Below are 57671 nucleotides of genomic sequence, written 5' to 3'. Positions count from 1 at the left end.
GCCAAAACGGTATTGCCATCAAAGGCCCACGCCAAAATATCCATGCGCCTGGTACCCAACCAAACATTTGAGCAAATTACCCAACTGTTTACCAAACATTTCCTGAGCATAGCCCCGGCCAACGTTAAGGTAAAAATAACGCCCCACCATGGCGGCGAACCTGTAGTAACGCCAACTGATAGCATAGCCTACAAAGCCGCCCAAAAAGCCATCGCTGAGTCATTTGGCAAAGAACCCATACCAACACGCGGCGGCGGTAGCATCCCGATTGTGGCCCTGTTTGAAGCCGAACTTGGCCTTAAAACAGTGTTGATGGGCTTTGGTTTGGATAGCGACGCCCTGCACTCACCCAACGAGAAATACGATATTTTTAACTACTATAAAGGGATTGAAACTATCCCGCTGTTCCATAAGTATTTTGCCGAACTAAGCGGTTTTTAGGATTTATTAGTTTGGATGACTTTGGATAAAATATAACACAAAACAGCTGGCAACTCATTCGCCGGCTGTTTCTTTATAATAAAAACATTTCAAATTCCGATTTATATTGCAGTTGCAGACAGCGATTGCTATTTTCGCGGCAAAGAAACTTTAACCTTATGACATTTTATTACGCCAGGCCGCTGCTATTTAGCCTATTGTTGTTTGTTTGCTTTTCGTACCCGGCTCAGGCTCAGCTCGAAACTTTTTATAGCAGGGGTATACTCGACCGTATTAAAAACGGCAATACCCACGTACTTGTTAATGATACCTCGTTTCCGAGGGCAGCAGAATTTTTAGACGTATTTAAAAAGAACTGGACAATTACTAAAAGTGTAAGCTTTTTAAAAAAACAAGACCTAAATGAAAACGTAATTGCGAATGACACCTATTTTATACTCGAACCATATAAAATAGCTGCAGGGCATAGTACGGTTGTAATATTTACACTTAATCTTTTTACCCCTAAAGATAGAGCAATAAAAAAAGGCAGAAAATTTAGAGCCCAGGATGAAGATTGGTTAGCTCAAATACAACTTGGAATAGATAGAACTGCGATAGGAGAGGTTTATGTAGATACCGATATGGGCCAGTCATTTTCCTTTGATTTTAATGGCAACAAACACATTTTCAACTGGAGTCCTGGTTTTTTAAAAAGCTATCTGCAAATAATTTCGGCGGCGATAACAGCCGACAAAAAAATTGGCTTAACCCATGAGCAGACTAATAAAGATCAGGTAGCAAAACTAAAAAATCAAACTATTTATATTAACGCAGATGACTATCGGGATGGGGGAATATTCACACGCGACGGGCATAGTTTAGATACCTTAAAGTTATTTAAAGATGTTACATTTAAATACAAACTTATCAGCAATGAGGAATTAGATAAAAAAATCCTCGACGACAAAACACCAACGTTTTATCTTTTATCGGTTTTAACCGGGGGATGTAAAATGGTTAGTGTAATTAACTCCCAAACCGGCGAACAAATTTACCTTAGGTTTACAGGCGCAACCTGGAACTTAAAACCCGGAGATTTGAAGGATCTTTCCAAACAAATTGAAAAGTAAAGAAGGCCGATTGGACTATGTATGATATGGCCGGTGATAATTTCGCCGGCCATTTTTATTTTGGCACCGCTAAGAAAACAGCCGAACAGATCGGGACAGCTAATCAAATAAATTATTTTAAGTTTGGCTTAACATCAAAATAACCTATCAACCATGACTAAAAACCAAAGTAAACAGCTCTTGCTATCCTTGCTTTTTAACCTTTTTTGTTGTTCTGTTTTATTTGCCCAGGAGGCAATATTGCCCACAGCCTGGACAAAAACCGCTATGGATGCCCCAATTCCGTTTCCCGAATATCCAAGGCCGCAATTGCAGCGCAACGATTGGATGTGCCTTAATGGCCAATGGGATTACCAGGGCGGAAAAAATGTGCAGGATGCGCTCGCTCCCGAAAAACCATTGTCATTTGCCGGCGAAGTAAATAAAATCCGTGTTCCTTACTGTCCGGAATCGGTATTGTCCGGCATTCAGCGTAAGCAGGAAATTAATATGTGGTACCGCCGTAGTTTTGAGGTGCCTGCCGGCTGGAAAAATAAACAGGTAATTATTCATTTTGATGCCGTAGCGCATAACGCCACTTTATTTGTAAACGGACATAAGGTGGGAGCACATGCCGGTAGCTATGATGCTTTTAGCTTTAACATTACGCCTTTTTTAACAACGGGTAAAAATACATTGGTTGTGGCGGCGTATGACTTAAACGATGGCCGCGTACCATCAGGAAAAAGCGGGCCACGTGGCGATTATACCTTCTGCTCGGGCATTTGGCAAACCGTTTGGTTAGAACCGGTTAACAAAAACTACATTAATAACATTCGTTTACTGCCCGATTTGGCAAATAACCGGCTAAAAGTTGAGGTAAATACACGGGCGAGCGGAAAATTAACTGCCGTGGCACTTGATGGCGGCAAAGTAGTTTCGCAAGCAGAATCAGCCGGTGATACTTACTTTTACCTACCCATTAAATCGCCCAAACTGTGGTCGCCAGACGATCCATTTTTATATGACTTGAAGATCAGCCTGAAAAATGCCGATGGCAGCGTTGCTGACGAAGTTAAAAGCTACTTCGGCATGCGCGATATAAAATTGAGTAAGGTTAACGGCTTTATCCGCCCTTTGGTTAATGGCAAGTTTATCATGCAGCTTGGCCTGCTCGATCAGGGTTATTGGCCCGATGGGGTTTTAACGGCACCTACAGAGGAGGCGCTTAAATTTGATATTAGCTTTGCCAAAAATGCGGGTTTCAACCTTATTCGCAAACATATGAAAACCGAGCCTCAACGGTTTTATTACTGGGCAGATAAAATGGGCTTGTTTGTTTGGCAGGATATGCCGGCCATCTGGTATCAAAATGAAGATACCCTTAAAACCCGCAAGGAATTCCGTAAGGAATTGAAAGCAATTATAGACGATCATTATAATTCGCCGTCCATCATTACCTGGGTGCCTTTTAATGAAAACTGGGGTGCGTTTGACGTTAAAAACATAACCAATTGGGTTAAACAGTACGACCCATCCAGGCTGGTAAACGGCAATTCGGGCTTTAATAATAACCCGTCGTATCAGAAAGCTTATGGCGACCCCGGTAATGGCGATTATGTAGATACCCATATCTATGTAGGCCCGTACGGCGCCTCGGTACCCGACGATCATCGTGCGGCATCGTTGGGCGAATTTGGCGGCGTTGGCCTGTTTGTCCGCAACCATATGTGGCCGGTAGAAAACAATGCTTATGATTATGAGCCAACAAAAGCACGCCTTACCGACAGGTATGTGTTTTTACTTGACGAAGTTGAACAGCTGATGAGATACAAAGGTTTAAGTGTTGCCATTTATACCCAAACCACCGATGTTGAACATGAAGTGAATGGTATATTAACCTACAATCGCGCGGTTGAAAAGATGGAGCTAAACAGGGTAAAAGCCGTAAATGAGGCCGTTATTAAGGAAAGTTATAAAATTACTCCATGATCTGCTTGTCATTGGTCATTTCGCTACGCTGTCATTAGTCATTGTCGCTTCGCTTGTCATTAGTGGATTATTTGAAAATTTTTAAAACAAGGACTCTCCAATCAAACTTGGCCTTAAATGACCAATGACCAATGACCAATGACCAATGACCAATGACCAATGACCAATGACCAATGACCAATGACCAATGACCAATGACCAATGACCAATGACCAATGACCAATAATAATTGTATTTTTAAAAAATATATAATTATTGCTGCTTATGATGGATTGGCTGAAGCGTAACGGGATACATTTTGCCGTTGCGGGTGTTTTTTTGGTACTGTGCTTTTTATATTTTTCGCCTGCATTTCAGGGAAAAACATTGGGGCAGGGCGACGTGCTTGGCGCGCAATCGACCCAGAAGGAGATAATGGACTATCGCGCCCGCGATACCACCATTTTATGGACGAACCAGATATTTGGCGGCATGCCCGCATACCAAATCTGGGCGCCTTACAGCGCCAACATTGCTACACATATTATAGCCGTTATTGGTTACGCCGTACCTAACCCGGTTGGCATGGTGTTAGTGTTTTTGTTTGGTACCTACTTTTTATTCAATGTGTTAAAGCTTAATCCCTGGCTGGCAGCGGCCGGAGCCGTGGCTTTTACGTTTACCAGCTATAATATGATATTGCTGGCGGCCGGCCATACCAACCAGGCTTTTGCTATCGCTTTTTTCGCGCCTATAATAGCCAGCATTATACTGGCATTACGGGGGCGGTATCTGTTGGGGGCATCTTTGCTTGCTTTGTTTTTGTCTATCGAAATTAAGGTGAACCACTTGCAAATGACCTATTATCTAATGCTGGCTATTTTAATTTTATTGGGTATCGAGCTGTATCACGCTATTAAAAATAAAACTACGGCGTCGTTCCTGAAATCATTAGGGTATTTATTGGCCGCATCGCTATTGGCCTTCGCAGTAAATGCTTCAACCTTATGGAGCACTTATGAATACGGCAAGGATAGCTATCGTGGAAAGTCAAATCTAAGTAACAGCACCAAAGAGCCGCAAAATGGCCTGGCTAAAGATTATATTTATCAATACAGCCAGGGCGTTGCCGAATGCCTTACCTTTTTGGTGCCAAACGCTTCGGGTGGTGCATCGGGCCCGGAATTGATTGATCAAAATTCAGAAACCGTTAAAGTATTCACAGATAAAGGCGAGCAACCCGGGCAGGCTTTAAATTATGCTCAGCAAATTTCGTCGTTCCCTGGCCTGTCACTTTACTGGGGCGAAAAGCGGCCGGGTACCAGCGGTCCGTATTATTTTGGTGCAAGTATTTGTCTCTTGTTTGTTTTTGGCCTTATCATAGTTAAAAGCCGTTTAAAATGGTGGCTGCTGGGTACGGTGGTATTAACCATGCTGTTGTCATTTGGCGGCAACTGGCCATATGTGTCTGATATATTTCTGAAGTATTTTCCGCTATACAATAAGTTCCGCGCGGTTGAATCTATTTTGGCGGTGGCCGGGCTTTGTTTCCCCGTGCTGGCCTTCCTGGCCATACAGGAGGTTATTGTTGCTGCCGATAAAAAGGCGCTGGTTAAAAAGCTATTGCTTGCCTTGTATATAACCGGTGGGCTGGTACTGATAATGATCCTGGTACCCGAGTTACTGCTGAGTTTCAGGCCAAGCGACCAGCTAAGCGGCGTTGCCAGTTTAACACAGGCCCTAAAAGGCGACGCAGCAATGGCCAATGCCTTTGCCAATGCGGTAGTTAAAGACCGGGCAAGCCTTGAGCGTGCCGACGCTATTCGTTCGCTGGTGTTTGTGCTGGTTACTTTTGGTATTGTTTGGGCGCTTATCAGGCAAAAACTGAGCCTCGCAACGGTTTCTTTGCTATTGTTCGCCGTAGTATTAGTTGATCTTTGGCAGGTAGATAAGCGCTATTTAAAGGATGATAATTTTACCGACAAACAGGAATCAGCAGTACCACAAAGACCTGTTGACATTGAGATAGCTAAAGATACGGACCCCGATTTTAGAGTATACGATGCTACTGCGGCTATAAAACAAGATGTGCAGAACCCGTTTTTCCATAAAACTTTAGGTGGCTACTCGGCCGCCCGAATGAAGCGATACGATGAACTGATAGATAACCAATTTATTAGGGGAGCAAACCCGGCTGTGCTGAATATGCTGAATGCCAAATACGTCATCATACCCGATTCATCCAAACAAGGCCAGGTATTATTGCCCAACCCTGATGCATGTGGTAATGCCTGGTTTATAAAAAATATAAAATATGTGGATGGCGCTGATGCCGAAATGAAGGCACTTAGCAGCTTTTCGCCAAAAAATGAGGCTGTGGCTGATAAAAGCTACCAAAGCATAGCCGGTAAAATACCGGCGGGTGATACCGCATCTACTATAAAATTGGTTGCCTATAATCCCGATCATATGGTATATAAATCGGCGTCAAAAACGGGCGGCGTAGCGGTGTTTTCCGAGGTGTATTACGATAAAGGCTGGAAAATGCTGATAGATGGGGTAGAGAAACCATATTTCCGCGCTGATTATTTATTAAGGGCAGCTCAAATCCCGGCAGGCGAACATAAGGTGGAGTTTGTGTTTCACCCGGCTTCGTATTATTTCGGGGAGGATATTTCTATGGCTGGCTCGGTGTTGCTGGTGCTATTGTTGGGTGGGGCTGTTTTTGGGGATGAGATAAAGAAAATGATGGGAAAGAAAAGCGCGTAAAAGTAAATAGTTCATTAATTCATTGGTCTTGTCTGGCGGGATTGACAGAAAGATGGGAGGCATTCAGTCGAAAAGTTATTTGCCCGCCATGCCCGCGTTCCAATGAACCAATGAACCAATGAACCAATGAACCAATGAACCAATGAACCAATGAACCAATGAACCAATGAACCAATGAACCAATGAACCAATGAACATTTTTGTTATCTTCACGCATCACCATATACACTGTCATGAAGAAAACCCTTACCCTTGGCTTATTGGCGCTGTCGTCGGCAAGTTTCGCGCAGCAAAAAACATTAATTGGCTTTACGCCGGCATCGTCGGCAAAACAACTGGAAACCGAAAAAACGTTTGATGCGGGTTTAAGTCCGCAACGCATTGGCGAAACCATTAAAGCACTTTCAGCATTTCCGCATAACATCGGTTCGCCCGGCAGTAAGGCCGTGGCCGACAAGATATTGGCTATGTACAAAAGCTATGGGCTGGATGCGCATATAGAAACTTACACGGTACTTTACCCAACACCCAAAACGCGGGTACTTGAGCTTACCGCGCCAACAACTTATACCGCTATATTAAAAGAACAGGCCGTACCGGAAGATGCCACATCGGGCCAGCCCAATCAGCTGCCAACTTACAACGCCTGGAGTGCTGATGGTGACGTTAGCGGGCCATTGGTATTTGTAAACTATGGTTTGCCCGATGATTATATTAAACTGGCTGCCATGGGTATTGATGTTAAAGGTAAAATTGTAATTGCTAAATATGGCCGCTCATGGCGGGGCATAAAGCCCAAAGTAGCCTATGAGCATGGGGCTATTGGATGTATCATTTACTCTGACCCTGCTGATGACGGCTACTCCGCAGGCGATGTGTACCCAAAAGGGGCTTACAAGAATGAATTTGGCGTGCAGCGCGGCTCGGTAATGGATATGGTGATTTACCCCGGCGATCCGCTTACGCCGGGCGTTGGCGCTACTAAAGATGCCAAACGCCTGGATAGAAAAGATGCGACCACGATATTAAAAATACCGGTGCTGCCTATAAGCTACCATGATGCCCAGCCTTTACTGGCTGCGCTTGATGGGCCGGTTGCACCCGGTGGATGGGCCGGCTCGTTGCCTATAACTTACCACATAGGTGGCGGCAAGGCCGTGGTACACCTAAAAATGGAATTTAATTGGGATATGGTGCCCGCTTATGATGTAATTGCCAAAATTAAAGGATCAACCTACCCGGATGAGTGGGTAATGCGCGGTAACCACCACGATGCATGGGTAAACGGTGCCAACGACCCTATAAGCGGACAGGCCGCCATGATTGAAGAAACCAAAGCACTTGGCGACCTGCTAAAAACCGGCTGGAAACCCAAACGCAGTATCATATATTGCTCATGGGACGGCGAAGAACCAGGTCTGTTAGGATCGACAGAGTATGCCGAGGCCCACGATAAAGAACTGCAGCAAAAAACGGTGGTATATATTAACTCGGATAGTAATGGCCGCGGCTTTTTAGGCGCAGGCGGCTCGCAGGCGCTGGAAAGTTTTATTGACGAGATAACAAATGGTATAACCGACCCACAGACTAAGGTAAGCGTGTTCGACAGGAAAAAGGCGATGGAACTGGTGAATGCCAAATCAACCGGCGACAAGAAGGAGATTTTGGAACGCAAAGGCGAAAAGCTGGAGGCGCTTGGTTCAGGGTCAGATTTTTCTTCGTTCCTGCAGCATTTGGGTATTCCTACCCTTGATTTTGGTTTTGGTGGTGAAGACGGTGGCGGCGAATATCATTCTATTTATGATTCGTTTGATGATTACAAACGTTTTAAAGATCCTGATTTTGCCTACGGTGTTGCCCTGGCCCAAACTGCCGGCCACTCGGTATTACGCATGGCCGATGCCGAAGTATTGCCGTTTGATTTCAGGAGCCTGCAGGCCACCATTGCTAAATATGCTACCGAACTTACCAAGCTTGCGGATGATACCCGCGAAGCCACCAAAATTGATAACCAGCTCATAAAAGCTAACGATTACACCTTGGCTGCCGACCCAACCCGCCTGTATAAAGCGCCTGTTGCCAAAGATACCGTGCCCCCAATTGATTTTAAACCGCTAACCGGTGCGCTGGATTCTTTAAAGAAAAGCGCCGATAAACTGGCAACCTATTGGAGCGCAGCCACGCTAAAAGATGGCGACCACGATAAGCTAAATAAGCTCTTATATCAAGCCGAGCAGCAATTGCTTGCCGCCGAAGGCCTGCCACGTCGTGGCTGGTATCGCCATACTATTTATGCACCCGGTTTTTATACCGGTTACGGTGTTAAAACCATCCCCGGCATCCGCGAAGCCATTGAACAACGCAATTGGGACGAGGTGAAGCAGCAGATAGTGGTAGTAGCCGGCAGGATTAATGCATTGGCTGGGTATTTGGCTATGGGGGCGAAATAGGTTAGCGATTTAATATTACCAGGCTAATAATATGAGCCGTGCCTACGGCACTTATGGTTGTTTGTTTTTATTTACCCCGGGTTGAAACCCGGCGTATAAGAATAAAAGAAGAATCAGAGCCGTAGGCTCGGCCCATATAAAAATGACAGATATTAACACTATCACTTAAGTCTATTGATTAATTTATACCTGTTATAGTGAGAATTATATTTATTGTTATAACGCTTGCAGTTTTATCCTCCTGCAACTTTTCATCCAAGGTTAAAGTGCATGCGATTGATGCGCCAGGTAAGGTTGTTGACTCCGGAGAAACCTTTGGCAATTTTCGCGATAAGTTTTATACAGATAGCGCTTTCCAGTTAAGCCGGATAAAGTTTCCACTACCAAAAGTTTACAAAGAAACAGATGACGAGCAGAATGTAAAACCCGATTACCTGCAAAAAGGGCAATGGGAACTAAATTTAATGTTGGATAAAAGCCTATCGCGTATTGAAACCACAAAATCAGATGATGAAGCCAACGAAAGAATAACAACGCCCGTTGATCCAACTGTTATTCAAAAAAGTCGATTCAAAAAAATAAATGGCAGATGGTTCCTGGTATATTACGAAACCGTTGGTTTTTAAAGGTCTTAAATTCAGAAATCGGCAAATATGCCTTTTATTTTTTCAAAAGTTAAGGGCTTATTTATAAAATCGGTTACAAGAAGGCTTTGTTTCGACCTGGTTAAATCATCGATGCTTACAGAGGAGGTGAGTATATAGATTTTGCTTTTTTTTAATGAATCGATTTTTAACCGGTCAAATTCGGCCAAAAATTGCCACCCATCCATTACCGGCATCGCCAGGTCCAAAAAAATATAATCCGGAAGATGCTCAGGGTTGCTGTTATTGATTTTGCTGAGATGGTCTATCGCGCTCTTACCGTTTTGGCAAGAGTCAATGTGGGGATTCATTAAGTATTTTTTTATCAAGGCTTTCACGATAACACAATCCAATTCTTCGTCATCAATGACAAGAATGTTGACACCTGAATCAGTAATCCCCATTGGCCGATAAACTATTAAACAACATTAATATTCTAAAATGTTGTAATACGATATGGAATTGATTTTGTTGCGATTTTTAATTAAAACAAATTCAGTTCGCCTTGGCCGTGAGGTATTTGTTGCCACCCATATAAAAATGGCGATGAGCTAAACCAGCCATCGCCATTCAAAATTTTTACAAATCACTAAATCAATAATTCAGTAATTCGATAATTAAAATCTACTCCCCGTAATAAACGTTGTTTTTTAAATTAACATCGGGTAACTCATGTTCCGGGTCAATCACCATCAATTTAATTTTTGATGTTGATGGATATTTAAAAGTCCATACACCGCCGCGTTGCCACACGTTTACGGGTAGGTGCAGGGTTTCAACCTTGCCATTGGCCTGTGTAATTTTAAGATCAACAGGCATTGCCATTTTTTCATTATTGGTGATGGTGATCAGCGACCCATTTGCAGCGTTATCGTCAACATATTTAACGCCGGTAATAGCCTGATCAATTTTCCAGGTAGTAGTAAACCAACCTTTCCAAAACCAATTCAGATCCTCGCCGCTGGCATCGTTCATCGCGCGGAATAAATCATAAGGCAGCGGATGTTTAAATGCCCAGTTTTTAATGTATTCATGGAAGGCATAGTCAAAGCGGTCGGGGCCTAAAACCACGTTGCGCAAAATGTCCATACCCAAAGCGGTTTTAACATAGTACTGGCCATAGTCGTTAAGTCCGATGGCCTCGGGCGCGGTCATCAATGGGTCTTTGCTGTTACGGTACTGGCCTAAAATCCGTTGTGCCTGTTTGGTGGTATCGTTATACTCGCCCTTGTTAAATTGCTGCGAAGCATATTCATTAATAAACGTGTTGAAGCCTTCGTCCATCCACATGTATTTGCGCTCGTTTGAGCCTACAATCATCGGGAACCAGTTGTGGCCAATTTCATGGGTAACATCGCCCCAAAGCTGTCCCTTTTTAAGGCCGCCAAGGCAAAATATAGCACCTGGGTATTCCATACCCAGGGCAACGCCAGATACATTGACAGCCGAGTTCCATGGATATTCGAAATAGGCTTTAGAGTAAATCTCCATGCTGTTTTTCAAATACTCGGTTGACCGGCCCCAGCTATCAACGCCGGCACTCTCAACAGGGTAGGCCGACATAGCAATACCCTTACGGCCCGATGGGAAATTAACCCTCGCAGCATCCCATATAAAAGCATCGGATGCGCCAAAGGCAACATCGCGGCTGTTCAGCATTTTATAGTGCCAGGTAAGGCTGCCTTTAAACGGACGGGTTGACGATTTACCAACTTCGTTCTGCTTAATCAGCATGACTGTTTTGTCGCTGCTTTTGGCTTCGGCCATACGGCTCAGCTGCGCTGGCGATAATACCTCCTCGGGGTTCTGTAAATCGCCCGATCCTACAACCACCATATTGGCGGGGGCAGTTACGTAATAGTCAAAATCACCATATTCGCAGTAAAACTCGCCAAGGCCCATGTAGGGCAGGGTGTTCCAGCCTTCTACATCGTCATAAACGCACATACGCGGGTACCACTGGGCAATTTCGTAAACGTAACCCTGTTTAAATTTTTTACGACCCATACGGTCGGCGCCGTAAAATGGGATGGCAAAATCATAATTTATCTTCACGCTTATTTTTTCGCCTTTACCATCCATTGGGGCATTCAGGCGTAGTTGCATACGGGCATCGGTAATAACCGGGGTAACTTTATAGGTTTCGCCTTTGTAGGTAACCTCAACCGAACTGATATGGTAACCGCCACGGCTAAAGCCACGCACATCAAAGCGGTCGCCGGTGTAGGGGGTTACGGCCGCGCCACGCGAGTCGGGTTTAAATAAGTTTTGGTCAAGCTGCAGCCACAGGTAATCCAATTGGTCGGGGCTGTTGTTGGTATAGGTGATGGTAACTTCGCCGGTAATGGTGGTGTCTTTACCTTCGTTCAGAGTGGCTTTAATCTGGTAATCGGCACGGTTTTGCCAATAAGTTGGAGATGGTTTGCCGGCATTTGAGCGTGTGCCCTGCCCGGTTACCGGCCAGGTGATGGGGCCAAATGATTCCTGGTGATTATACTTAATGGAGTCGGTTTGTGCCGATGCCGTGTTTGCGATAGCAAACAAGCCACCAACGCATAAAATGTTGATCAGTTTTAAATAGCGCATTTTGTCAGTCAATAATAAAAACCGCAAATAAAGCGAATTAAATTGTGAAGTTGGTAACAGGCTGGTTTAAAGTGGCTATAAATGTGGCGATATTCATATTTTATTCATGCTTTGCTGTTTTTTGCAAGTTAATCAAAGCTACTTCTGATAGGTTTATTTATACCTTTATAGTAATATTTAATAACTACTAACCCTGATGCGCCAACCTAAGCCAATAAAATATCTGCCATTGATTTTACTTTTTTTGTTGTTTGCGCAAATTGTTGCGGCCAACGCTATTGACGATCTGAAATAGGGTAGCGATGGGTAAATTTGTATTAAACCTTTAACCTAATTGTTGATATATGAGCAAACGTTTCTTATTGATTTTATCTCTTATTTTATTCATCTCTAAAAGCATGCTGTTTGCCCAGGATGAGTTACTGGAAAATAGAATAGTTCAAGCAAAAAAAGATACAAGAACTTTCAATATTCAATCTCTTGAAGGCAGAACGGTAAGGGTAAAAGTTTTACCTGATTATATACATAATATTTTGTGTGTGATATATTTAAAAGATACAGTTAAGGTATTTGGTTATTGGGATGTGGTGCCCAAAACATCCTATTTGAGTAAACGATTTATTAAAATAGATTATGAAGTTAGGGGAGGTTCAAATTTCGCTCTTGGAAACTCATTGATAATATGTGTGAGTGATAATAAGTTGTTTGAAGCATTACACGTGTTACGCTATGCAGATTGGGAATCTGAGTTGGTTAAAACTTATAATGTAAAGTTTGCATTAGTAGATCGTAAAAAAGATTATGTGCTTACAGCAAGCATAAGAGATAAATCAATTTCATCAATCAATCCTGAAACAAATTATAGTTATACAAATAGTAGCAAGTTGCATTTTGATAGGAAGCTAAAAATATTTTATAGCATAAAGAGCAATTTATACGATACGTTAAATGTTAGTTATCATGACACAACTTATAAACAGGAGATTCAGGGTAACTTTCCTGAAGCAATTTTAGGGGACAATAAATACGTTTTTATCGGCGGCCAATGGTTCGAATTAAGGAAAGGCTCAATAATTAAATATTAACCTGATAACTTAACCAGTTAACTCGATGTTTTCATGGAAGATTGGCAGTAAAGTAAAAGCAGCCCCTGTTCTATTATTTTAAACCCTATAATCAAATTAGTTTCAATTAACCACAACCTCCCCTAAAACTTTTCCAATTAATCCTACTTTAACTTACAGTCGCAATTATATTCGCACATTGCATTGATAACGCAATACCATCTGCTATGAATAAACTCGCAAATTCCACATCACCATATTTATTGCAGCACGCCAATAATCCTGTAAACTGGTACCCCTGGGGTAAAGAAGCGCTGGATAAGGCCAAGGCGGAGAATAAACTGATATTGGTGAGTATTGGCTACTCGGCCTGCCACTGGTGCCACGTAATGGAGCACGAAAGCTTTGAGGATGAAGCCGTGGCCGCAGTAATGAACGAATATTTTGTTTGCATTAAGGTAGATAGGGAGGAGCGGCCCGATGTTGACCAGATTTACATGAGCGCGGTGCAGCTGATGAGCGGCCGTGGCGGCTGGCCGCTAAACTGTATTTGCCTGCCAGATCAGCGGCCAATTTACGGCGGCACCTATTTTCGTAAAAACGACTGGACATCGCTGCTGTTTAACCTGGCCGATTTTTATAAACAAAAACCCGATGAAGCGGAAGAGTACGCCGTTCGCCTGACCGACGGGATCCAAAAATATGAATCGATCCAATTTATAGCCGATCAGCCTGATTATACCAAGGATGACCTGAAAGTTATCGGTGATAACTGGAAACGTTATTTCGACAGGCACGAGGGCGGCACAGGCAATGCGCCCAAATTCCCGATGCCCAATAACTGGCAGCTGCTGATGCGTTACGCGCATTTAACCAACGACGGCGAAATTGCCAAACAGGTAAAGCTTACCCTGCATAAAATGGCCTTCGGGGGTATCTACGATCATGTAGGCGGAGGCTTTGCCCGCTACTCGGTTGATGGCCGCTGGCACGTGCCGCATTTTGAAAAAATGCTGTATGACAATGCACAGCTCATTACCCTGTACTCCGAAGCCTACACCTGGCAGCCCGATGAATTGTATAAAACAGTGGTTGACGAGATCATCCATTTTGCCACAACTGAACTGGCATCGCCGGATATGGGTTTTTACTCGGCCCTGGATGCCGATAGCGAAGGGGTAGAGGGTAAATTTTATATTTTTACTAAAACCGAAATACAAGCCATTTTGGGCGATGATGCCGACTTGTTTTGTATCTACTACCATATTACCGAAGATGGCAACTGGGAAGAAGAACACTCCAACGTGCTCTTCAGAAAAGAAACGGACGCGCAACTGGCCGAAAAGCTGGGTTTAGGAGTAGATGATTTGCTCACACAAGTAAAGGCATCCCGCAAGATGGTGTTCGAAGCCCGCAGCCACCGTATCAGGCCAGGCCTGGACAATAAAATACTGGCATCATGGAACGGGTTAATGCTAAAAGGACTGTGCGAAGCCTACCGGGCTTTTGATGAGCCGGGGTACCTGGAACTTGCTCTGAAGAACGCTGATTTTATCCTGAATAACCTTGTAGGTCAAAATGGCAGGCTCTCACGTGTGTACGGCAGCCCGGTAACTGATGGTATGCCGGTAGCGTTTTTGGATGATTATGCCAATATTATTGACGGCCTCATCGCTTTGTACGAGGTTACCTTCAATGAAGATTGGCTGCAGCAGGCAAAAGCCCTTACAGATACCGCTATAGCCCATTATTACGACGAAATTAACGGCATTTTTTTTTACACTGCCGATGATGATGAGCAATTGATAGCCCGGAAATCGGAAATTATGGACGGGGTTACGCCGGCCAGTAATTCGGCAATGGCGCGCAACCTTAAAAAATTGGGCCTGCTTTTTGATAATGAAAGCTATGCAGCGGTTTCGGCACAGCTGTTACGCAACATTATGCCGCAGCTGGCAAAGTATGGTACAGCTTATTCAAACTGGACTATGTTATTGCTTGATGAAGTGTTTGGCATTTATGAAGTTGCAGTAACCGGCCCCGAAGCCGAAACTGTAAGAAAGGAACTTGAAAATAATTACATACCCAATAAAATTATATTGGGAGGTACAAAAGGAAGTTTACCTTTGTTACAGGATAAGTTTGGTAAATCAACACAAATATTTGTTTGTATAGATAAAACCTGCGGATTACCTGCTAATAACACGGCCGACGCACTAAAACAAATGCAGGCCTGATTGCTTATTTATAAAAACAGTAACAATGAAGATTGAACCACAGCACGTAGTGTCATTAACTTACGATTTGTATGTTGACCAGGATGGTACCGAAACTTTAACAGAAAGTGCCACACAAGAACAACCTTTAACCTTTTTATTTGGTGCCGGCCAGATGCTGCCCAAATTTGAAGAAAACTTAAGCAGCCTTTCAACAGGGGATACTTATGAATTCCGCTTAGCTGCAGGCGATGCTTATGGCGAATATGATGAAGAAGCTGTAGCCAACCTGCCAAAGGAAATGTTCCAGGGAACAGAGCTTCCTGAAATTGGCAGTATTTTGCCTTTACAGGATAACAATGGTAACCGTTTTCAGGCCCAGGTAGTATCAATAGCCGAAGATTCGGTAATTGTTGATCTTAATCACCCCATGGCCGGCCAGGAACTGCACTTTAAAGGCAGTATCCTGAACGTACGCCCGGCAACGCCCGAAGAATTATCGCATGGCCACGCTCACGGCCCTGATGGTCATCACGCTCACTAATTTTATTGATCGTAAAATATTTGAAAGCCCGTTATGTGAATAGCGGGCTTTTTTTGTGCCCTGTAGTTACGAATGTTGTGCAACACTGCTGTTTTTTATCCGGTTAATTCTTTAATTCTGGAAATTCTGGTTCACACAATTCACGTTAGCGATTGCAGCGGATACCGGCCCCGCGCATAATGCCTGTGCAGTATAAGCGTAAAGCGCGGCCGCAGGCAACGTCCGGATTAATAAGAACAGGTTGCCAATTAAAAGTCTTCTTTGTTGGATATAACAGGGTGAGGCTCTTTTGTTTTTGCAGAATATTTGCCATAACTTGCTGAAAATTAAACCTAAAAATGAAATACCTATCCTTACTGGCCGTGGCTGTAATGTTCAGCGCGTGCAAAAACACAGATAAGCCTGCTGTTGTAAAATCATACACCATTGAGCAGTTGTATAAAAATAAATCAATTGGCGGGGCGGGCTTTAATGCCGACGAGACCAAGGTGCTTATTGAAGATAACAGCAGCGGGATATTTAATATTTACGCCATTAATTTGGCCGATACCTCATCAAAGCAACTCACCCATTCAGCCAAAGACTCCTATTTTTCTATAGGCTACGTGCCGGGTACCAATGATTTTTTATACAGCGCCGACCAGGGTGGTAACGAAAATAGTCACATCTACCTGCAAAAGGCAGACGGCTCGCCGGTGAAGGATCTTACACCGTGGGCAAATACCACCAATAGTACAAACGGCTGGAGTGCCGATAAAAAGTACCTTTACGTTGTAAGCAACAAGCGCGACCCTAAGTTTTTTGACGTTTATAAACTTGATGTAAAAAGCTGGAAGGATGAGCTGCTATATGAAAACAACGACGGCTATTCGCCCGGCCCTGTTTCAAAATCCGAGCGGTACATTGCCTTAACCAAATCTATCACTACCGATAAAAACGAGTTGTACCTTTACGATAGGACAACAAAAGCTACCAAAAAGCTAAGTAACGATAAAGACGCAACCTGGTACCCGGCGGCTTTCACCAAAGGCGATTCGAGCCTGTACTACATTACCAACGACGGAAGCGAATTTAGTTACCTGGTAAAATATAACCTGGCAACCGGGGCAACCGCCAAAGTTTACAGCACCAACTGGGATGTTGTTGGCATGGAACTAAGCGACCTGGAAAAATATTACACCGTGTATGTAAATGCCGATGGCAAAACCAGGGTTTTGCTGTTTGATAACAGTACCGGTAAGCAAATGGATTTTCCGGAAATTAAAGATGGCGAGGCTAAGTCGGCAGTGTTTTCCCCAAGCGAGAAAAATATAATGCTTACGGTAGGTAGCAGCACAAGCCCCAATAACCTTTACGTTTATAATTTTGAGAGGAAGGAATTAAAACCGATAACCCGCACACTAAATCCGGCGGTAAGCAGTGATGATTTGGTAAGCGCAGAAGTTGTCCATTTTAAATCTTTTGACGGGCTGGAAATTCCTGCGATTTATTACAAACCTAAAAATGCCAGCAAAGATAAATCGGTGCCGGCTATACTTTGGATACACGGCGGGCCGGGCGGCCAAACCACAACCAGCTTTAGTAATCAAATACAGTTTTTGGTAAACCATGGCTACGCGGTTTTGGCGGTTAACAACCGGGGCAGCAGCGGTTATGGTAAAACTTTTTACAAGCTGGATAACAAAGACCACAGCAACGGCGATTTAAAGGACTGCATTTGGGGTAAAAAATGGTTACAGCAACAAGCTTACATCGATACCGCGAAAATAGGCATACTGGGCGGCAGCTACGGAGGCTGCATGGTACTGGGCGCCCTTGCCTTTCATCCTAACGAATTTAAAGTAGGGGTAGACCTCTTTGGCGTAGCCAACTGGATACGGACACTCAAAAGTATCCCTCCGTATTGGGAAGCCCAGCGCAAGGCCCTTTACGAGGAACTGGGCGATCCGTACTCGGCGGATAGCGTACACCTGAAAAAGATTTCGCCTTTGTTTCATTACCAAACCATCAACAAGCCGCTAATTGTTTTCCAGGGGATGAACGATGTGCGGGTATTGCCGATTGAAAGCAAGGAAATTGTGGATGGTGTAAAAAAGAATGGCGTGCCCGTTGAATACATTACCTATCCTAACGAAGGCCATGGTTTTACCAAAAAGGAAGACCAGATAACAACAGCCAACAGAACCCTGGCGTTTTTAGATAAGTATTTGGCTGGCAAAAAATAGGGCGAATAACGTTATGTATGGATGTCTTTGTGAGCGATAGTGTGGCAATCTCGTAGCTAATATATATCGGATTTGTATGTCGTTTATGCGTTGGCTACGAGATTGCTTCGTATCTTATAATGACGTGTTTGTAAGTTGTTGACTATCAAAATTAAATCCCCGTCATTGCGAGGTACGAAGCAATCTCCTACATGCTAAGTCCCATATAGTTCGGTATTGCTTCGTACCTCGCAATGACGGTAGTTTAGAACATTGATTTAACTGTATTTGGTTGCACGTCATGATATTTTTTTAGGTTTTCCCTGATGGTTCCTCGCAATGACAAATTGTAAAATGGCTTTCAATGTCTTGTAGTATTTACGAAATAGCCAATGCATTGAAGTGTAGACGAACACAAACAAAAACGGCCCCTCTTAAAAAAGAAAGGCCGTTTTACATTCCCCCTTCAGGGGGTTAGGGGGCTTAGAAACTATTCCTTACGCTATTGCTAAAAGTTTTGGTTGTCCAGTAACCGCTGTCTAAAATGCGGCGAACGGTCATTAGCGGATAATCGGGGTCGCGTTTGTCGGCAAGCTGGAAAGCTATTTTAAAACCCTTCTTTTGAATCTCGGGCAATACGGGTTTTTTCCATACGCCAAATGGGTAGGCAAAATATTCTATTTTTTTGCCGGTAATTTCTTCCAGCTTTTTGGTTGGCTTGTCAATCTGGGTAACCCAGTCATCAACGGGCTTGGTGGTTATTTTACCGTTTTTGCCTTTAATCTTGATTTCTGAATTATGCGAGTACTTGTCTACCCGGTGATGGTCCCAGGTATGGCTGGCAATTACGTTGCCCTCGTCTGATAGCTTTTTGACCATGTCTGCGGTCATATAATGCGGGCGGCCTAATGATACTGTCATTACAAAATAAACCGCCTTAAAACCGTACTTTTTAAGCGTGGGATCGGCAATAGTAAATTGATCAAGGTCGGTATCATCAAACGTAAGCATTATTGGTTTTTTTGGCAATGCCGCGCCGGTTGTAAGGTAGGCGTACAACTGATCGGGCAAAATGGTGTGGTAGCCACTATCGGCCAGCATTTTTATATGCTCCTTAAATGCAGCAACCTGAACAATGTAGTCTTTAGCACCTTTGGAATCGGTAGGCTTCCAATCGCGTATCTGGTGGTAGCAAACAATAGGCACCTGTTTACGCGCCATCACGGCTTTGTTATCTACTGAGGCTGCTGCGGTAGGCACAGGGCTTGTGGCGGATGTACTGGCCGATTTATCGGTTGGTTTTCCCTGGCATGACATGGTTGCGCCTAACGCGCAAACCGCCACCCATACAAAAGTTTTCTTTATCATAAATAGAAGATAATTTTAATAGAAGATAATTTTTTAATTAATTCAACAACGGCGAAATTAGGATTTTATTGAGAAACTTTTTCTTAGAGTCAGGAATCAAGAGTTAAGAATCAAGACTGAGAAAAATCAAATTCCAAATCTTAATAAATCCGAAATCGAAAATCCCAATTCCGAAATCTTAAAGTCCGGCATCTTCGCTTACGCCCCGGCCAAAACCCTCTACCCAGTCCTTGTCGCCAAGTCCTTTTGCTACGGCGCTTAATAAGCGGCTGTGAACGGCGTTTACAAGTGGCATGGGTGTGTAGCTCGCCTGCGACAGTTTAAAGGCAAGGCGGGCGTCTTTATAGCCTAATTTGGCTTTGAATCCTACCGGTTCATATTGCTTGTTTGCAATTAACCTTCCATAGTTCTGATAAATGGGGGCGTTGAATAACGTTGAGCCAAAAAAGTTAGCCACCTGCGCACGGTCAAGCCCGTTCTTCTCGGCAAGGGTGTAGGCCTCGGCCATCATCTCCATCGAGGCCATGATCATGAAGTTGCCGGCAATCTTCACCACGTTGGCGCCGCCAACTTCTTCGCCAAAATCGTGTATGGCCTGGCCCAGGCACCCGAGCACTGGTTTGACGGTGTCTTTTACCTGTTGAGGGCCGGAAACGCAAATGAAAAGTTTTTTTGCTGCCGCCGCCTCAGGCCTTCCGAAAACGGGTGAAGCCAGGTAATGGCTGCCCGCCTGCTCATGGGCTTTGGCCAGTTCAACGGCCGTTTCGGGCGATATGGTGCTCATGGATATGTGCACAGCATTTGGCTGTAGCGTTTTTAAAATTCCGTCGGGGCCTGTAACCGATTCTCGCAGCACCTCATCTTCTGACAGCATGGTTATCACGATGGGTACGCCGGCGGCGGCTTCGGCGGGTGTTTGGCATTTGGTGATGCCGGCCTGGTCAAGCTCGTCGGCTTTGTTGAGGGTGCGGTTATGAACCTGCAGATGGTAGCCTGCCTCGATAAGGTTTTTGGCCATGTGGATGCCCATGTTGCCAAGGCCGATAAATCCGATTTTATTTTTCATAGTGTTAGTTAATGTATTCCCTGTCTTCGTCACTTAGTGTATTTTTATCTTCTTTTTGGTGGATGCTGTCGTGGTAGCCCTCAATATCATATTTTGCTTTTTTGGGCCGGCCCACCATAAAGCCCAGGATAAAACCTACAAGGGTCATGGTGATCATGATGGCCAGTTTGGATACCCTGAAACTCATGAACAAAAATGCGAAGGTTACATTGTCGGTATTTTGGGCAAGCGCAGCCGTAAGCAAAATTGTGATGATAACTATGGTGATGGTTTTTATGCTCATGGTGTTTGATTTGTTAAAGTTAACAGTTAATACAAGATGCAGTTTTTAATGTTGAAATAAAAGGAAGTTTTGGACATGAGATATTAGATGTGAGATTTGAGACAGCCCGGCAGTTGATAATTAAATGATCCAAAATTGTAATTATCCCCGGTCAAATTTTCCAGCCTATACATGCCCATTTTTTACGCGGAAAAATTTCAGCGTTAAATTCCGTCACTAAAAAAATGCTTGTTTTTAATGGTGGGTTTTTTGGTAGGGAGGTGGACTTCCAATCGCCCGGGTCATGTAATTTTCATCGGCGTTATCTGGCAGGCTGTGCGCTCTCAATTTTTCTAACCCGGGATTTTTTTGACGCAAATTGCCCGGGCGTTTTCGTTGATGAGAAGCAATTTTTTTCTGTTCGTTTTCTGGTCCGGTATACAAAAGGGTTAGCTGGCTTCAATTATTTAGAATTCTCATTTTTATATTCAGTACACTTTGCTGTTTTGCTATGTCACGAATGCTGAGGTGTACTATTTGATTAAATAATAAAGCTTAAATAGTTCATTTTATGAGTTATAAACTCAATTTATATGCATGTTATTTCATTGTGCTAATTATTTTAGTATTTTGAATTTTAACTTAGATAGCGTTTGTTTAATTTTAACTTTCGATAACTTTTATATATAATTGATTTTTAAATTATTGTGTATTTTATATAAATACTGATTTACGATTTTATTAATAGATTTTTTTCGATAAAATGCTGTTTAAGGCATTTCTGTTCATTTTTGCTATTTGTATTTTTATATACACTAACTAAAAATGAGATTTTGCCGCTAATCCACGCAAGTTGATTTAAACAGGCAGGAATGCGCCGAAAAATTATAATTGCTTACGGGGCTTTAAAACGGCATTTTACGGCACGAGGATTTATCCCCTACCCAGCCACTTTTGGGGGCGGGAAATACCTGGATGAGTAGCAAATTTTGGATGCTAAATAGTGGGCAGAATATAAAACTAACCAGGGAGAACTGATCAAAGAAAATGGAACAACGCAAAGAATATGGAAAGCTTAGCCGCGATTTTTACGCCTGGCAATTTGCGATTGGGCAACCGGGTAGAGGAAGATGGTAGACAGGATAAGTACCGATCCGCCCCAAAAACCGATAGACATTTTATTCATATCGCCAAAGAAAATAAAGGCCATGATGATACCATATACCGGCTCGAGGTTGGTGATAAGCGCCACCCGGAAAGCCGAAAGTTCGCGCATAACGGATACCCCGGCAACATAAGCAAGAGAGGTGCACACCGTGCCAAGCAGTACCAGGTAACCAATATCTGCCGGTTTTAAAAGTAGTTTTTGGTTGTATCCGTTGGTTGCAAAAAGATATAATGAGATCCAGAAAAATGCCCCTGTCAGCTCATAAAACGCAATGATGGGGGCTTCGCTTTTTTTAACAAACCGCGAATTGATAATGGCAAAAAGTGCAGCGCAAACTGCGCTCGCCAGCCCGGCTATTATCCCCTTAGTGTATTGAGTTTCGAATTTGAAAATTAATACGATGCCGGTAATGATTAATAAACCCGCCATGATTTCTAACTTTGAGATCCTGGTTTTGTTAATCAACGGCTCGAAAATGGCAGTAAATAAAGTGATGCTGGAGAGGCAAACTAACGACACCGGCACGGTAGAAAGCTTGATGGAGGCGAAGAAAAGTATCCAATGGCCGCCCACCAAAGCGCCCGTAAAGACCATTTTTAGCATGGTTTTTCGCTCTACTTTGAAGTCGGTTTTGCTGAATTTAAAGTATAAAAATAACGAAACAAAGGCAATTAAAACCCGGTACCACACCAATTGTACCGCCGAAATGGTAATTAATTGACCCAAAATGCCGGTAAAGCCCCAGATAAAAACTGTAAAATGGAGTATAATCAGGTTCTTATTGAGCGCTTTTGTGGTATTTTTATCCAATTTTTTGGCAATTTATTTCAATTTTTGAATACTTTTTCGATACTTTTTAACACTATTTAGGCGCTTTTAATAGCACGTAATAACCTAAGATACCAAATAATGTATTAGGAATTAGCACCGTAAAAATTGGCGGGACACCGCCTTTTATCGAAAATACGATCGAGAATTTCTCGATAATGATGTAGGTAAAGCACAACAAAATTCCGATCCCAAGCGGTAATCCCACGCCGCCACGCACCTTGCGCGACGATAGCGCCACCCCCAATACGGTTAAAACATATGCCGATAAAGGGTACACAAAGCGGTGGTATTTTTCGTAATATAAGTTGTTTAAAACCTCGGGCCGGCGTAGTTTTTCTTTGTCGATATTCTTGTTCAATTCGCTTAATGACATAGCCGCGTATACGTTATCATATACAATAAAGTCCGTCGGGTGCATGTCCAGTACGGTATCTTTTTGGCCCGGATTGTGGATAAATTGTTCCTTTAATCCTTTAATATATCTAACGTCGTAGTTCTTTAAAGCCCAGATCCTTTTCACAGAATCGTAGGTTACCTGCTGGGCAATCAGCTTTTCGCGCAGGGTGTCACCGTTAAATTTCTCCATAATAAAGGTGTAACCAGTGTGCACAGTTGGGTCGTAATTGGCCAGGTAAACATAGGTATGTTTATCAATTTGCATGTGCACCTCGCTCTTGGTAGGGTCGTTATCGGTGATGCCGTTGGCGTTTTCAAAGTCGTTTTTGAGGTGGTTTGTATACGGGATAAGGTACACATTGGCAAAAAACGATACCACAAATATGAGCGATGCCGCTATAAAATAAGGCCTCAAAAAGCGGTTAAAACTGGCCTTGCCACTCAGTATCGGAACGATTTCTGTTTGGTTTGCCATCTTGGCCGTAAAGAAAATTACTGCCAAAAAGTTGATTAATGGCGATAGTAAATTCAGGTAAAAAGGCACAAAGCCCGCATAGTATTTAAATACAATATCGTGTAGTGTAGCGTGCCTGCTGGTAAAGTTATCCAGCTTCTCGGAGATGTCAAACACTACCGAAATAGCCGCGAAAATGGCCATCGTAAACACAAATGTGCCCAGGTATTTTTTAATAATAAACCTGTCGATAACCATCAGGTACCGGTGTATAAAAGTCCTCATCGGCAGATTAAATGTTTTTTAAAACCATGGTTTATATTATGTAAGCAACGCTTTTTATGCTGCATTATTTGATTAACCTGCAATTATAATCGCTGGCCAAGGCGGCCAACCATTACGTTTTTCCAGGCATAAAACTCGCCGCTGATGATCTTTTTACGCGCTTCCTTAACCAGCCAAAGGTAAAAATGGAGGTTGTGCAGGGTGGCAATTTGTGCCCCAAGCATCTCGCCGGAGTGAATCAAATGGCGTAAATAAGCCTTGCTGTATTCCTTATCTGCAAATAAATCGCTGTCGTCTTCTATCGGACTAAGGTCGTTTTTCCACTTTTCATTCTTGATATTAATGATGCCGTTTTTGGTAAAAAGCATGCCGTTGCGGGCATTGCGGGTAGGCATTACGCAATCAAACATATCAATTCCGAGGGCAATATTTTCCAATAAATTGATAGGTGTGCCTACGCCCATCAGGTAACGGGGCTTGTGTTCGGGCAAAATATTGCATACAATTTCGGTCATGGCGTACATTTCTTCGGCTGGTTCGCCTACCGAAAGGCCGCCTATGGCGTTGCCTTCGCGCTCAAAAGAAGCGATAACTTCGGCCGATTTTACCCTTAAATCTTTATAAACCGAGCCTTGTACAATAGGGAAAAGTGTTTGGTTGTAGCCATATTTTGGCTCCGTACTATCAAACCTGTCGCAGCATCTTTTGAGCCAGCGATGCGTCATTTCTATCGACCGCCGGGCATAACCATATTCGCAGGGATAGGGGGTGCATTCGTCAAAAGCCATGATGATATCGGCGCCAATAACACGCTGAATATCCATCACATTTTCGGGTGTAAACAGGTGTTTTGACCCATCAATATGCGAACGGAAGGTTACGCCTTCCTCCTTTATCTTACGTACTTCTGTAAGCGAATACACCTGGTAGCCGCCACTATCAGTTAAAATAGGGCCATCCCAGCCATTAAATTTATGCAGGCCGCCGGCGCTTTCCAGCGTGTTTAGTCCTGGTCGCAGGTATAAATGATAGGTGTTTCCTAAAATAATCTGTGCTTGTATATCCGTTTTAAGCTCGCGCTGGTGCACCGCTTTTACCGTGCCGGCCGTGCCAACGGGCATAAATATGGGGGTTTCAATAGTGCCATGGTCGGTGGTAATTTCACCGGCACGGGCCTTTGAAAGAGGGTCTTGTGCTGCTAATTTAAATTTCATTTTGAAGGTGTAAAATTAGCAAAAAAAAGAAGCAGACCCGCTATGATCTTGTTTATAGGTTTTTCGCGCAAAGACGCAAAGTAAAATAAGTAAAATAAGTAAAACAGCTTGTTTCCCCGGGGGGGCTTTGACAAGCGCCACACTATTTATAATTAAAACAATGAACCGATGCTCAACTAAAGCTTTTCTATGTCTTCGGCAGATAGTTTGGTAAACTTTGAGATTTGGGCAAGTGGCAGGCCGTCTTTTTTCATTTCACGGGCAATATCTAAGGCCTTTTTATACTCACCTTTTTCCATACCTTCCTGCCAGGCATAATCAACCACATTCTTATTGTCCCATTTGTATTTTAAGCTGCTATCGTACATCGTTTTTGTCTGGTTGCCATACTTTGCTATGTCATACAGTTTTTCATAAGCCTGCTTTCTTAAATAAGCCGGTAGCTTATCTATGTTGCTCATGTTGTTCAGTTGTTGTAACGCGTCTATAAGGGAAGGTTACAAATATCAGGTGATAAATATTACCTTAAACCTTTTCGCACATTTTCAACAAAAACTGTATCAACTGAAGCTAATGAAGCTATTTTTCGGTCATCAAAATCGGTATCTTGAATAAGGTTTTTAACAAAAGATTCACGGACAATTTTATCGGCCTCTTTTACCGCATAGTCAAGCACGTTTTTGTTATCCCATTTTTGTTTTAAGCTGCTATCGTACAACATTTTTTCCTCCTTTGTCAGGTTGCTATATTCTGCTATGTTAAATAGTTTTTCAAAAACCGGCTTTCTCAAATAAGCCGGTAACTTGTCCATGCTGCTCATATTGTTCAGCACAAAAAGCCATCGGTCAAGGTCTGTTTCCAGTTCATTATCCAATTTTACAAAGTTACGCAATTCAATATAGGTGTAGCCTAATTCATCGTAAAATATTTTACCTGTATCTCTGTTACACAGGCAAATATCATGCAGATACTCAGCAGCAGGGCTATCATCCAAAACAAAATCTTCCAACAATGCAATTAAATAAACACCACTTATATTGTAAGCCCACTCACTTCGCTTACCCTTGGGCGCTTGTTCGCTAATAAGACGACTGGTATAAAACAATGCTCGTTGTTTAAACTTTTCTTGTTTGCCGCGTTGTACTTCAATAATAAATTGCTCTCCGTCGGTACCGGTACAAAGCAGATCGAATATTGCTCCACCTTCATGTTTTGTTTCACCTGGATGCTCATTTTTATTGTAAACCAAATCAGCAATAAGTTTTCGCCCACGGAATACCTCATTTAAAAAAGCAATAAGCAGGTCTTTATTGGGGTCGCTGCCGAAAAGCCGTTTAAAGGCAAAGTCGGTCATCGGGTCAATATACCGGGGTTGTTTATTCATGGATTTGTTATTAACGCTTAAGCCGTAAATATATCTATTTGTTTGAAAAAGTAAGCCGGTTTTAAGGGAACCGGGCTGACTTATCTATCCTGAATTTATAAGGAGTTTGGGGCAGGAAGGAGGGAGAAACTATCTTTTGAGCGTAGCGAAAAATCCTATACGTCATGCTTGCAAATTTGCATGGTTGGATGCATGACGTATAGGATTTTTCCCCGTACCTCGTTCGAAATAGCATTTTCTTTTGTTTTAAAGATGTGTACACACAGTAGCCGGGGGACTTTAACTACACTTTTTTAAAGTCTTTCCGCTAATCAGCAGAAAGATTTTAAGTGGGCTTAATCATCGGGAGGTTCTTAATTAAACTTAATGACATTAGGGAGGGAGCCCTGCATCTTTATGTCAGATCATCTTCCCATCAACTCATTAAGATAAGCTATATCAATGGTTTTGTTCACTTTTTTTGAGATATCGGCAAATGACACAGGCCGTTTAACATCTTCATCTTCAATAAAAATAACATCACCGGCTCCCTGGCGAATCTTGTTAACAATGGTGTCTATGAACCAAACGCAGTTGGCGTTAATAGCCGGGTTGTTTTTTTGTTCTTCGGTAAAAAAGGTTAATATCCCGATGGTTAGTCCCAATATCTCTATAGATTCTGTGGTTGTGGCCAGGTACAAATTATCAGCATTTTTCAAATAAAAAAAACACGGACTTTGTTCTACATAGAACAACGTGAACTGGTTATCCCGGCTTACATTTTCTGTATTAACAGGAAGATCGAAATTATTTACTTTAACTGTTTTGCAAATATTGGGGTATTCGCTACAGGTCATCACGTGTGTTTTTTTTGTTCGCGGGCTACGGCAGGTGAGCATAAATTTGTTATCAGTGAGGCTGATGAATGACCATTGTATACAATGGTCAATTATATTATTACTCATAATATCTGTAATCCTATCTATCCCGAGATCTACGGGTGCCGGAGGCGGGATAGGGGGATAACCAGGCTTCGGCATCGGGTAAATGATGGTAACATCCTGAAAAGCGCCACTTAAGCTGCCTTTGCCGTGTGCCAGCGAAAATAGTTTTCCCTGCATGGGATTGGCGTAGTTAATCGGTGGCATAGTTTTGTAGATTAAATTGGTTTATAAAAGTAAAATGTGATTGTGACACATGATTTTTTTGTTACCGGGTCCCGGCGGCTTTTTTAAAATTTTGTTACCGTTTATCGCGAGTTTAAAAATGCATCACACTCTGTTTGAAGCTGATCCCATGCTGCTATTGCTACGGAGAGGCTCAGGCCTGCTATAAAGGGGATTGAAAAATCAACCTGGCTTGTTTTTGCAATGGCTTCCAGGTCATCGGCAAGTGCCGACCATGCCCCCCGGATGCTTCCGGTGGCATGGTCAAGCACGGCTATACTTGCGGTTATTTCTTTCATAAAACCAAATTCTGTACCGGCAATATCACTATCAAGATTATTATTGGCTTTGTTGAAAGTAAAAACCTGATTTACAATATTGATAAAAGAAGCAGAAAGACCCTTGGTTGATTCATATAAGGCAGCTACCGCAGTTGCCGCCTGTTGCTGTACTGCGGGTGTCATATCCTGCTCACTGATAATTAATTGCTGCACCGCAATGTTCAGCGCCGAAAAATCAGCTTTGGCTTTTGTTGCATATGCCATCAGCAAATTACACTGAGCCTTCATCTGTGGGGCAATGTCAGTGTCCCACAGGTAGGCGGCGGCAAGCGCATCTGGAAAATGAGGAAGGTGCCGCGTGATGATATCCTTAATAGCGGCTCCCTGTTTGCAGGTTTTTACACGTGCTTTAATAGCATCCATATCCGTTTTGGGGATGGTAAACAACGCGTCCATATTAAGCGCAGTTAATGATCGTTCTGTAATTGCCATGTTTTTATGCGATTCTTTTCGCAGATTTAGTATGTATCGAAGTTCCGGCGAATGACAGCGTTATTTTGCTAACCTGACTCCGGGGCATCTTTTTATTTACCGAGATAGTCCATTCTGTAAAAGGAGTGGGTTGAAAATAAGCTGCCTGCAATTCCTTACTGATGGCCCCGGGGGTATCAATCAAAATTTCACCATTCTCTTCATGGTACGCAAATGTCAGCTCAGCAGGGGTACTGCTAAAGCTAAATTTCTCTTTATTAAACCGGTCGGCATATATGCCAGAACTGCAGATGGTTACCGTAATCATCTTTGTTGCCTTAATGCCATGTAGCCATGCCTGCACTTTATTTAACCTTACCCGGTGCATGTTCTCAAATACTTCGGTATCCATTCCAACAGCTATGGTAATTTGCGCATCTTTTACAAATGCAGCAATTGCGTCGGCATCTGTTATATGTACACTGTAACCTTCTTCTGATGCTTCAAAATCCGATGGTTTCGGCTTAAATTTCTCCAGGGCTTCAGCACGGTCTTTTTTCATATTGGCCACATCCGTTGTAAGTAAGGCGGCTGTTTTTAAAATAGATGGGGCGACTGAGGAGTCCTGCAAGGCCCAGTATTTATAAGCCCGGGTATAATTCCTGATGGCCAGGTACATATAGGTTTTCATATTCATCTGCAATACGTAAACGTTGTGCAGGGTATTTTTATCCGTCGCGATATCGCCTTCAAGCGCTTTAAGATAATTTTTATATGATTCGATCATATTTGCGCTTACCTTTTTTTGCATGTAAAGCCTGGCCAGTTCCTGTGTAACCTGTACCATGGCTGCCTGCGCGGCTGATTGCGCCTTTCCGTATATAGAAAGGATATCCAGTTGCTGGCGGTATTCTGCAGCGCCGGCAATACTTGCATTTTCCGCACCCTTCATCATATCATCTACCTGTAACCGAAAAATGTCCCACTCGGCCTGGCTTGAAATGTCGGCGGCATCAGGTATTTCAAAGTCGGTAACCGCTTTGGTATAATCCATTTTTTTTGCAACTTCTCTTAAATCATTCATGAATTTAAAGGTGTTTTGCAGCATCTTGGCTATGTTTTCCAGCTTTGACATGGCTTTGGATAGGTTACCAATAGCAGTTGCAAATTTTGATACGGTTTTTGCCGAATCTGCCGCGGCTGCTGCTGCTTTTCCTGCCTGGGCCACCGCACCGGCAGTGGCGCCGGCAGCGGCTACATCGCCAACGCACATTGCACCTATAGATGCAGCAAAAGTACCCACGGCCATACATATCTCAAAAGCAGCTTTTAACGTTTGGTCCCGCTCCCAGATTGCTACACCAGCTTTAAAGTCGGCGGCAGCACGCATACTGGCTAAATTTGCCGATGTCATGTTGGCTTGTGCCTGATCATATGCGCTTTTTGCAGCATCAAGGTTAGATACGGCTTGTTTGATTAAACTGTCGGTAAATGCATCTGTATTGCTAAAATAAGTAAGCATTTGATGCCCGGCCCTAATCTGATCGGCTTTACTTACCGCATCCTGGGTTACCAGATTGTACTGGGTTTCATAATTGGCAACAGATGCCAGGTAGGCCCCGGCAAGTGTTTCGTAAATATCGGCGCTAAGCAGCGGCACAAAATTTAAATTGCTGGCTTCAAGGGTAAGTTCGCCCAGCAGCGCCGAACTTTGATAGTAAAGATCGGCAAGGGGAATATTATTTTGAGAAGCAGCTTTAACCCAGGCAAGTATAGCCCTTGCCGCAGCTGGTTCGGTATCTATCAGGCGTGTACTAAACTGGTAAAGCGAGGACAGGGTGAGCTGCAACTCGGTACCAGGCAACGGATGTGCCGGGTTATCGGTAATGAGCTTAAGATCCTTTGAGTATAGGTCGACAATTTGGGTTTTATAATTGGCGTGTTTAACATGAATACCTAAGCCCGGAAAATCGGTGAGGGCAAAATTCTTATTTTCATCGGCCTTTGGGCCCAGGGTGTTTATTTTTAGGTCGCCACTAATTTCTGTAGCAAACAGCATAAAAGTAGCTGCGTTGTTTGAGCTAAAATCCATGGTAACCACGGATGAGTTGCAAACCAGCCTGCGGCTGATGATGAATATACCACGGTTAAAAAGCTGGATATTTGCAGCCGGCATCTTTACAATATCTGCAATGATGTACACAATAACCGATTTGTGTTTATCGGCGGCGGCCAGCACTTCGTCCATATCCACAACCAGGTCGCGAAAAATAAGCTGACCGTTGAAGGGTATGGTAGCAGTTGTGCAAGGTATTTTATTTAATGCCTGGGCGTTTTTATAATAATCGGCCCAGTCTTTTTTGTCATGTACTGAAATTGCCATTTTGAGGGAATTAGAAAGTTAGGTTAACATTTACATGCCGGGTTTTTCGCCCGGCACGTGTTTATAAGGCATCTTGTTTTTTTTAAGCTGCTGTATCTTCTGGCTGGTGTATGCTTACCCTGTTTTTGCGGGTCAGCATCTTTTTAAGATGAGTTGCAGCATAGAAAGCCACAGTTGAGTTGGGTACAACAGTAATATATGCGTTAATACGATAATTATCTGCCTCATCGGCTACTTTTTGCCATAATACAATAGCCTCCTCAATTCCAAGCCCGGCAATAAATGATGGCATATCTACAATTTCGCCGCTAATAGTGGTCAGGATACTGGAAAGGTCGTCCTTTAGTGCACTCCACATGCCTTGTATTTTCTGAATGGCCGGAAGAGCGCCATCTATCTTTTTAGTAATACCGGTGATGTCAGAATTAATGCGGGTTAAATCAAGCACAAGTGTAGCGTCGGCGGCAATCTTGGCCTCAAGGCCGTTCACCAGATCGCTAAGCGCGTCTATTCTTGCTTTTGCGTCGGTTGCTTTTTTGCCATAAATTCCGGCCACAATTCCTGCGGCGATTGAGCCACAAGGCCATATCCAGGCGTAACTTGCTGATGTGGCAGCTACGATAATGTCATGCTTGTATTCGTCTTCGGCGTCAGACAGATCGGCCTTATCCTGTGCCAGCTGGGCTTGCATTGTTTTAATAGTTCCGCTTGTTCCTGATATCTTGTCGCTATAAGTTTTAAACAATGTGCCGATAGCAGCTTCATTAACTGATGTATCTAAAGAGAATTTTTGCATGGCTGCCGCAACATTAGTGGCATGTGTTGAAAAAGCCTGCGCTTTATTGATCATTACCTGCAAAGTTTGTTTCAGGTGGGTAATTGATACGGTATCGGTGGGGTCGGCTTCAATTTTTAACATTAATGCTAAAATAGCCCGGTAAAATATCGGGACTGAAACATTGTAAGCAATCAGATCCGAAGCGCATTTTACGCTGTCGGGCTTGGTAACGGTATCAAAAGTTTGGCAAATATCATATAGATTTTTGTACCCATCAACAAGGGGTTGAAACTGTTCAATTCCGCCGGACGGAACGGCAGGCAGCGTTTTTTGCAAAAGTGCTGTGGTTGTTGGCAATAGCATGGCACCGGTAACAAATACCTGTATTGATAACCATTCATTGGATGATAAAGCGAAAGTGGTGCCTTTTGCCAGGTCGCGCGGAGTAAGATCGATTGTTGTTGACATAAAATTGTAAGTTAAATTTGGTTTATTGATTATATATTGGTTTGCTGAAACGTTAACACATACCTGCTGCTAAAAACATAACTCAACAGCCCGTGCAATGCCGGGCGCTTTAAATTATATGTTTATAACATCGATATCGGGAGTCGTATCGTTACGCAAGTTCAGGCAATTGATAAAAGGAAAGCAGGGCCGAAATAGCTTTTATCTGAGGGGCTTTTTAGCTATAAAAACGTATAGAACAAACTGGATTACCGGATATTTAACGGGTACTTATAGGAAAAATCTCAGGGGGCTATCTGGTTAATATAGAAATAACCATTTGGGAGGGATTGATTAAGATAGCTGCCATATCCAGTTATATAATTTAACAGAGGCTGTTTTTTTACACGATGTTTATGTGCAACCTTTAAGGAAGGGGATTTGTTCCGTTAATTTCATTAGCATTTTTGAGTGGGAGGCAATAGCGAAAAAAGCCTTATCCAGGCCCTTTATAAAAAAGATTAAGTAGGGGTACAGCGCATTCGTCCCGGCAGAACGGCGGTCTTTATCTATATATGTAACTGTTTATTTTGCAGATATAAAAGTGATGATAGGCGGTTAATTACAGCTTTTCTATTTCCTCAACAGGAAGTTTAGTGAATTTTGAAATTTGGGCAAGCGGCAGACGGTCCTTTTTCATTTCGCGTGCAATGGCGATGGCTTCTTCAAGCTTCCCTTTTTCAATACCTTTTTCCATACCTTCCTGCCTGGCATAATCAATCACATTCTTATTATCCCATTTGTATTTTAAGCTGCTATCGTACATTGTTTTCTCCTCCTTTGTAAGGTTTGTATATTCTGCAACACTGAACAATTTCTCAAATATGGGTTTCTGAAGATAAACAGGGGGTATTTATTCTTGCTATATTCTTTAGGGAATAAATCTCAAAGTATAGATGTTGAAAAGGACCTTTCCTGTTTTATAATTTAAAAAGAGATGTCCTGTGCTTAACTACAGCTTTTCTATTTCTTCAACAGAAAGTTTAGTAAACTTTGAGATTTGGACAAATGGTAAGCCATCTTTTTTCATTTCACGGGCAATGTCCAAAGCCTTTTTATACTCGCCTTTTTCTATGCCTTTTTCCATACCCTTTTCCATACCTTTTTCCATGCCTTCCTGCCGGGCATAATCAATCACATTCTTATTATCCCATTTGTATTTTAAGCTGCTATCGTACATCGTTTTCTCCTCCTTTGTCAGGTTTGTATATTCTGCAATACTGAACAATTTCTCAAATATGGGCTTCCGAAGATAGACCGGAATTTTTTCCATCCGGCTCATGTTTTTTAATACATAAAGCCATTTATCCAAATCCGTACCTAAATCGGTTTCCGTTTTAACAAATTTACTCAATTCTATATAGGTATAACCCAGTTTATCGTAAAAAATTTCACCGGTATCCCTGTTGCACAGGCAAATATCATGCAGGTAGCTATTTGGCGGGCTATCTTCCAGTGTAAAATCTTCTAACAAAGCTATTAAATATACTTCGGCAATGTTGTAGCCCCAGGCGTTTCGTTTGCCTTTTGGTGCCTGGTCGCTTATGAGGCGGGAGGTATAAAACAAGGCCCTTTCTTTAAAATACCCTTGTTTTGCCCGCTGTACCTCAATTATAAAACGTTCGCCGTTATCTCCTGTGCAAAGTAAGTCGAATATGGCCGAGCCTTCGTCTTTTAAATCGCCGGGGTGTTCGTTTTTATTGTAAACCAGGTCAACAATATGCTTCCTTCCCCTGAATACTTCATTTAAAAAAGCGGTCAGTAAATCTTTATTAGGTTCGCTCCCAAATATTTTTTTAAAGGCGAAATCAACCAAAGGGTCAATGTATTTACCCGTAACAGGTGGGTTGTTGTTTGGCATATCCAAATATAAAAGTTTATTCCTTATCAACCCCCACTGTGAAAATAACCCCACCGGGTAAAAGTAAGCGATATAAAAGCCCTATGACACAACTTATCAACATAAATTTCTTTCACCTAAACAGTGTGGAAAACTACAACCTGTTCCATTGCCCACAAGTACCAAATTTAACCCGATTAAGCCCTTGTAATTCGTGTAATTTTAACAACTTTGCCTGATTATTTTTGGCTCATTGGAAACTTATATACAAATAGTACTTTTTCTGCTTTTTCAGCTCTGTTTTATTGTTCAGCTGTACTACCTGGTAAGTAGCCATATTAGCCTTGCCGGTTACAAACCCCATGAAGAATTGCCAACGGTCTTGATACCGGTTTCGGTAATTATCGCCGCCCGTAACGAGGCGCAAAACCTGCAGGAAAACCTGCCATCGATACTGGAACAAAACTATCCCGACTTTGAAGTTGTGGTAATAAACGATTGCTCATACGATGCATCTGACGAGGTATTGGAGGATATGCAACGCCGGTATGCCAACCTTAAAGTAGTTACCATTACCGAGCATGACCGCTTTAAAACCGGCAAAAAATTCGCACTTACCCTGGGCATAAAGGCCTCAAAAAACGAATATTTGCTGTTTACCGATGCCGATTGTAAGCCCGTGTCGCCAAATTGGATAACACGTATGGTAGCCAATTTTGGTGGTGGAGCTCAAATAGTTTTAGGCTATTCGCCCTTTTATAAAACCAGGAGTTTTTTAAATTGGTTTACCAGGTACGAGTCGGTAAAGGCGGCCACTAACTACCTGTCATGTGCATTAAACGGCGATGCTTATATGGGTGTTGGGCGTAACCTGGCCTATACCAAAACTTTGTTTTTTAGCGAAAAAGGCTTTGCATCGCACATGCATGTACTATCCGGCGATGATGATTTATTTGTAAACCAGCATGCCACTCCCGATAATGCCGCTATTGAAATTCACCCGGATACCTTTATGTACACTGCGGCAAAATCAACATTATCCTCGTGGTACAGGCAAAAAAAAAGGCATGCGGGTGTAGGTAAATTATATAAGAGAAGACACCGTAAAATGCTTATTTTTGATGGCGTTAGTGGCTTTTTGTTTTATATGCTGCTTATATTATGCCTGGTTTGTAAATTCGAACCTCTGTTGGCATTAGGTTTGTTGCTTTTTAGACTGATTATCCAATTATTAATCTATAATAAGGTTTTCAAGAAGCTGGATGGCAAAGATCTGATTTGGTATTTACCATTTTTTGATATCATATATTATATGTATTTAATTGGATTTGGATTAGTTGGGCTACTTTTAAAAACTACCCAATGGAAATAAACGCAAATTTTACCGAAAACGCCAGGAATGATTTTCACCTGGTAGTGAGGGCGCGTACGGGCGATCAAAAGGCGTATGCCGATCTGATGCACCGTTATAAGGATTCCATATATTTTATGGTACTTAAAATGGTGAATAATAAAGAGGACGCTATGGACCTTACCGTGGAAACCTTTGCCAAGGCATTTGAAAAGCTGGAAAAATACCAGCCCGATTATGCTTTCAGCACCTGGCTTTTTAGGGTGGCAACTAATAATTGCATTGATTTTATCCGTAAAAAGAAACTCAATACCCAATCTATCCACGGCATGACGGATGAAGACGGCGACGAAAAGCCGCTTCAAATTAAAGCCGATGTATTAAACCCGGAGGAAACATCCATTAAAAAACAGCAGACCCAGGAACTCAAATTGCTGATAGAAAGCCTGCCGCCGCGCTACCGTAACCTCATTACCCTGCGTTATTTTGATGAGCTATCTTACGAAGAAATAGCACAACAGCTTGATTTGCCATTAGGTACGGTAAAGGCGCAATTGTTTAGGGCCAGGTACCTGCTTGGCAACATCATCAACCGCTTTAACAGGGATGACATCTGATATCGTTTTTAAATATTTTCCTGAACTAACAGCGCAGCAACGTGCCCAGGTTGAGCAGCTGCCCGAGTTATATAACACCTGGAACAGCCAGATTAACGTGATATCCCGCAAGGATATTGATTTGTTGTATGAGCGTCATGTTTTACACTCTATGGGTATTGCTAAAATAATGCCCTTTTTGCCGGGCGAAAGCGTGCTTGACGTAGGTACCGGCGGCGGTTTTCCGGGTATTCCGCTGGCTATATTATTCCCCCAAACTTCTTTCCATTTGGTTGATTCTATCGGCAAAAAAATAAAGGTTGTTCAGGAAGTTGCCAAAGCGCTGGGCCTTACCAACGTAAAGGCTACCCATGCCCGTGCCGAAGAAATTGACGAGAATTTTGACTTTGTTATATCCCGCGCCGTGACCCAACTAAAAGATTTTTACCCCTGGGTGCGTAGCAAATTCAAAAAGCAATCGGGCAATAAACTGCCTAATGGCATCCTGTATTTAAAAGGCGGCGACCTTGACCAGGAGATCAAAGAATCGGGCCTTAAAGTGCAGCAATATTACCTTAAAGATTATTTTACCGAAGAGTTTTTTGAAACCAAACAGGTGATTTATGTGAAAGGGAAGGAAAGTCAAAAGTAAAAATTCAAAAGTCAAAATTTCAGCGGCTCTGAGGCTGTTGGAAATCTCTTCGAACAGCCTCGCGATCACATAAAGCGCTGCCAGCGCTTCTGCCTGTAGAGGGGAAACACATACTTAGTCAGAAGTTAAAAGTCAAAAATTGACTGGCGTGCACAGAGTTTTCCTGCTTGTTAAAAAGTCTTAATTCCTGATTCTTAACTCTTGATTCTACTTTAAATCAAGTGATCGTGGTGTTGGTTATCGGTTCGCGATGCGGCTAAGAATACCAGGCCAATTACAAACAGCGCGCCGCCGGCAAATACAGGTAGCTTAAATGTCCAGCTGCCATTGGGGCCGGTAACAATTTCTTTGCTGCCGCTGCTGTCAACAGCATTTGATGTTTTTTTGTAAAAAAAGTTGCTGGTAATAAACAGCGCAATACCCAAAATGGCTACAATAATTCCAAACTTTTTCATGATGATTAAATTTAAATGATATACCCAATCGGTATTTTAGGCACTGTATATCAACTGAGTAGTGTATCAAATTTAATAAGTTTAAATGGTAAGTGTATACTTTATTTAATTATTATTTAAGTGGTTGTAAAAGGGCGGGATGCGCGGGTATTGACTGTATTCTGATGTCGATTGTTTTTTTGGCATCCTGTAGTCAGAGACTACATGCATAATGGTTCGAAGTCGGAGACTTCGAACAGCGGGGTTGGCATGGTGGTTCGAAGTGAAAGATCCCGAACAGCGGGTTTGCTACTCCGTAGGAGTTACCCGTTTGTAGCCATGGCAGGCAAAAATGATTTTGCGCCGTAGGTGCTACCTCTGGATATGAAGGTAGCCATCCTTTCGGCGTGTAGGTAGCCTCTGCCGAGGCAAAGGTTAGTAGAGAATCGATTGTGCTACAAATTGGTTGCACCTAACGGCGCATAGCTGCGGGCATATAGCTGTGCAGATATAGCATGTGCCACAATGAAGGATGTTGGTATTTGTTAACAAAAGAGGAGCAGGGCTTTACACAGAAAAATGCCGAAGCGGTTTTACCGTTCAGCAATTTTTGCCCCATTGGGTTTGGGGGTAATTAGTTTATTCCCTGACGGCTAATTTGCCTCGGGTGTAGCTTCAGCAGGGGATGCAACTGGAGCTGGTTTCGGATAGAGCGTTGCCGATATCAGTTTTAACTTCAATTTAACAGGTTTTACCCCTGTAACTTTAGAACTCAGGCTTGCTGATACAGATTTCAACTTCAAAGTTTTAGCAGGTTTTGGTGATAGAGGTTGTGTGGCGGGCTGAGGCGCTACAGGCATTCCAACCGTATCTTTTAAGTTAACAGGAGGCACTGGCGGCGGCGGTGGCATTCTGTTTATATCTCCTGATCCAACTGGCGGTACCGGTGGTGGTGGCGGCATTTTGTTTATATCTCTTGACATAACCGGAGGCGCAGGCGGTGGAGGTGGCGGCGTCCTGTTTACATCTGCTCCTTCGGCCGGTGGAGTTGGTGGCGGCGGTGGCGGAATGCGCATGTTTTTAGCGCCATGTTTGTGCGGTACAGGTGGAGGTGGGGGCGGCATTCTGTCCATATCTGGCTGTGCAACAGGTGGCATTGGCGGCGGTGGCGGAAGTTTAGGATAGATCATCATTTTAGGAAACGAATAACCGTATTTTTCTTTAAGCATAGCCAGTTCCGCTGGTTTTGCCTTGCTTTTATAAAACTCCTTTTGATCGCCGTTTTTATCGGTAATAATTACCCTGAAATCGGTTTTGTTATTAATAAGGTAGCCGGTTTCATCATAAGCATAGCCTTTTGATGTAGTGGCCCTTGTTCGCATCTTGCGGTTAGATGTATCGGCTGTGGCTGTTTTGGGTGATCTAAAATCTGGCTTTGCGGTTTTTGGCGCCAGGTCAATAAAGGCATAATTTTTACTGAACGCCAATGTTGATGCGCAAAGCATCCCCGCACATATGGGTACGGCCACCAGGTACTTTAGCCTAGCTAAATTGCCCGAACGTTGTTGGTTTAACATAATGATCCTCTTTTTTAACAAATTATAATTGAAAAATGAATGCGTGATTGACGAGCCATTGAGCCCGTAAGCATTGTTGACCAGGAACGACGAGTAGGCCAGTGCATCTGTTTCATGCGCCGCGGTTTGCTCATCGGCTATATACTCGTGTACGGTTTTTAGGCTTATCTGCAACAGGTAAATGATGGGATTGAACCAGTTGATAATTTTAATAATCTCGATAAAAACAATATCAAACGAGTGCTTTTGGCGGATGTGTACCAGCTCGTGCCGGATAATAATGTCGCTGGCGCTGGTTTTTGTGCCTATAAAAAGGTAGTTGAAAAATGAAAAGGCGGTATCTGCATCTTCAATATCTACCAACTGGTATTTGTTATCAATAAGTCTTTTACCTGATGTGGTTAGGTTTACCAGTTTAAATAATTTGATAACCAGTAATAAAGCCAACACCGATATGCCAACAATGTAAACAGCCCATAAGGCATTGTCCCAGGTAATGTAATCCGTTGCATCTGGCAGCACAGTGGCCGAATCGGCAGGATAACTTACCAGGGTAATCTCCTGAACCTTTTCCGTTGATTTTAAAGCACCTATCTGGATAACAGGCAGTACGAACGACAGGACACAACTTAGCAACAAGTATACCCGGTTAAGTGTATAATGGGTCTCTTTGTTCAGAAACAGGCAGTAGCCGCCATAAAATACAGCCAGGTAAATATTTGCCTCCAGGAGATAATGCAGCCAGTTCATCGTTGCTTGGTTTTATTGATGAATATTTAAAAATCAGACTATGGTTAGTCGTTTGTGTAAGTCACTACTACAACTTCATCTAAACTAACCGCAGTTGAAAAACTGTTTGATTGTTTTACCGGTTTATCAGGGGCATTTGCCTCCGGTAAATGGGAAACCACCTGGTTGTTTTTTGAATTAATCACCTGAAATGACAAAGGAATTGAATAACGACCGTTTTTCAAGTCGAGTGTGCCGTCATATGCTTTAATAGCACGTAAAAGTTCCCCATCCATAACGGGTTCTACACCCCGTACAATTTCAGGACCGGTGATTTTGCCATCAACCACATCAAAGGCTGCAATTACCCGGCCGCCTATATGCTTGTCGTGGTCAATGGTAGGATATCGAACATGCTTTGCCAGGTATTTAACCAAAACATGGTTAGCTGTGTTACCTGGTGTATCGGTTTCCAAACCAACCGGCGGTACAGGTGGTGGCGGAGGGGGGAGTTTGGCTGCGTCCTTAATTTCAGCAGGTGCTGGGGGCAAGGTAGCACCTTTTTTATCAGTATTATAGGGTGCCATTACAGGATATTTGTTGGCTCCAAAAACCATCATGTTAAAATCGTACCCAGGTGCTGTTAGCTCTGCGGCAACGGGCGTTTTTACAAAATTGTAATAGTCGGTGCAAAAATAAACTATCATTTTATGTGCGCCTGCTGTTTCGCTAACCACGCCATTATATGCTTTCAGGGCCTGTAAAACTTCATTGTTAAATTCAACAGCGCCACTTTTGGCTATTTTGATATCGGTAATTTTATGATTGGCTTTAACAATAAAGCTTACACCAACCAATCCGGCTTTGCCGCTTTTTAAAGCTTCATTAGGATAAACTATGGTTTTATTTAGATAATTAAAAAGATCGATATAAGTATCTTTAACAACAATAGGCGGCGGCGGGGGTTGCAGCTGTGCGTTGTTTTGTTGCAATTTTACCTTAGGCACACTGTCTGTCGCGGCCGGCAATGATGACTGGTTGCGTGTTGGCGCAAGATCAATCAGCGCGTAGTTTTTGCTGAACGCTAATGTTGATGCACAAAGCATCCCGGCGCAAATAGGTACAGCCACCAGGTATTTTAGCCTTGCTAAGTTTCCCGAACGTTTTTGGTTTAACATAATGATTCTCTTTTTAAGTAGATTATAATTGAAAAATGAATGTGTAATGGACGAACCGTTTATGCCGTAAGCATTATCAACCAAAAAGGACGAGTAGGTGATGGCATCGGTTTCATGCGCGGCGGTTTGCTCGTCGGCAATGTATTCGTGAACGGTTTTAAGGCTTATCTGTACAAAATAAATGATGGGGTTAAACCAATTTACTATTCTCAGGATTTCCATAAAAATAATATCGGCCGAATGCTTTTGTTTGATATGCACCAGTTCATGCCTGATGATGGTATCGCTGCCGTTTATTTTTGTGCCGATAAAAAGGTAGTTGAAAAATGAAAACGCGGTATTTGAACTTTCGATACCTACCAACTTGTATTTATCATTCAGTATAGTGTTACCCTTGGTGGTCATTTTAATGAGCTTACCAATTTTAATAAGCAGCAGCACAGTCATCACGACCATACCTGTTATATATAGGTATAAAATGGCATCCTGCATGGTAAAATGGCTTACCGGCGGCTGGTAGTTTAGCAGCGCGGGGGCTGTGGTGTTTTGGCTGTTAGCGGTAATGGTTATAACGGTTTGTTGAGCACTTTCGGCAACGGGTTTAAGTGCGCTTGCCTGTATCAATGGTAAAATAAATGCCATAGTGCAGCTTAACAACAGGTACACCCGGTTAAGGGTATAATGCGTTTCTTTATTTAAAAACAAGCAATAAAAGGCATAAAAAACAGCCAGGTATATGTTTGCCTCCAATAGGTAGTGTAGCCAGTTCATGATTGTTTTTTGCTTTTAAGGTTATCAATCAATGAGGTTAATTCGTCCAGTTCTTTAACGCTGATCTTCTTTTCGTCTACAATAAACGATACCAGGCTTTGGTACGAATTGCTGAAATAGTTTTTCATCATCTTATCAAACGTGAACTTTTTATACTGATCATCGCTGATGAGCGGGAAGTAAACGTGCGAGTTACCATAGGCTTTATGATCGATAAAACCTTTGCCTTCCAGTACGCGCACCACGGTTGATACGGTATTGTAGGCCGGCTTAGGATCGGGCATTTGCTCAATGATATCTTTTACAATGGCTTCCTTTAATTGCCACAGAATCTGCATAATCTGTTCCTCGGCTTTGGTTAGTTCTTTAACATTCATAGTAAACTATTTTTATAGTTAGATAAAGGTATAACTATTTTTATAGTTTGCAAACTATTTTTATAGTTTTTTGAAAATAGATTTTAGATGTGCTGATTTCAGATGTGCAGATGAGGGGGATAGATGTGCGGATGGGAGAATTGTCTGAACCTGAATTCACCGAATTGAAGAATTTTCAGAATTTTAAAATTCGGCTAATTCAATTAATTCTAAAAATTCAGGTTCAGACAACACCTGCACATCTGAAATTAATATTTGCTAATATTTTTAGGATTTGTATATTCGTGGTATCGATAGCGGGTTTTAATTTGCATATCTGCACATCTGAAATTTGCACATCGATATTTAATCTGCACATATAAATGACCACATTGCACGGCGCCGCTTTATCATTTGTTAAAAACTTAGGTCCTGTAGCGGCTAAATCATTGATGGCTTATTTAGGGAGTGCCGAGCAGGTTTTTAAAACATCGCCTGTAAAAATGGCTACCATACCAGGCATCGGCGAGAAACGTGCAAGCCAATGGGATTTTAACGAAGCTTTACGCCTGGCCGAAAAGGAATTGGAATTTGCTGCCAAACATGGCATCGAACTGATATTTTATACTGATGCCCGTTATCCAAAACGGTTAAAAAATTGCGCCGATTCGCCTATACTATTATATAGTAAGGGTAAAATGGAACTTAACATGCCCAAAGTAATCAGTATAGTTGGTACCCGTAACGCTACAGATTACGGCAAGCAATTATGCAGGCAACTGATAGAGGAGTTACAGCAATATAATGTATTGATAGCGAGCGGCCTTGCCCTGGGCATTGATGTGGCCGCCCATAAAGAGTGCCTGCGACTGAACGTGCCAACTGTAGGGGTGCTGGGCCACGGCCTCGACAGGATGTACCCCAGCCAAAACCGGGCGACCGCCGATAAAATGTTAGAGAACGGAGGATTACTGACCGAGTATCCATCCGGTACTGTCCCCGACAGGGAAAACTTCCCCCAACGAAACCGGATTGTTGCCGGCATGGCCGATGCTACGGTTGTAATTGAGGCTGGTCTTAAAGGCGGTGCACTCATTACCGCCGAAATTGCCAACTCCTATAACCGGGATGTTTTTGCATTCCCCGGCAGGCTGGATGATGTGTACTCCGAAGGATGTAACTTTCTGATCCGCAACAATAAAGCCGCACTGCTTACCTGCATGGCCGACCTGGCCTTTAGCCTGGGTTGGGAAAAGGACGAAAACCTGAAACCTACCGAACAATTTATGCTGCCGCTGGATTTAACTAAAGACGAGAGCCTGATATTTGATATTTTACAACAACATAAAGCCCCCTTGGCTATTGACGAACTTACCATAAAGGCCAACATGCCTATGAGCTCGCTGGCCATGAACCTGCTCAATATGGAAATGCAGGGCTATATTCGAAGTTTGCCAGGGAAGACTTATAGGGTGAATTAAGCGTTTAGGTTATACATTATGGGTTATACGTTGGACGTTTTACGTTATACGTTTTTTTATTAATGGTACAAATAAACTCCGCAGTTTGCCGGGGAAGACTTATCGGGTGAATTAGGGTTAGGTTGAACGTCATGGGTTATATGTTATAGTTATACGTTTTTTTATTAATAGTACAAATAAACGTACAACTTCTAATGTACAACGTAAAACTTCCTAATCTCTTTGAGTTATACGTAGGACGTTTTACCTTATACGTTTTTATTAATAGCACAAATAAACGTACAACTTCTAACGTACAACGTAAAACTTCCTCATCCTTTCGGCGAATTAAAAAAGTTTATGATTATTTTTGATACAGAGAAGATCAGTCGCTTAATATAAGATATGAACAATACCGAAGTACACAATGAGCGTATCGCAAAAATGACCTTTGCCTCGGTTTACCCTTTGTACCTGGCAAAAGTGGAGAAGAAAGGTAGAACAAAAGAAGAATTACACCAGGTTATAACCTGGTTAACCGGTTTTGATAACGAGAAACTGAAGGATCTGATTGAAAAAAAAGTAACTTTCGAAACCTTCTTCCAGGTGGCTTCGCTAAATCCCAATGCATACCTCATTACCGGAGTAATTTGCGGGTACCGCGTAGAGGAAATTGAGAACTCTTTAATGCAGCAGGTTAGATATTTAGATAAATTGGTGGATGAGCTGGCGAAGGGAAGGAAGATGGAGAAGATATTGCGGAATTCTTAAGGCTCTCCCTTTTGCCGGATATACACCTGATCACCCTTTCGGCGAATCAAAAAAAGTTAAATGGCCGTCTTCACCGCTGATGGATTCCCAGGTGTCGTTATCAAACGTAATAAGGGCTACGGCGCAGGTTGGCAAATCGCGGTATTGGCCGGTAAGGTAATATAAAACCTGGCTGATGCCGGGGTTATGGCCTACAACAGCAATAAAATCATACTCGTTGGGCAGGCCGTTAATCACTTTTACCCAGGTGTATTCGTTAGCTTCGTAAATTCTTTTATCGGTGCCGGCATTGGGTAGCTGCATTTGTGCGGTAAAAATATCGGCAGTGGTTTGCGTACGCAGTGCCGGGCTGGTCACTATTATTTGCGGAATAATGGATTGCCCTTTTAATATGGATGCCATGAGTACAGCATCCTCCTTACCCGCCTGCTTTAATGGCCGTTCAAAATCAACATAGCCACTTTCATGTGTGGCTTTTGCATGGCGGATAAGCAACAATTTTTTCATTACAAAACGGGTTTACTGGATTTACACTTTTACTTATTAAAGTATTGAGGTTGTTTTTTGTTTGACGTTTGGCTACAGAAAATTATAAAAAAACGAAACCGATTGATGCACCGAAAACATGGTTTTTGAATTTGTTGCCAGCCTGGTCTGGTGCCACGTTTGATAGGCCCAGGTCGTAATTGAGGTTGAAGAGCAGGCCGCCTTTCAGTTTGATGCCCGCGATGGCGCCGGCGCCATACTCATCTGAGCGGATATCGCCATTATCGCCAAAGGTAATTTTATCACTGCTGGAAATGGCTGTATGTACGCCATTATTATTGTTATCCGCCGATAGATTTTTACGCCCATAAACCCCCATACCCACAAAAGGGCCAGCGCCGATGTAAAATTCGCCTACCACAAAAGGTACATGATAAACTATATTAACGGGAACCTGTACATAATATAAATTGTACTTTGTACTAACCTGGCTTACCGAGCCATTGGGCAGCTGACCGGTTGGGCCATCAAATTTACCACCTTTGCCGGTAAAATTAACGGCGGGTTGTAATGAGAAATGCCCCAATTTAACATCCACAAAAACACCAACATTAAAAGATGTTAACGCCTTTGAACGGGCATAAATATCAGAGCCTGCAACCATATTTGCAGGGGTGCCGGATGAACTCATCGTGGCAAAATTTGCGCCTCCCTTTATACCGATTGATGGCAGCTGCGCAAACGCGGCTAATGACGGGCAAAATAAAAACAGGACAAGCAAAGTTTTCTTCATGTAGCGGCAATGGTTTACAGGTTAAAACAAATGTATAAATAATACCAAATAAAAAAGCGGGGTAGGTGGTTGCTTTTCTGCCGTATTTTTATTAAATCCATCAAAATACGAAGCTGCAGATATTGCAGTTGTTACAATTGTTGATGATAGAGTTTACCGGTTTACAAAACTGATAATGTTATCCTCAGGCATATCATTCATGCATTTAAAATGCCCCAGCGGACATTTCTCTAACCCGAATTTTGAGCATGGGCGGCAATCGAGCCGGATGCCGGCAACCAGCACATCTTTAACCATATAGGGTTGCACGCCCAGTAGCTCGGGCACGGTGCCGCCCCAAACAGATACAATAGGTTTGTTAAAAGCTTCGGCAATGTGGGTGAGGCCGGTATCAAAACCTATAATGCTTTCGGCTTTGGAAACCAGGTAAACCGATTCATCCAGCGAAGTGAGCCCGCAGGCATTGTAAATGTTAGCGCCGATAGCTAAGGCAACAATATCGCCATTGGCTTTAACATCATTACCGCCCAAAAGCACAACCGGCAATTTAAGCTGTTTGCAAATACTGATGATTTTTTCATTCGGCATCCGTTTGGTGAAATGCGTTGCACCTATTACGAATGCGATGTAGCCGTTTTGATGAGATTGAGGCAGTAGTTTGCTTAGCTTATGCTCTGCTTTTATGTAATAGTCAATCGGCTTTCCGTCGTTGTTAACGCCTAAGGGTTTTGCGGCTTCCAGGTACCTGTCAACCAGGTGGGTAGGGGCTACCAGCCTTAGTTTAAACTTTAAGCTGAGCCATTTCCTGATAGGTTGTTTTTTGTAGGTTGTGGCTTTTATACCCGTGCGCAGTTTAATAATGGCGGTACGCAGGTTGTTGTGTAAATCTACAATGTGATCGTATTTTTCGGCCTTAATCTCGTTAATCGTATCTGAAAGCGAGGGTTTTAGCAGCAGTAATTTATCAACATATGGGTTGTTGTCATAAATATACTTAAACACCGGTTTGGTCAAAAAATGTACCTCGGCATTGGGCACCTGCTTTTTAATACAACGTACAACGGGTGTTGTATATATAATATCACCCATCGAACTAAAGCGGATTACCAGTATCTTCATGTTGCTCCTGATCAGGAAATTTGGTTCCTGATTTTGTTGATTATCGAAGTTGAGGAATAGCCTTCTACAAAATTAATAGTTTTAACCTCGCCGCCGTTGGCTATCACTTCCCTGGCTCCAACTATATTCTCAACCGAATAATCGGCGCCTTTTACCAAATAGTCGGGCAGCAGGGTGCTGATCAAGTTTAGCGGTGTATCTTCTTCAAAAACTACTATCGCATCTACAAAAAACAAAGCTGCTAATATCGCTGCACGGCTGTTCTGGTCGTTAACCGGCCTGCTTTCGCCCTTGATGCGCCTAACCGAACTATCGGCATTAAGCCCGATAATCAACTTATCGCCCAGCTCGGCAGCTTTAGCCAGGTAGGTAATGTGGCCAATATGCAGCAAATCAAACACGCCATTGGTAAAAACTACCTTTTGTCCTTCACTTTGCCAGCTTTGTACCAGGCTTTTAAGCGATGGCAAATCATTAATTTTTCCGGTAAGTGTCTTTTCGAGGTCGATTCTCATGATCTTATTTTGGTATAGGGGCACCTATTTGTATTTCCGTATGCAAATATGAATGTTTGGCGGCAGACGCAAATATGCGTCTCTACATTTTTTAATCAAACAAGTTATCAACCGCCTGGCACATAATATGGCCTATCAGGATATGCATTTCCTGGATGCGGGCTGTAGTATTTGAAGGGACAACAATATTTAAATCGCAAGCACCGTTCATTTTCCCTCCGTCCCGGCCCGATAATCCTAAAGTTTTGCAGCCATATTGCGCAGCCGTTTCAAAAGCGTTTAAAATACCCTGGCTGTTGCCACTGGTAGATATGCCTATAAACAAATCGCCGGGTTTGGCAAAGGCCTCAACCTGGCGGGCAAATACCCTATCGTAATGGTAATCATTGGCAATGGCCGTCATTGCGGATGTATCTACTGTTAAAGCTATTCCTGGTAATGCTTTCCGTTCCTTTACAAAACGGCCGGTTAACTCGGCTGCCAGGTGTTGCGCATCTGCCGCGCTGCCGCCATTGCCGGCAAATAAAACTTTATTACCGTTTTTAACGGTCGTGGTAATCATCTCACAGGCTGTTTCAATATCGCCTTGCAGCGTATCAATAACCAATTTTATTGTGTTTTGATGATCTATAAGTTCTTTTAAAACCATTTTATAGTTTTTAGTTGTTAATTTTTTGAGTTTCGGGATATTCTTAATCTTGTTTTAAAAAGCTTCTTGATTTGAGCTTCAGGAAATCGCATTTAAACTTTTTTACGTTATATATAATGGTATTTAATGCCGGAATAGGTAGCCCCTACGGGGCATAAAAGCACTTTAGATAAATATTGCTACAAACGGGTAGCCTCTACGAGGCATCATACAAGATAAACAACGGTGCTTGCCTCGTAGAGGCTACCTGTTTGTAGAACAAAATGTCAAAATATCTTATGCCCCGTAGGGGTTACCTTTCTACATCAAATCTTTAAAAGCGATTGCCTGCATTAATTCTTCAGCTTCTTTCCATGTCTTTAATAATCTCGTCGATAGTTGTTGTGGCACTTCCAACATGGCGTATCACTATCGCTGCTGCATGGTTTGCTAATTCACAAGCTTCTTCAACAGATAGGCCAGATGCGATAAAATATGCCATGGTTGCTAAAACGGTATCACCGGCACCGGTTACATCAAATACTTCGGTAGCTTTTACAGGTAATGATTTGTATGTTAGTTCGCTTAATATCACCATTCCTTCTTCCGATAGTGTAACCACAATATATTCGGAGCCTGTTTGGCCAAAAATAACTTTTGACGCTTCCTGCAGGCTTTCGATAGAATTTATCTTTTCTACTTTAGCCGCTTCTGCCAGTTCCTTGCGGTTTGGTTTGATTATAAATGCACCTTTATACTTTTCGTAATTGAGCCCTTTGGGGTCAATTACTACTTTTTTACCGTATTTGGTGGCCTCGATGATAACCCGCTGAGTTAATGATGGCGAAAAAAGGCCTTTGTTGTAATCAGACAATATCACCATATCGGCTTGTTCAATGTAGCGGGCTATTTTGTCAATCAATTCATCTTCAATAGCTGCAGAAACGGTGTCTGTTACTTCCCTATCCACCCTCACCAATTGGTGACTGCCTGCCAATACCCTGGTTTTAACCGTAGTGGGGCGGCTGCTATCCTTGATAATACTAAGGGTTTGTACGCCTTCGTTAGCCAGGATATCAAATACCTGTGTAGCTGCCGCATCATCACCAATTACACCTGCCACAGAAACGCCCGCGCCAAGGGATACCAGGTTTTGTACCACATTTCCGGCTCCGCCAAGCGTATAGGTTTCTTTTTTAACATTCACAATGGGTACCGGCGCCTCTGGCGAAAGCCTTGTGGCACCACCTATTATATAATGGTCAACCATCAAATCTCCAATAACAAGTATTTGTGGTTTTGCACCTGATGATTGTATAGCTTGTACTTTATCTTTTAGTTGGTTCATTAGTTCACTGGTTCATTAGTTCATTGGTCTTTTCGCTTCGGCTTCGCTGTCATTAGTCTTTCACCTTTTACCTTTCACCTTTCGCCTTTTACCTTTCGCCTTTAACCTCTCTTCTTATCAAAAGCCTTTGTAATCTCTGGTAACGATAACGCGTTTAAGCACATTTCCTTATACAGGCCTCCTTTGCGGGCTGCTAAAATACCATAATGCATGTCCAGGTGGCCTTCCAGGCGGTGGGCATCGGGGTTTATGGATAGCATAACGCCTTTTTCAAGCGCGTATTGGTGCCAGCGCCAGTCAAGATCAAGCCTGAGCGGGTTGGCGTTTATTTCAATTATCACATTGTTGGCGGCGCATGCATCAATTACCTTTTTGTAATCAATAGGGTAACCCTTACGGCTTAACAGCAATCGGCCTGTTGGGTGGCCGAGTATGGTGGTGTAAGGGTTTTCTATGGCGGTTATCAGCCTTGATGTAGCTTTGGCTTCGTCCATTTTTAATATGGAGTGTACCGATGCTACAATGAAATCGAATTTTTTCAATATTTCATCCGGGTAATCTAATGCGCCATCGTACAAAATATCCGATTCAATACCTTTAAATATATGAAAGCCATCCAGCTTTTTGTTCAGGTGGTCAATTTCTTCCTGTTGCTGTAGTACGCGTTCAATGGTCAGGCCTTTGGCATAAAAGGCGCTCTTGCTGTGGTCGCACATACCCAGGTATTCCAGTTTCAGGGTATCGCGACAGTATAGGGCCATTTCTTCCACTGTGTTTACACCATCGCTCCAGGTACTGTGGTTGTGCAGGCTGCCTTTTAAATCGTGCCAGTTTATGAGTGTTGGCAGCGTGTTTGTTTCGGCCTTTTCGATAAACATGGTGCCTTCGCGCAGTTCGGGCTGCATCCAGGCCAGGCCTGCTTTGGTGTATATGAGTTCTTCAGTCTCGGGTTGCTGAAGCGGGGTATTAATGCGGTCTAAAACAGCTTGTACATGGTCGTCAGTACCAGTATTTTTAAATAGCTCTAAATAATAATCACCTTTTTCTACACAAACAATATCAACCAGTAAGCCATTCTTTAGCTCGCCCGAAATATGATTTTCGTTTTGAGCCACATTTTGTAATATTTCTGATGTTAAGAAGGCATCATAGGCAATCTGCTGATCTATGCTGCCAATAACAATTACAAGTTCGGTAATGATATCATTCAGCCTCCTGAATTCGCCTGCAAAATGTTTTAATGCGCCGGGGAATACAGCTTTCACTGCATCCATCAGTTCGTTAGCTTCTTTTTCGACCTGGGCAAACAGGAATTTGCCATTACTGGCCATCCTGAACTCAATTGCTTTACGGATTTCTTCCTGTGTTTTCAGGCCAAAACCTTTGGCCTCAATCAGGCGGTTTTCGTTACAGGCGTAAAAAAGTTCTCCGGTGTTTTCAATCCCAAGTTCCTTCCATATAATGGCGACTTTTTTGGGGCCGATACCTTTAATGTGCATCATCTCCACCACGCCTTCGGGTGTTTGGGCAAGCATTTCTTCCATTTCGGCCATGGTGCCGGTTTCCAGGAGCTCGATGATTTTGCCGGCAATGCTTTTGCCAATACCGTCAACCTTTTCCAGTTCGGCCAGTGTTTTACCGGCAATAGGGAAGGGAAGCTTGTCAACTTTAAAAGCGGCATTAGCTATCGACTTAATTTTAAACGGATTAACCTCATGCAATTCCATGAGTTGCGATAGTAATCGAAGTTTGCGTGCTATGGGTTTATTTTCCATTATTAAATTGAGCGGTAAAAATACAAAAAGCCATTGTAAAGACAGTGTTGTGGGATGGTTTGTTTTTGGGTACTTAATTTATAAATAAACAAATACTTGTTTTTTTAAATAAAAGATAGGGATGGGCATATAGTAACCGGGTATTATGTGTGCGTATTTATTTTAAAGATAATTTAATATAATAATTAATAAAAAGTATTATATTATTTCTTTGTAGTTACATATATTGCAATTTTAAAATCTACAAGAAAAATATACTACCTGTTTTAAATGACATTGAACTATGAAAACAAAAAAAATTACGACAATTTGTATTGCTATTGCATTTGTTTTAAGCGGCGTAAACGCACGTGCGCAGTTTGGCGATTTATTGCAAAAGGCTAAGAATAAGGCAGCCCAAAAAGCCAGCGACATGATGGATCAAAAGAAAAACGATGCTCCTCCAGAAGAGGCGGGCCAAAAGAAAACGCGCGCGGTTATAAATTCGGTTTTTGATTTCGCAGCCGGTGATTCTGTATTGGTTAACGAAAATTTTTCATCAGTTGCTGTTGGAGCATCCCCGCATACTATTAAAACCAATGGCGCAGGTGATGTTGTTACCGTAAATGGTGAAAACGGTAAATGGCTTGCGCTTGAAGCGAGTGCAACCTACCGGCTAAGCAAACAATATTTTTACCCCCGGCATTTTACTTTGGAGTTTGATTTGCTGGCATCTGCCGATAAAATTAACGATATGAGTCCGGTGTTTTTTGGCTTTACCAACGATAACAGCGCAAAGGAATATTTAACAGGTAGTGGCGAGTACGTTTCATTGTTATATTACAATAACAACCAAATAACGGTAGCCAACCAAAATGGAAAATATTTAACAACCAATTATGACCTTACCCCGTACGCCAACCGGGTAATGCATGTATCAATTATGGTTGACGGTGAAAGAATGGTGGCTTATTTGGACAAAACTAAAATTGCTGATACCCAGCTTTTTTTACCTTCGGATACAAAAAATTTCTTTTTAAGCGCACCATTTAAGTATAACAACGGCGCCAAATTGCTTTTTAGTAATTTGAGGATAGCTACGTTTAAAAAAAGTTAAATTGTATTTGCCTGGGGCCGATTGTTTATCAAGTTTAGAAAACTTTGTAAGTTTGGGTAGCGAAAAATTTGCATACCCAACTTATGATTTTGAACTAAAGGGAGTCTATCATTTCCCTGTGGACCGAGATTATTAATAGCCAGATAATTTTGAAATGCCATGCCCGATTACAATCAAATCCTTTACGCCACAGAAGTGCATTCCGTCGAGATGATTAAGCAATATTTCATTGACGGAGGAAACCCAAACGAAGTTCATGATGGCGTGCCGCTTTTTACCACCATGGTTGAGATGTATTATCGTAGCCCCCAATTTAAAGATTGTATCCGGGCGTTTATTGATGCCGGTTTGGAATTTGAAGATCAGGCGCTTTTGGCCGTGTTGGCGCATGATGCCGAAAAATTAAATTTGTGCATCAGCAATGATCTTCAAATTACAACTAAAACATACGCTATACATCGTAATACCTATACGCCGCTTACCGGCGCAACTTTAATGCATTACTGCGCCGAATATAATAGCCTTGCCTGCGCCAAAGTGCTGTTGCAATACGGTGCCGATGTTAATGCCAAAGCTGCTCTTGACGAATATGGTTTTGGCGGCCATACACCAATATTCCATACGGTAAATCAAAATGGCAATAGCTCAATTGATATGCTCCACTTACTGCTGCAAAATGGTGCCGATTTATCGCTCACTGTTAAAGGGCTTATTTGGGGCAAAGGGTACGAATGGGAAACGCTGATGCCGGCTGTTAACCCGGTAAGCTACGCCATGATGGGCTCGTTACCCCAGGTTCACCGTAAAGAGGTAACGGTAATGGAAATAGTGAGTTTGTTATTGAAACATGCTTACGGAATTGATTACTTGCCCAAAAATGTACCGAATGCTTATCTAAAAAGGGGATAGGCACACATTATACGGGACAGCTTAATAGATTTGCTAATTTTAGGTATAATTTAGAAAAATGAAAATCGCCATAGCTTCGCCACCAATGCCGGCATCTGTTAAAGAAGGTTTGCAACAGGTCGAATTTTTAATACAGGAAGCTGCAAATCAACAGGCAGAGATCATCTGCTTTCCGGAATCCTATATTCCCGGTTACCCCGCTGAGGAATTTGGGGTAGAAGCAAGTTCGCCCGAAAAAATGCGGTTAGCCTTAGATGAAGTATGTGCCATGGCGGCAGCAAATTCCATTGCTATTATAATGCCCATGGATTGGTATACTGTTGGCGGCGTATTAAACGTAGCCCATGTAATATCAAAAACAGGCGAAGTTTTAGGCTATCAAACCAAAAATCAGTTAGATCCCTCGGAAGATAGCATTTGGATTCCCGGAACTGAGCGCCATATTTTTGAAGTAAATGGTGTTAAATTTGGTATCACCATATGCCATGAAGGTTTCCGCTACCCCGAATCTGTACGGTGGGCAGCCCGGAATGATGCCAAAATAGTATTTCACCCGCATTGTACAGGCAGTAATATCCAGGGAGTTGAGCTTACCGAATGGGGCAGCAAGGACAATCCTTATTATGAAAAGGCCATTATGTTAAGGGCAATGGAAAACACCATCTATTTTGCCAGTTCAAACTATGCGTTTAGATATCCCGATTCGGCCAGTTGTGTCATAGCGCCAGATGGTACCTGTATTGCCCACGAAACTTATGGTAAAACAGGTGTGATTATAGCCGATATCGACCCTGATTCAGCTACAGGTTTGCTGGCCAGGAGGTTTAAATCACAACTCTACATTTAAGAATACTATATCACGATATATAATATAGCACTATTGTCAATAGTGTTTTTCGTTGCCCCAAGATGTCTTTTGGTAATTCTACCTAAAAAGGCCAGCATTTATACGCGATGTAAAACGGGTAATAACACGCTCGCGTTTACGTGAATCTCCTGATAGATTTTTTTCGGCGCCTGCCGACTTTAGCCCTTGATTAAACAATAAAGAAATTTTGTTTCAATCAGCTTAAGTTTATTTATTTAAAATCTCTAAAATCTATCCAAATGAAAAAAGTCTATTTATTACAGTTACTGGCGGTTGTTGTATTGGCAATAACTTCTTGCGGTAAAGACGGAGCAGTAGGCCCGGCCGGGCCTGCAGGTACACAAGGCGCAACCGGTGCTGCCGGGGCAGTTGGCGCAACAGGTGCCGATGGAACTAAAATTTACTCGGGCACAACCGCCCCTTCGGCGACGCTTGGTATTAATGGCGATTTTTACATCAACATTGCAACCAGTGGCTTTTATGGCCCAAAAACAGCCGCCGGCTGGGGTTCGCCTTTTAGTTTAAAGGGAGCAACAGGGGCAACCGGTGCAGCAGGAGCGGCAGGCGCCGACGGTTCGACCATTAAAAGCGGTAACGTTGCACCCGGTGCAGCCGTAGGTGCAGATGGCGACTATTATTTGAACACTGCTACTTACTTATTTTATGGCCCTAAAATTGGTGGTACATGGCCTGCGCCTATCAACCTGAAAGGCCCAAAAGGCGATCCTGGTACTGCAAATGTTATTTACTCTGATTGGTTTACGCCATCGTCGTATGTAAAAACAACTATTTTTGGTTCAAGTACCTTTACATACAACGTTGTTGAACCCAAAATAACCCAGGATATATTAGATAAAGGCGTTGTGGTGGTTTATGCCAAATTGAATGGCTACAACCCCGTGATCTGGCCAACAGACCAGGTGTCGCCGTTGCCTGTTGTAATTAACTACTTAAGCGGCACAACTCCCGAAATTGATATTTGGTCGGGACTGTATACACTTGGTAATGTACAAATCAGTATGAAAAACAATAATAATGTGTATGGCAGCATTTCAAATGCTCATAGTTACAGGTACGTGATTATACCTGGCGGAGTACACATAGCTGCTGTTAAATTGAAAAACTATAACGAATTGAAAGCTGCGTTGCATATTCAGGATTAAATCATCCCTTTTTATCGGCTTTTAAACCACCGTATGAACATGTTTATCTTTCATGCGGTGGTTTTGTGTGATTGGCTCATTTATATTATCCCAGTGATACACGCCTTATAAACTTTCATAATCCGTTCACCAATTGCTTTGGTATCTGTAGTTGCCGGTAGAGAAGACTTAATGATCATATCGTTATCAGTAGTTGTATTACCCTCAATATTTATGAAAATATTACCAGCATTTACGCCATCGATCCTTATTTTAAAATAGAGCGATTCAAAGGCTTTAACTGTTTTTAGCTTGCTGTGGATAAAAGCAGGCCAATCTTTAAGTTTTTGGTCGCGAAGGTTTTTGTCTTGTAACTTAAAAAGATGGAAGCTTTTTATCACTTCATCGCCTAAAATTGTTGCCTCCGCCGGGAATTTTAATACGGAACATTTTTCCTGTTCGTAATAAATTCCTGCGTTGTTTTTATACAGTGGCGCAATAATAATTTTTTCCTCCTGTTCAGAAATATATAAGGAAACGTGCTTTACGTGACTGCTATTGATAGTTTTTTTGTTAAAAAAGGTTAACATCCTATAAAAATAAAAAAAAGCTACCTTTTCGGGCAGCTCTTCTTTCAAAATATAACATAAAACTTACTTGATCACAATTTCATAGGGCAGCCTGGCCTGTGGGGTGCGCATTATTTGGGTAAGGCCTTTCATTTGTTCGTACACGCGGTAATTATCGCCCAACTCCGATTTTAGCATTTTGGTTTTCATCTGGCCGGTTACATCACTGTCAAGCTGTTTAAAAAAGCTTTTTTGCTCGGGATAGCTTACCAGGTTATAGTTTTTAAGCTTAGCCTTCTTAGCAGCCGAAGCAATGGCATCGTTAATATTGCCCAAACGATCAACCAATCCAATTTTTATAGCCTGCGCGCCGGTCCAAACACGGCCCTGGCCGATGCTGTTGATGTAGGCTTGTGTTTTGCCCCGACCTGCTGCCACGGCTTTTGTAAAATCGTCATAACCATGGTTCACGTTGTTTTGCAGTATCGCCCTTTCTTCTGGGGTTAATGGTCGGCTTACATCGCCCAGGTCGGCATATTTACCGGTTTTTACACCATCAAAAGTTACGCCCAGCTTATCGTTAAACAGCTTTTGCATGTTAGGCAACACGGCAAAAATACCTATCGACCCGGTTATCGTATTGGGTTCGGCAAATATCGAATCGGCTGCGCAGCTGATGTAGTAACCACCCGATGCGGCGTAATCGCCCATAGAAACAATAATGGGTTTTACTTTTTTGGTAAGCGCAACTTCGCGCCATATCACGTCAGATGCCAATGAGCTGCCACCAGGCGAGTTAACCCGTAATACAACAGCCTTTACTTTATTATCTAAACGTACTTTACGGATAGCTTTTGAAATTCTTTCAGATCCGATGCTGTTATCATCGCCCTGGCCGCCAGTTATATCACCGCTGGCATAAACAATAGCTATGCGGTTTTTTGACGAATTATCGTCGTCAGTATTATCGTCGGTTTTGCTTTTGGTATATTCATCAAGGTCAACGCTTGCAATATCTTCTTTTTTGCCTTTGCCTGTACGCTGCCTAAGCTCATCTAAAAGTTCGTCTTTATATTTCAGGCCGTCTATCAGCTTCAGTTTCACTGCATCTTCGGGGAATTGAACGCGGCCATTGTTGGCATAGTTAAACAACGAATCTTTATTAATACCGCGGCTTGTGCTGATGCCTGTTAAAAAATGGTCATATAACGATCCCAAATAGGAGGTAACCTGCAAACGGTTAGGCTCGCTCATTTTGGTGAGGAATAAAGGCTCAACTGCACTTTTGTAAGTCCCTACCTTAATAATTTGTACCTCGATGCCCAGTTTATCAAGCGCGCCTTTCAGGAAAGTAACTTGCTGGCTAAAACCGGTAAACTCAAAAATGCCTTTGGGGTTCATGTATACTTTATCGGCAACTGATGCCAGGTAATAAAAACCCTGGGTGTAAATTTCTGAGTAGGCTATAACAAACTTATGCGATTTTTTAAAGTCGATTAATGCGTTGCGGATTTCTTCGGTGGTGGCCTGGCCCGATGTCATGTAGCTTTCGTCCAAAAAGATACCTTTGATGTTGCTATCGGATTTGGCTTTTTTAATATTGGCCAAAATGTCATTTAAGCCGGTTGATTTATCGCTGTTTAATCCCAAAAAACTTAACCCGGCAAGCGGGTTGTTTGGCGTACGCTCGGTTATTGGTGTGGTAAACGCCATGTGTAACACAGAACCGGGCTCAACTTCTACCTCTTTTTCACCGCTGGCGGCAACTATTATACCCACAATTATAAAAACCAGTATCACTGTTGTTAATACTAACCCCAGCATGGTGGCAAAAACGAATTTGAAGAATTGTTTCATTAATGTTATAAATCTGTTTAACTATGCAAACTTAGTAATTCAATACCGTATAGTGGTAAGAGCCTGTTCTATAATATTTGTTACAACATGATTGATGTTTTTTTACTTTTGGGCAGTAACCTTGGCGACAGAAAATTGCTGCTGAATGAGGCAATTGAGCGCATTGAAGCTGATGTAGCGCCCGTATTACAGGCCTCGTCGGTTTATGAAACCCAATCATGGGGCAAAACAGATGCTCCCGATTATTTAAACCAGGTACTGATGCTGCAAACAGGTTTAACAGCACGGGAAGTACTTAGGAGAATATTGGCAATTGAGCTTTTAATGGGCCGCAGGCGGGAAGAAAAATGGGGTTCGCGAACTATTGATATTGATATTTTGTTTTACGGCGATGCCATTATTGATGAGCCGGATTTGAAGATACCACACCCCGAAATGCATAAACGGAGGTTTACTTTAGAGCCTTTGGCCGAGTTGGCGCCCGAATTTGAACACCCGGGGATAAAAAAAAATATTTTACGGTTAAAAAGTGAACTTATTGATGACTTGGTCGTAAAAAAAGTATAATTTTGAATATTCATAAATCTTTATATGTCAGATATTTCACCAGAACAAGACTTTGATCTTTCTTTCCTATATGAAATTGCCGATGGCAGCGATGAATTTATTGTTGAATCTATTGGTATGTTCCTGGAGCAAACACCACAATTATTGGGTGCTATAACCGCAGCCCTTGAATCGGGCGATTGGACCGAGGCCGGAAAGGCATCGCATAAACTGAAACCTAACCTTGGTTTTTTTGGTATGCCAATAAGCCAGGCTACCATACAGGAAGTTGAACTGGCTTGTAAGGCAGGCGGGCAAAATCCGGCAGAAAT

The 57671-nt window shown here is 42.5% G+C and carries 49 protein-coding genes and 1 pseudogene (2 of these 50 running past the window's edge); 21 read left to right on the top strand and 29 right to left on the bottom strand.

Going from position 1 to position 57671, the window contains the following annotated elements:
- The 6 genes from FSB76_RS03340 to FSB76_RS03315 form a co-directional block, all read left to right on the top strand.
- A protein-coding gene (locus FSB76_RS03340) for a dipeptidase (RefSeq protein ID WP_147052184.1) crosses the window boundary here: on the top strand, positions 1-441 show its end. It extends 933 nt beyond the left edge of the window; 441 of the gene's 1374 nt are visible here — the last part of the coding sequence; its start codon lies off the left edge, out of view; the stop codon is at positions 439-441.
- A gap of 158 nt (positions 442-599) precedes the next feature.
- Positions 600-1553 (top strand): hypothetical protein, encoded by a 954-nt coding sequence (locus FSB76_RS03335; RefSeq protein WP_147052183.1) that lies wholly within the window; start codon positions 600-602, stop codon positions 1551-1553.
- Positions 1554-1706: 153 nt separating this feature from the next.
- Positions 1707-3524 carry a glycoside hydrolase family 2 protein gene (locus FSB76_RS03330; protein ID WP_147052182.1) on the top strand — a complete coding sequence of 606 codons (1818 nt, stop codon included), beginning with the start codon at positions 1707-1709 and terminating at the stop codon, positions 3522-3524.
- A gap of 264 nt (positions 3525-3788) precedes the next feature.
- Positions 3789-6272, top strand: coding sequence for a glycosyltransferase family protein (locus FSB76_RS03325; protein WP_147052181.1), 2484 nt, complete (start codon positions 3789-3791; stop codon positions 6270-6272).
- A gap of 233 nt (positions 6273-6505) precedes the next feature.
- Entirely contained in the window at positions 6506-8722 is a 2217-nt protein-coding gene (locus tag FSB76_RS03320) for a transferrin receptor-like dimerization domain-containing protein (protein ID WP_147052180.1), read from the top strand.
- A 197-nt stretch (positions 8723-8919) separates the two neighbouring features.
- Positions 8920-9348 carry a DUF4348 domain-containing protein gene (locus FSB76_RS03315; protein WP_158642826.1) on the top strand — a complete coding sequence of 143 codons (429 nt, stop codon included), beginning with the start codon at positions 8920-8922 and terminating at the stop codon, positions 9346-9348.
- An 11-nt stretch (positions 9349-9359) separates the two neighbouring features.
- Here FSB76_RS03315 and FSB76_RS03310 read toward each other — a convergent pair whose 3' ends face one another.
- The gene (locus FSB76_RS03310) at positions 9360-9770 is read right to left on the bottom strand and encodes a response regulator (RefSeq protein ID WP_147052178.1); all 411 of its coding nucleotides are present in this window, start codon (positions 9768-9770) and stop codon (positions 9360-9362) included.
- Between the two features lie 220 nt (positions 9771-9990).
- Entirely contained in the window at positions 9991-11952 is a 1962-nt protein-coding gene (locus FSB76_RS03305) for a M1 family metallopeptidase (RefSeq protein ID WP_147052177.1), read from the bottom strand.
- A 344-nt stretch (positions 11953-12296) separates the two neighbouring features.
- Between FSB76_RS03305 and FSB76_RS03300 the strand changes: the two genes are divergently transcribed.
- The 4 genes from FSB76_RS03300 (at position 12297) to FSB76_RS03285 (ending at position 18001) form a co-directional block, all read left to right on the top strand.
- The gene (locus FSB76_RS03300; RefSeq protein WP_147052176.1) at positions 12297-13037 is read left to right on the top strand and encodes a hypothetical protein; all 741 of its coding nucleotides are present in this window, start codon (positions 12297-12299) and stop codon (positions 13035-13037) included.
- Positions 13038-13243: 206 nt separating this feature from the next.
- Positions 13244-15253, top strand: coding sequence for a thioredoxin domain-containing protein (locus FSB76_RS03295; protein ID WP_147052175.1), 2010 nt, complete (start codon positions 13244-13246; stop codon positions 15251-15253).
- 25 nt (positions 15254-15278) lie between these two features.
- Positions 15279-15776, top strand: a complete 498-nt coding sequence (locus tag FSB76_RS03290; RefSeq protein WP_147052174.1) for an FKBP-type peptidyl-prolyl cis-trans isomerase — start codon at positions 15279-15281, stop codon at positions 15774-15776.
- Positions 15777-16114: 338 nt separating this feature from the next.
- Complete coding sequence (locus FSB76_RS03285) at positions 16115-18001, top strand: S9 family peptidase (RefSeq protein WP_147052173.1); 1887 nt, start codon at positions 16115-16117, stop codon at positions 17999-18001.
- A 462-nt stretch (positions 18002-18463) separates the two neighbouring features.
- Here the strand turns inward: FSB76_RS03285 and FSB76_RS03280 are convergent, their stop codons facing one another.
- The 14 genes and pseudogenes from FSB76_RS03280 to FSB76_RS03215 all read right to left on the bottom strand — a co-directional run bounded on the left by FSB76_RS03280 (position 18464) and on the right by FSB76_RS03215 (position 33834).
- Complete coding sequence (locus tag FSB76_RS03280) at positions 18464-19348, bottom strand: polysaccharide deacetylase family protein (RefSeq protein ID WP_147052172.1); 885 nt, start codon at positions 19346-19348, stop codon at positions 18464-18466.
- 178 nt (positions 19349-19526) lie between these two features.
- Entirely contained in the window at positions 19527-20414 is an 888-nt protein-coding gene (locus tag FSB76_RS03275) for an NAD(P)-dependent oxidoreductase (RefSeq protein ID WP_147052171.1), read from the bottom strand.
- Between the two features lie 4 nt (positions 20415-20418).
- The gene (locus FSB76_RS03270; RefSeq protein ID WP_147052170.1) at positions 20419-20697 is read right to left on the bottom strand and encodes a LapA family protein; all 279 of its coding nucleotides are present in this window, start codon (positions 20695-20697) and stop codon (positions 20419-20421) included.
- A 1054-nt stretch (positions 20698-21751) separates the two neighbouring features.
- Positions 21752-22654 (bottom strand): DMT family transporter, encoded by a 903-nt coding sequence (locus FSB76_RS03265; protein ID WP_147052169.1) that lies wholly within the window; start codon positions 22652-22654, stop codon positions 21752-21754.
- Between the two features lie 52 nt (positions 22655-22706).
- Entirely contained in the window at positions 22707-23810 is a 1104-nt protein-coding gene (locus FSB76_RS03260) for an LptF/LptG family permease (RefSeq protein WP_192910121.1), read from the bottom strand.
- A gap of 83 nt (positions 23811-23893) precedes the next feature.
- A complete protein-coding gene (gene tgt, locus FSB76_RS03255) occupies positions 23894-25024 on the bottom strand; it encodes a tRNA guanosine(34) transglycosylase Tgt (RefSeq protein ID WP_147052168.1) in 1131 nt (376 codons plus the stop codon).
- A gap of 176 nt (positions 25025-25200) precedes the next feature.
- Positions 25201-25485 carry a hypothetical protein gene (locus FSB76_RS03250; protein WP_225976402.1) on the bottom strand — a complete coding sequence of 95 codons (285 nt, stop codon included), beginning with the start codon at positions 25483-25485 and terminating at the stop codon, positions 25201-25203.
- 59 nt (positions 25486-25544) lie between these two features.
- The gene (locus tag FSB76_RS03245; protein WP_147052167.1) at positions 25545-26408 is read right to left on the bottom strand and encodes an Rpn family recombination-promoting nuclease/putative transposase; all 864 of its coding nucleotides are present in this window, start codon (positions 26406-26408) and stop codon (positions 25545-25547) included.
- A 404-nt stretch (positions 26409-26812) separates the two neighbouring features.
- Positions 26813-27535, bottom strand: coding sequence for a hypothetical protein (locus FSB76_RS03240; protein ID WP_147052166.1), 723 nt, complete (start codon positions 27533-27535; stop codon positions 26813-26815).
- A gap of 101 nt (positions 27536-27636) precedes the next feature.
- The gene (locus tag FSB76_RS03235; RefSeq protein ID WP_147052165.1) at positions 27637-28326 is read right to left on the bottom strand and encodes a hypothetical protein; all 690 of its coding nucleotides are present in this window, start codon (positions 28324-28326) and stop codon (positions 27637-27639) included.
- A gap of 4 nt (positions 28327-28330) precedes the next feature.
- Positions 28331-30688: a hypothetical protein gene (locus FSB76_RS03230; RefSeq protein WP_147052164.1), complete on the bottom strand. Its 2358-nt coding sequence runs from the start codon at positions 30686-30688 to the stop codon at positions 28331-28333.
- 82 nt (positions 30689-30770) lie between these two features.
- Complete coding sequence (locus FSB76_RS03225) at positions 30771-31934, bottom strand: alpha-xenorhabdolysin family binary toxin subunit A (protein ID WP_147052163.1); 1164 nt, start codon at positions 31932-31934, stop codon at positions 30771-30773.
- A gap of 601 nt (positions 31935-32535) precedes the next feature.
- A pseudogene (locus tag FSB76_RS03220) lies at positions 32536-32820 on the bottom strand (PD-(D/E)XK nuclease family transposase); the annotation flags it as partial.
- Positions 32821-32925: 105 nt separating this feature from the next.
- Positions 32926-33834, bottom strand: a complete 909-nt coding sequence (locus tag FSB76_RS03215) for an Rpn family recombination-promoting nuclease/putative transposase (RefSeq protein ID WP_147052161.1) — start codon at positions 33832-33834, stop codon at positions 32926-32928.
- A gap of 232 nt (positions 33835-34066) precedes the next feature.
- Here FSB76_RS03215 and FSB76_RS03210 point away from each other — a divergent pair, with 232 nt between their 5' ends.
- From FSB76_RS03210 to rsmG, 3 genes are read left to right on the top strand one after another with little or no spacing between them, the layout of a single operon-like run.
- On the top strand, positions 34067-35185 hold the full coding sequence (locus FSB76_RS03210) for a glycosyltransferase (protein WP_147052160.1): 1119 nt from the start codon (positions 34067-34069) through the stop codon (positions 35183-35185).
- Complete coding sequence (locus FSB76_RS03205; RefSeq protein WP_147052159.1) at positions 35176-35781, top strand: RNA polymerase sigma factor; 606 nt, start codon at positions 35176-35178, stop codon at positions 35779-35781. Before FSB76_RS03210 ends, FSB76_RS03205 begins: the two co-directional genes overlap by 10 nt.
- A complete protein-coding gene (rsmG, locus tag FSB76_RS03200; RefSeq protein WP_147052158.1) occupies positions 35771-36412 on the top strand; it encodes a 16S rRNA (guanine(527)-N(7))-methyltransferase RsmG in 642 nt (213 codons plus the stop codon). Before FSB76_RS03205 ends, rsmG begins: the two co-directional genes overlap by 11 nt.
- A gap of 212 nt (positions 36413-36624) precedes the next feature.
- Here the strand turns inward: rsmG and FSB76_RS03195 are convergent, their stop codons facing one another.
- The 4 genes from FSB76_RS03195 to FSB76_RS03180 form a co-directional block, all read right to left on the bottom strand.
- On the bottom strand, positions 36625-36867 hold the full coding sequence (locus FSB76_RS03195) for a hypothetical protein (RefSeq protein WP_147052157.1): 243 nt from the start codon (positions 36865-36867) through the stop codon (positions 36625-36627).
- A gap of 632 nt (positions 36868-37499) precedes the next feature.
- Positions 37500-39173, bottom strand: a complete 1674-nt coding sequence (locus tag FSB76_RS03190) for a M56 family metallopeptidase (protein WP_147052156.1) — start codon at positions 39171-39173, stop codon at positions 37500-37502.
- A gap of 44 nt (positions 39174-39217) precedes the next feature.
- Positions 39218-41101, bottom strand: a complete 1884-nt coding sequence (locus tag FSB76_RS03185; protein WP_147052155.1) for a M56 family metallopeptidase — start codon at positions 41099-41101, stop codon at positions 39218-39220.
- Positions 41098-41478, bottom strand: coding sequence for a BlaI/MecI/CopY family transcriptional regulator (locus tag FSB76_RS03180; RefSeq protein ID WP_147052154.1), 381 nt, complete (start codon positions 41476-41478; stop codon positions 41098-41100). Before FSB76_RS03180 ends, FSB76_RS03185 begins: the two co-directional genes overlap by 4 nt.
- Positions 41479-41840: 362 nt before the next feature.
- On the opposite strand from FSB76_RS03180, the gene dprA reads away from it, so the two are divergent.
- Together dprA and FSB76_RS03170 are read left to right on the top strand one after the other, a co-directional pair.
- Positions 41841-42938 carry a DNA-processing protein DprA gene (gene dprA / locus FSB76_RS03175; RefSeq protein WP_147052153.1) on the top strand — a complete coding sequence of 366 codons (1098 nt, stop codon included), beginning with the start codon at positions 41841-41843 and terminating at the stop codon, positions 42936-42938.
- A 384-nt stretch (positions 42939-43322) separates the two neighbouring features.
- Complete coding sequence (locus FSB76_RS03170; RefSeq protein ID WP_147052152.1) at positions 43323-43688, top strand: DUF2200 domain-containing protein; 366 nt, start codon at positions 43323-43325, stop codon at positions 43686-43688.
- Positions 43689-43718: 30 nt separating this feature from the next.
- On the opposite strand, the gene FSB76_RS03165 is transcribed toward FSB76_RS03170, so the two are convergent.
- The 7 genes from FSB76_RS03165 to FSB76_RS03135 form a co-directional block, all read right to left on the bottom strand.
- Positions 43719-44195, bottom strand: a complete 477-nt coding sequence (locus FSB76_RS03165; protein WP_147052151.1) for a SixA phosphatase family protein — start codon at positions 44193-44195, stop codon at positions 43719-43721.
- A gap of 82 nt (positions 44196-44277) precedes the next feature.
- The gene (locus tag FSB76_RS03160) at positions 44278-44967 is read right to left on the bottom strand and encodes a porin family protein (protein WP_147052150.1); all 690 of its coding nucleotides are present in this window, start codon (positions 44965-44967) and stop codon (positions 44278-44280) included.
- A gap of 153 nt (positions 44968-45120) precedes the next feature.
- A complete protein-coding gene (locus FSB76_RS03155; protein WP_225976400.1) occupies positions 45121-46086 on the bottom strand; it encodes a glycosyltransferase family 9 protein in 966 nt (321 codons plus the stop codon).
- Positions 46087-46097: 11 nt separating this feature from the next.
- Positions 46098-46601 carry a D-glycero-beta-D-manno-heptose 1-phosphate adenylyltransferase gene (gene rfaE2, locus FSB76_RS03150; RefSeq protein ID WP_147052148.1) on the bottom strand — a complete coding sequence of 168 codons (504 nt, stop codon included), beginning with the start codon at positions 46599-46601 and terminating at the stop codon, positions 46098-46100.
- Positions 46602-46692: 91 nt separating this feature from the next.
- Positions 46693-47250 (bottom strand): D-sedoheptulose 7-phosphate isomerase, encoded by a 558-nt coding sequence (locus FSB76_RS03145; protein ID WP_147052147.1) that lies wholly within the window; start codon positions 47248-47250, stop codon positions 46693-46695.
- Positions 47251-47590: 340 nt separating this feature from the next.
- Positions 47591-48577: a D-glycero-beta-D-manno-heptose-7-phosphate kinase gene (gene rfaE1 / locus FSB76_RS03140; RefSeq protein ID WP_147052146.1), complete on the bottom strand. Its 987-nt coding sequence runs from the start codon at positions 48575-48577 to the stop codon at positions 47591-47593.
- A 101-nt stretch (positions 48578-48678) separates the two neighbouring features.
- Entirely contained in the window at positions 48679-50352 is a 1674-nt protein-coding gene (locus FSB76_RS03135) for a DNA polymerase/3'-5' exonuclease PolX (RefSeq protein WP_147052145.1), read from the bottom strand.
- Between the two features lie 283 nt (positions 50353-50635).
- Between FSB76_RS03135 and FSB76_RS03130 the strand changes: the two genes are divergently transcribed.
- The 4 genes from FSB76_RS03130 (at position 50636) to FSB76_RS03115 (ending at position 54388) form a co-directional block, all read left to right on the top strand.
- Positions 50636-51448 (top strand): hypothetical protein, encoded by an 813-nt coding sequence (locus FSB76_RS03130; RefSeq protein WP_147052144.1) that lies wholly within the window; start codon positions 50636-50638, stop codon positions 51446-51448.
- 159 nt (positions 51449-51607) lie between these two features.
- The gene (locus FSB76_RS03125; RefSeq protein WP_147052143.1) at positions 51608-52357 is read left to right on the top strand and encodes an ankyrin repeat domain-containing protein; all 750 of its coding nucleotides are present in this window, start codon (positions 51608-51610) and stop codon (positions 52355-52357) included.
- A gap of 58 nt (positions 52358-52415) precedes the next feature.
- A complete protein-coding gene (locus tag FSB76_RS03120) occupies positions 52416-53204 on the top strand; it encodes a carbon-nitrogen hydrolase family protein (protein ID WP_147052142.1) in 789 nt (262 codons plus the stop codon).
- Between the two features lie 260 nt (positions 53205-53464).
- Positions 53465-54388, top strand: a complete 924-nt coding sequence (locus FSB76_RS03115; protein ID WP_147052141.1) for a hypothetical protein — start codon at positions 53465-53467, stop codon at positions 54386-54388.
- An 80-nt stretch (positions 54389-54468) separates the two neighbouring features.
- Here the strand turns inward: FSB76_RS03115 and FSB76_RS03110 are convergent, their stop codons facing one another.
- Both FSB76_RS03110 and sppA read right to left on the bottom strand, forming a co-directional pair.
- Positions 54469-54957 (bottom strand): hypothetical protein, encoded by a 489-nt coding sequence (locus tag FSB76_RS03110; RefSeq protein ID WP_147052140.1) that lies wholly within the window; start codon positions 54955-54957, stop codon positions 54469-54471.
- Positions 54958-55020: 63 nt separating this feature from the next.
- Positions 55021-56793, bottom strand: a complete 1773-nt coding sequence (gene sppA, locus FSB76_RS03105) for a signal peptide peptidase SppA (protein ID WP_147052139.1) — start codon at positions 56791-56793, stop codon at positions 55021-55023.
- A gap of 87 nt (positions 56794-56880) precedes the next feature.
- On the opposite strand from sppA, the gene folK reads away from it, so the two are divergent.
- Both folK and FSB76_RS03095 read left to right on the top strand, forming a co-directional pair.
- Positions 56881-57360, top strand: a complete 480-nt coding sequence (folK, locus tag FSB76_RS03100) for a 2-amino-4-hydroxy-6-hydroxymethyldihydropteridine diphosphokinase (protein WP_147052138.1) — start codon at positions 56881-56883, stop codon at positions 57358-57360.
- A gap of 24 nt (positions 57361-57384) precedes the next feature.
- Positions 57385-57671, top strand: partial view of an Hpt domain-containing protein gene (locus FSB76_RS03095; protein ID WP_147052137.1) — the 5' portion only. It continues 91 nt past the right edge of the window; the window shows 287 of its 378 coding nt (coding positions 1-287); the start codon lies at positions 57385-57387; its stop codon lies beyond the right edge, outside the window.

Source organism: Mucilaginibacter ginsenosidivorax, assembly GCF_007971525.1.
Taxonomy (GTDB): domain Bacteria; phylum Bacteroidota; class Bacteroidia; order Sphingobacteriales; family Sphingobacteriaceae; genus Mucilaginibacter; species Mucilaginibacter ginsenosidivorax.
Note: the sequence above shows the minus strand (reverse complement) of the source record. Positions and strands in the feature narration are given on the sequence as shown.

Bases quoted from the DNA above. Each gene is read 5' to 3' on its own strand.
- FSB76_RS03335 (WP_147052183.1), top strand. From the start codon at position 600: ATGACATTTTATTACGCCAGGCCGCTGCTATTTAGCCTATTGTTGTTT.
- FSB76_RS03330 (WP_147052182.1), top strand. From the start codon at position 1,707: ATGACTAAAAACCAAAGTAAACAGCTCTTGCTATCCTTGCTTTTTAAC.
- FSB76_RS03325 (WP_147052181.1), top strand. From the start codon at position 3,789: ATGATGGATTGGCTGAAGCGTAACGGGATACATTTTGCCGTTGCGGGT.
- FSB76_RS03320 (WP_147052180.1), top strand. From the start codon at position 6,506: ATGAAGAAAACCCTTACCCTTGGCTTATTGGCGCTGTCGTCGGCAAGT.
- FSB76_RS03310 (WP_147052178.1), bottom strand. From the start codon at position 9,770: ATGGGGATTACTGATTCAGGTGTCAACATTCTTGTCATTGATGACGAA.
- FSB76_RS03305 (WP_147052177.1), bottom strand. From the start codon at position 11,952: ATGCGCTATTTAAAACTGATCAACATTTTATGCGTTGGTGGCTTGTTT.
- FSB76_RS03300 (WP_147052176.1), top strand. From the start codon at position 12,297: ATGAGCAAACGTTTCTTATTGATTTTATCTCTTATTTTATTCATCTCT.
- FSB76_RS03295 (WP_147052175.1), top strand. From the start codon at position 13,244: ATGAATAAACTCGCAAATTCCACATCACCATATTTATTGCAGCACGCC.
- FSB76_RS03290 (WP_147052174.1), top strand. From the start codon at position 15,279: ATGAAGATTGAACCACAGCACGTAGTGTCATTAACTTACGATTTGTAT.
- FSB76_RS03285 (WP_147052173.1), top strand. From the start codon at position 16,115: ATGAAATACCTATCCTTACTGGCCGTGGCTGTAATGTTCAGCGCGTGC.
- FSB76_RS03280 (WP_147052172.1), bottom strand. From the start codon at position 19,348: ATGATAAAGAAAACTTTTGTATGGGTGGCGGTTTGCGCGTTAGGCGCA.
- FSB76_RS03275 (WP_147052171.1), bottom strand. From the start codon at position 20,414: ATGAAAAATAAAATCGGATTTATCGGCCTTGGCAACATGGGCATCCAC.
- FSB76_RS03270 (WP_147052170.1), bottom strand. From the start codon at position 20,697: ATGAGCATAAAAACCATCACCATAGTTATCATCACAATTTTGCTTACG.
- FSB76_RS03260 (WP_192910121.1), bottom strand. From the start codon at position 23,810: ATGAGGACTTTTATACACCGGTACCTGATGGTTATCGACAGGTTTATT.
- tgt (WP_147052168.1), bottom strand. From the start codon at position 25,024: ATGAAATTTAAATTAGCAGCACAAGACCCTCTTTCAAAGGCCCGTGCC.
- FSB76_RS03250 (WP_225976402.1), bottom strand. From the start codon at position 25,485: ATGAGCAACATAGATAAGCTACCGGCTTATTTAAGAAAGCAGGCTTAT.
- FSB76_RS03245 (WP_147052167.1), bottom strand. From the start codon at position 26,408: ATGAATAAACAACCCCGGTATATTGACCCGATGACCGACTTTGCCTTT.
- FSB76_RS03240 (WP_147052166.1), bottom strand. From the start codon at position 27,535: ATGCCACCGATTAACTACGCCAATCCCATGCAGGGAAAACTATTTTCG.
- FSB76_RS03235 (WP_147052165.1), bottom strand. From the start codon at position 28,326: ATGGCAATTACAGAACGATCATTAACTGCGCTTAATATGGACGCGTTG.
- FSB76_RS03230 (WP_147052164.1), bottom strand. From the start codon at position 30,688: ATGGCAATTTCAGTACATGACAAAAAAGACTGGGCCGATTATTATAAA.
- FSB76_RS03225 (WP_147052163.1), bottom strand. From the start codon at position 31,934: ATGTCAACAACAATCGATCTTACTCCGCGCGACCTGGCAAAAGGCACC.
- FSB76_RS03215 (WP_147052161.1), bottom strand. From the start codon at position 33,834: ATGCCAAACAACAACCCACCTGTTACGGGTAAATACATTGACCCTTTG.
- FSB76_RS03205 (WP_147052159.1), top strand. From the start codon at position 35,176: ATGGAAATAAACGCAAATTTTACCGAAAACGCCAGGAATGATTTTCAC.
- rsmG (WP_147052158.1), top strand. From the start codon at position 35,771: ATGACATCTGATATCGTTTTTAAATATTTTCCTGAACTAACAGCGCAG.
- FSB76_RS03195 (WP_147052157.1), bottom strand. From the start codon at position 36,867: ATGAAAAAGTTTGGAATTATTGTAGCCATTTTGGGTATTGCGCTGTTT.
- FSB76_RS03190 (WP_147052156.1), bottom strand. From the start codon at position 39,173: ATGAACTGGCTGCATTATCTCCTGGAGGCAAATATTTACCTGGCTGTA.
- FSB76_RS03185 (WP_147052155.1), bottom strand. From the start codon at position 41,101: ATGAACTGGCTACACTACCTATTGGAGGCAAACATATACCTGGCTGTT.
- FSB76_RS03180 (WP_147052154.1), bottom strand. From the start codon at position 41,478: ATGAATGTTAAAGAACTAACCAAAGCCGAGGAACAGATTATGCAGATT.
- dprA (WP_147052153.1), top strand. From the start codon at position 41,841: ATGACCACATTGCACGGCGCCGCTTTATCATTTGTTAAAAACTTAGGT.
- FSB76_RS03170 (WP_147052152.1), top strand. From the start codon at position 43,323: ATGAACAATACCGAAGTACACAATGAGCGTATCGCAAAAATGACCTTT.
- FSB76_RS03165 (WP_147052151.1), bottom strand. From the start codon at position 44,195: ATGAAAAAATTGTTGCTTATCCGCCATGCAAAAGCCACACATGAAAGT.
- FSB76_RS03160 (WP_147052150.1), bottom strand. From the start codon at position 44,967: ATGAAGAAAACTTTGCTTGTCCTGTTTTTATTTTGCCCGTCATTAGCC.
- FSB76_RS03155 (WP_225976400.1), bottom strand. From the start codon at position 46,086: ATGAAGATACTGGTAATCCGCTTTAGTTCGATGGGTGATATTATATAT.
- rfaE2 (WP_147052148.1), bottom strand. From the start codon at position 46,601: ATGAGAATCGACCTCGAAAAGACACTTACCGGAAAAATTAATGATTTG.
- FSB76_RS03145 (WP_147052147.1), bottom strand. From the start codon at position 47,250: ATGGTTTTAAAAGAACTTATAGATCATCAAAACACAATAAAATTGGTT.
- rfaE1 (WP_147052146.1), bottom strand. From the start codon at position 48,577: ATGAACCAACTAAAAGATAAAGTACAAGCTATACAATCATCAGGTGCA.
- FSB76_RS03135 (WP_147052145.1), bottom strand. From the start codon at position 50,352: ATGGAAAATAAACCCATAGCACGCAAACTTCGATTACTATCGCAACTC.
- FSB76_RS03130 (WP_147052144.1), top strand. From the start codon at position 50,636: ATGAAAACAAAAAAAATTACGACAATTTGTATTGCTATTGCATTTGTT.
- FSB76_RS03125 (WP_147052143.1), top strand. From the start codon at position 51,608: ATGCCCGATTACAATCAAATCCTTTACGCCACAGAAGTGCATTCCGTC.
- FSB76_RS03120 (WP_147052142.1), top strand. From the start codon at position 52,416: ATGAAAATCGCCATAGCTTCGCCACCAATGCCGGCATCTGTTAAAGAA.
- FSB76_RS03115 (WP_147052141.1), top strand. From the start codon at position 53,465: ATGAAAAAAGTCTATTTATTACAGTTACTGGCGGTTGTTGTATTGGCA.
- FSB76_RS03110 (WP_147052140.1), bottom strand. From the start codon at position 54,957: ATGTTAACCTTTTTTAACAAAAAAACTATCAATAGCAGTCACGTAAAG.
- sppA (WP_147052139.1), bottom strand. From the start codon at position 56,793: ATGAAACAATTCTTCAAATTCGTTTTTGCCACCATGCTGGGGTTAGTA.
- folK (WP_147052138.1), top strand. From the start codon at position 56,881: ATGATTGATGTTTTTTTACTTTTGGGCAGTAACCTTGGCGACAGAAAA.